Source organism: Noviherbaspirillum humi (genome assembly GCF_900188095.1).
GTDB classification, from domain to species: Bacteria; Pseudomonadota; Gammaproteobacteria; order Burkholderiales; family Burkholderiaceae_D; genus Noviherbaspirillum; species Noviherbaspirillum humi.
The window spans coordinates 1-55,496 of the sequence record NZ_FZOT01000012.1; the positions used below are offsets into that span (position 1 = coordinate 1).

The window sequence follows — 55,496 nt, forward strand, 5'->3', positions numbered from 1 at the left end:
CAGGGTCAGGCCGTAGCAGGCGAAGCCGCCGTCGCTGCCGAGCTGGCGGGCAGCGGTGACGACGCCGGCCAGTTCGTGCCAGCTGCCGTCAGCGAACTTGAGGGCGATGGCGGCGGGCTGGCCGATGAGGTCCTTGAGTTCGAGAAAGGCGTCGGTGGACAGGCAGTGCAGCTCGCAGCGGTAGCAGGCGGACAGGGCTTCGGCGGCTTCGAGGCGCTGCGGCAGGAGGAGATCGTCGGCGAGGCCGCTGGCATCGGCGAAGCGCAGGCGCAGGCTGCGCTGGTCTTGGGAGAAGGTGAGGAGGAAGGCATTGAGCAGCGCGGCGAGGTCGGGCATGGTTCATCCGGCAGGGTTGCAAAAAATGCAATGCGGGATGATAGCAAGGGGTCAATGCGGCGGCGATGAATTCGCGTACTCGCTGGCTTCCGCAGCGTCTAAGCAGTTCGAGTACTGGAAGCCTACCCAGCTCGCCATCGACGTGGCGGCCGGCATGGGCAGCATGTATTGCTCGACAATGGCACCGGCAAGCCCTTCCTCATCCGCTCGCGGCTGTTCATCGATGCGGAATTCCTCAGCCTGGCAAAGGCGATCAGCGCCGGGGAGCGGCCTGACTGAAGTCATACTCCCATATTCTTGGCGGCGGCTTTCGGTAGACTGCCTTCGTTGCCGATTCCCTATTGCTGACCGCTGCGCCTGCTCTGTTCCGGGCAAGGTCCTCCGCCTCGTCCGCCGGTGCCGCCTTCTCCACGACGATCCACTCAGGAGTGTCGCCATGCGCATGAATACGCCCGTCACCCATACCGAACGGCCGCTCAAGGATGGCGGCTGCATCGTTTCCAAGACCGACCTTTACGGCAAGATCCAGTACGTCAATCCCTATTTCATCGAAGTCAGCGGTTTCGCCGAGGAAGAGCTGATCGGCGCGCCGCAGAACATCGTGCGCCACCCCGACATGCCGCGCGAAGCCTTCGCCGACATGTGGGGCACCATCAAGGCCGGGATGCCCTGGACCGGCGTGGTGAAGAACCGCTGCAAGAACGGCGACCACTACTGGGTGCTGGCCAACGTCACGCCGGTGATCGAGAACGGCCAGCCGGTGGGCTACATGTCGGTGCGCACCAAGCCGAGCCGGGAGCAGGTGCAGGAAGCGGACAGCCTGTACCGGCGCATGCGGGAAGGCAAGGCGCAAGGCGTGGCGCTCAAGCACGGCAAGGTGGTGCATACCGGTCTTGCCGGACGCATTGCCGCCTTGACCGGCATCGGCATCGGCGCGCAGATCGCCTTCGGCATCGGCCTGTTTTGCCTGCTGGCGGTCGTCAGCGCGATCATCGGCTTGTCCGCCCTGCCTTCCGCAGCCTCATCGGCCGGCCTCTGGCTGGGCGGCACCACGGCGCTTGCCGTGGTGGTGGCGGCGGCGGTAGGCATCGGGCTGCATGCGAGGATCGTGGTCCCGTTGCGCGAGTCCATCCGGGTGGCACGCGCCATTGCCGGCGGCGATCTCACCATCCGGTTCGACGCCGACGGCACGGGCGACATGGGCCAGCTCTTGCGGGCGCTGCAGCAGATGAACGTGAACCTGTTCGCCATCATTGGCGACGTGCGTGCCAACGTCGAGAGCATCATGCAGGCCACCAGCGAAATCGCCAGCGGCAACCTGGATCTATCCTCCCGCACCGAGGCGCAGGCATCGAGCCTGGAGCAAACCGCCTCGAGCATGGAACAGTTCGCCAGCGCGGTGAAGCAGAATGCCGAAAGCGCGACGCACGCCAACGGGCTGGCGAGTTCCGCCTCCGGCGTGGCACAAAAGGGCGGCGAGGTGGTGAGGAAGGTGACCGACACCATGGCCGACATCAGCAGCTCGGCCCACAAGATCGTGGACATCATCAGCATGATCGACGGCATCGCGTTCCAGACAAACATCCTCGCACTCAACGCAGCCGTCGAAGCGGCGCGCGCCGGCGAGCAGGGCCGGGGATTCGCGGTGGTGGCTGCCGAGGTCCGCAACCTGGCCCAGCGGTCGGCAGCGGCGGCGAAGGAAATCAAGGGCTTGATCGACGTCTCGGTGGACAAGGTGAGCGCCGGCGCGACGCTGGTGGCCGATGCCGGACGCACCATGACCGAGATCGAGGAGTCCGTCGGCCGGGTCAGCGGCATCATCGGCGAGATCAGCCAGGCCTCGCAGGAACAGAGCGCCGGCATCAGCCAGGTGAATTCGGCGATCGCCCAGATGGATGAATCGACGCAGCAGAATGCCGCGCTGGTGGAGCAGGCGGCAGCGGCGGCCGCCAGCCTGGAAGGACAAGCCGCCGAACTGGCGCAGGCGCTGAGCGTGTTCAAGCTCGGCAATTCCGCAGCGTCAGGCATGCCGGCCCCTGCGGCCGTCCAACCGAGGCCGCAATTGCAGCCGGCGCCGGGCGGCGCTCACCGCCCGCTCCTGAATGCGCCCCGGGAAAGAAAGCGTTAGCGCAGCGCCAGGCCGGCTATCCGCGCTTCCGCCACCCCAAAGCCGCGCGCAGCGGCAAGGATCTGGTTCCAGGTGGTGGGATCGATCGGGATGCCAGCCTCGCTGCGCTCTGCGCGGTGGCGCCGTTCCGGTTCGCCCGGCATCTCGATTTCCGAGTGGCCCGGCAAGCGCCGGGTTTCCCTGACCCAGGCGACGAAGGCCTCGGCTTCGGCCTGCGCATCCGGCGCGTCGAAGGCCTGCGGGTCCATCACCACCGACAGCATGCAGTTGACGATGTCGCTGCCCTTCACCTTCGTTGTCTCATGCGTGGTGTAGCCGCCGCTGAGCGCGCCGGCGAACACTTCGCACATCACCGCCATGCCGGACCCCTTGTGGCCGCCGAAGGTCTTGAGCGACCCGAACGGCGCTTCGTGCATCACCTTCGGATCGGTGGTGGGATTGCCTTCATGGTCCATCAGGCAGTCCGCCGGCACCGGCACGCCGCGGTTATAGGCCACGCGCGTCTTGTTGACGGCGATGCTGCTGGTGGCAAAGTCGAGCACCAGCGGCTCCCTGCCCGGGCGCGGAAAGGCGGCGCAGAACGGGTTGGTGCCGAAGCGCCCGCCCATGCCGCCGAACGGCGCCACCTGGGCGAAGCCGGCCACATTCACGAAATGGAAGGACACCAGCCCGGCGGCGGCGCATTGCTCCGCCCAGTGGCCGATGCGTCCGATGTGATGGGAATTGCGCAGGCCGACGGCGGCCACGCCCAGCTTGCGGGCGCGGGCGATAGCATGCTCCATGGCTTCGGCGGCGATCACCTGGCCGAAGCCATGGCCGCCCTCGATGGTGAGCACGGCGCCGGCATCGCGCACTACCTGCGCATGGCGGTTCAGGACGAGGCCGCCCTCGCCTAATGCCCGGGCATAGCGCGGGATCATGCCGACGCCATGCGAATCATGGCCGGTGAGGTTGGACATGACCAGATGGTCGGCCACCAGGGCCGCCTCGCGCGCCTCGCTGCCGGCGGCGAGCCAGATGTCGCGCACGAAGGCGTTCAGTTCCGCCGGGAGGATGCGGATGTCGGTTGCTGCGGTTGTGTGCATGGTCTCGGAGCAGAAGAAGTGGATGAACGCGGACGCCGCCTGGCGTCCGTCCTGACATGGCGTCGTCGAGCCTCAGTCGAGCCTCGGTCGAGCCTCGGTCGAGCCTTAGTCGAGCTTGACGTTGGCGGCCTTCACCACCTTGCCCCATTTCGCGATTTCCTCGGCCTGGAAGGCAGCGAACTGCTGCGGCGCCATGCCGGACGGCTCGACGCCGAGCTTGGCCATCTTCTCCAGCACCTCGGGCTGCTTCAGGATCTTCGCCACTTCGGTGTAGAGGCGCTGCACGATGGGCTGCGGCGTGCCGGCCGGCGCGAACATCGCCTGCCACGACACCAGGCTGTAGCCCGGCACGCCGGCTTCGGCCATGGTCGGCACGTTGGGCAGGCTGGCCACGCGCTTGGGCGAGGTCACCGCCAGCGCCCGCACCCGGCCGCTCTCGATGAAGGGCGCGGCGACGACGGTGGTGTCGAACATCAGCGGCACCTGGCCGCCGATCACGTCCTGGATCGCCGGCGCGCTGCCCTTGTACGGGATGTGCACCATGTCGATGGCGCTGATGGTCTTGAACAGCTCGGCCGACAGGTGCTGCGAGGTGCCGTTGCCGGCGGAAGCGAAGGACAGGCTGCCCGGCTTGCTCTTGGAAGCGGCGACGATGTCCTGCACCGATTTCAGCGGGCTGTTGGCGCCGACCACCAGCACGTTGGCGTTGGTGCCGATCAGCGTGATCGGGGCGAAGGACTTGAGCGGATCGTAGGGCAGCTTGTACAGGCTGGCATTGATCGCATGCGAGCTGATGGTGCCGCCGAGGATGGTGTAGCCGTCGGCTGGTGCCTTGGCCACGAAGTCGGAACCGATGTTGCCGCCGGCGCCGGGCTTGTTCTCGACGATGATGCTGGTGCCGAGGGCCGGGCCGAGCTTCTGCGCAATCAGCCGCGCCAGGATGTCGGTGGTGCCGCCGGCCGGGAACGGCACGATGTAGGTGACGGGCTTGGTCGGCCACTTGTCGTCGGCATGGGCGGGGGCGGCGATGGCGACCAGGGCCAGGGTGGCGAGGGCGGCGGCGATCAGGGTGCGGCGTTGGGTTTTCATATTGTGTCTCCTTTGGTGCATATCAGGGAATTAGCGGAGCACTGCTCCGTGCTCGCGAAGCCGGCAGTGCTTCAAGCGCTGCCGTGGGGCGTAGCAGGGAATTCGCGACGCATGCGTCGCGCCTGCGAAGCCGGCCAGGCTTGCAAGCCTGGCCGTGGGGTGTTCGCGCAGCTAAGTAAGCTCCCTCCCCCTCAGGGGGAGGGACTTCCTTTATAGGTTTAAGGGGCGTTGCTCTTTATCTTTGAAATTCATAAGTCGTTTGCAATCACTCGCAGATTGCTCAAGTCACCGGCGCCGGATTGAACAACGCCAGCGAATTATGCAGCTTCCAGTGCTCGGCCCAGGTCTTCTTCCGCCCGCTGGCCACATCCAGCAGGAACTGGAACAGCTCCTGCCCCACTTCCTCGATGCTGGCGTCGCCGCTGGCGATCTTGCCGGCGTTGATGTCCATCAGGTCGTGCCAGCGCCGCGCCAGATCATCCCGCGTGGCCACCTTCACCACCGGCACCGCCGCCAAGCCATACGGCGTGCCGCGGCCGGTGGTGAACACATGCAGGTTCATGCCGGCGGCCAGCTGCAGCGTGCCGCAGATGAAGTCCGACGCCGGCGTGGCCGCATACAGCAAACCCTTCTTCAGCGCCTTCTCGCCCGGACGCACCACGCCCGAAATCGGGCTGGTGCCGGACTTGATGATCGAGCCCATCGCCTTTTCCACGATGTTCGACAGCCCGCCCTTCTTGTTGCCCGGCGAGGTGTTGGCGCTGCGGTCCACCCCGCCGCGCTTCAAGTACTCGTCGTACCACGCCATCTCCCGGATCATCGCCTGCGCCACGTCTTCGTCCACCGCCCGGGCGGTGAGCTGGTCGATGCCGTCGCGCACTTCGGTGACTTCCGAGAACATGACCGTGGCGCCGGCGCGCACCAGCAGATCCGACGCATAGCCCACCGCCGGGTTGGCGGTGACGCCGGAGAAGGCATCGCTGCCGCCGCACTGCACGCCGACCACCAGGTCGGAAGCCGGGCAGGTTTCGCGCTGCCGCTTGTTCAGCTCGACCAGGTGCTGCTCGGCGGTGCGCATGATCGAGTCGATCATGCTGTCGAAGCCGACATGCTGCTCGTCCTGCAGGCATACCAGGTCCGGCTCGTTCAGGCTCTGGATCGGGATGCCGCCCTTGGGGAACAGCCGCGCCGGCTGCAGCTTCTCGCAGCCCAGGCTGACCATCATGGCGCGCCCGCCGAAGTTGGGGTTGCGGGCGATGTTGCGCAGGGTGCGGATCGGGATCTCGGCGCCCGGCGCTTCGATCGCCACGCCGCAGCCGTAGATGTGCTCGATGGCCACCACGTCGTCCACGTTCGGGTACTTCGGCAGCAGCTCCTGCTTGATGCGTTTCACCGCGAAATCCACCACGCCGGCCACGCATTGCACGGTGGTGCTGATGGCCAGGAGGTTGCGCGTGCCGACGCTGCCGTCGGCATTGCGATAGCCCTCGAAGGTATAGCCTTCGAGCGGCGGCAGCGGCTCGGCGCGCTTGGTGGCGATGGGCAGATTGTCGAGTCCGCGCGCCGGCGGCATGGCCACCAGCGATTCCTCGACCCAGCTGCCGCGGGCGATGTCCTTCACCGCCGTGCCGATGGCGACGTTGTAGCGCAGGATGGGCTGGCCTTGCGGGATGTCGACCAGCGCCACCTTGTGGCCCTGCGGCACCCGCTCGAGCAGGGTCAGGCCGTCGTCGAAGACGGCGCCGGCCGGCAGGCCGCCGTCGTTGGCGACGATGGCCACGTTGTCGTTGGGATGCATGCTGATGCGGCGCGGCGCATCGGCTTGCCGTACCTCAGGAGAAGCGAGGGTGTCCATGGGTCTGCTTGCGTGGTGGCGTTGAGGGATGAAATCAGACGTCGATGCAGGAAGGCGGTTCAGAAGTTGCCTACCGCTTTCCTGCCTCTTTACCTATTTACTTCTCTTTACTTCTTTACTGCGGTCCGAGGCGGCGCATCAGCTCGGCCAGGTCTTCATGGTCCTGCGGCGTGCAATCGATCAGCGGCGCGCGCACCGGGCCGGCATCGTGGCCGGCCAGGCGGGCGCCGGCCTTGATGATCGAGACCGCATAACCGGCCTTGCGGTTGCGAATGTCGAGGTACGGCAGGAAGAAATCGTCGATGAGGCGGTTCACCGTGGCATGGTCCTCGGCGGCAATGGCGTTGTAGAACTCGACGGCGGTCTTCGGGATGAAGTTGAACACGGCAGAGGAGTACACCGGCACGCCCATGGCCTTGTAGGCAGCGGCATAGACTTCAGCGGTCGGCAGGCCGCCGAGGTAGGTGAAGCGGTCGCCGAGGCGGCGGCGCACCGCGACCATGTGCTCGATCTCGCCCACGCCGTCCTTGTAGCCGATCAGGTTCGGGCACTTGGCGGCCAGGCGCTCGAGCGTATCCACCGAGAAACGGCTGATGCCGCGGTTGTAGATGATGACGCCGAAGTCGACCGAGCGGCACACCGCTTCGACATGGGCTTCCAGTCCGTCCTGGCTGGCTTCAGTGAGGTAGTGGGGCAGCAGCAGGATGCCATGGGCGCCGAGGCGCTCGGCTTCCTGGGCGTAGGCGATGGCGGCGCGGGTGGGGCCGCCGGCGCCGGCGATGATGGGCACCTTGCCGCGGCAGGTCTCGACGGCGGTGCGGATGATCTCGGGATACTCCTGCGGGGTCAGGGAGAAGAACTCGCCGGTGCCGCCGGCGGCGAAGAGTGCGGAAGCGCCGTAGGGAGCGAGCCATTCCAGGCGCTCGATGTAGGTGCTGCGGCGGAAGTCGCCCTGCTCGTCAAAGTCGGTGAGCGGGAAGGACAGCAGGCCGGAGGACAGGATGGTCTTGAGTTCTTGGGGCGTGAAGCGCATGTGATGGCTCGCAAGGTTAGGGTTTATTAAAATCGAATCGAGTAGTTATCAGTCATCGTACAACTTAAAATGAAAAAAGGCTAGCGTCGAACTGCATATCAGCTTTGCGCCTGCGCCGCCTGCTGCGCCTTCAGCAGCCGGCTGCGACTGTTGTTCAGATGGTTGCGCATCGCCGCACGGGCGCCCTCGCCGTCGCCGCGGGCGATGGCATCGCAGATATCCTCATGTTCCCGCTGCACCCGGTCCAGATAATGATGGGCGGAATCCTCCACCAGTTCGGACAGATTCAGGCGCTTGCGCGGGATGACCGCATTGCCGAGGTGATTGATCATGTCGATGAAATAACGGTTACCGGTGGCTTCGGCGATCGCCTGGTGGAAGCGGAAGTCGGCGGCAACGCTGTCCTCGCCGCGCGCCAGGCACGCCTCGAACTCCCGCAGCGCAGTGCGGATGGCGGCGAGCTCTTCCTCGCTGCGGCGCTGGGCGGCCAGGCCGGCGCTCTCCGTCTCCAGGCTGATCCGAAATTCCAGCAGGGCCAGCAGGTCGCGCATGGTGCTGATGGTGGCCGGATCGAACAAGCCGCCGCGCCTGGCCTTCGGCTGCAGCACGAAAGTGCCCACGCCGTGCCGGGTCTCGACCAGGCCGGCCGCCTGCAGGCTGGAAATCGCCTCCCGCACCACGGTGCGGCTGACGCCCTGCTCCAGCATGATCTGCGACTCCGTCGGCAGCTTGCTGCCCGGCTCGAGCAGCCCGGCCCGGATCTTTTCCGTCAGCGCGGTGGCGACTTCCTGGGCGAGGCTCTGCGCGCGACGGCGCGGACGTGCAGCTTCGGTGGGTTTTTCCAGTACGGACATGGCATGGACGGGTAAAGAGTTAAGACATCGTACCACAAGACATTGCCTGCGGCACCGCAGCCAGGCTCGCAGGGCATTCACCACTGGCATGCAAGACACATTGCATGCTGGCATGGACCATGCTTTCCACAATGCAACCTTTTTGACCGCACTGATGGATTTCCGATGCTCATCTCCCAAACCCCGCGCCACGCCGCGCCCTCGGCAAAACCGGCGGCGACGCTCTCCGGCGAAACCTTCGGCATGCTGATCAACCTCTCCGGCCGCCGCCGCTTCACCTCGCAGCGCCTGGTGCTGTATGCGGTGCTGGCCAGCCAGGCGCACGACAATGCGCTGGCAACGGCGCGGGAAACGCTCGCCTTGTTCACCGATGCGCACACCGCGCTGGTGAAGGGCAGCGACATCTCGCCCGGCATCTTTTGCCACGAACTCGAAGACGCCTACTTCGGCCGCTCGCGCGGCGACGAGCAGATCCGGGATTTCATCAGTCTGGCGGGACGCGCGCTGGACGCGATCGAAGGCAATATGCGGCAGGCGCCAACGCTGCTGCAGGAACTGATCGCCCAGGCCACGCCCCTGCTTGCCACGCTCAACCGCATCACCCAGGTCTACGAGGAGCTGTCGCGCCGGCACGCGCAGCAGCTGAAGCGGCAGCTGCACGGCATCATGACGGACATCGAAGCCATCGCCAAGCAGGCGCGCATGGTGTCCTTCAACGCCCAGATCGTGGCGGCGCGGGCCGGAAACAGCGGCAAGGAATTTTCCGTCGTCGCGAGCGTGCTGTCGGACATCACCACCGAGATCGACAGCCTGGTGCAGGCCGCGCTCAACGCGGCGGTGTGACGGCGGTCTTGCCACGCATCATGAGCCTCCTCGCATGCGCAGCATCGCACGCACCATGACCGCGCCAAGCTTGCTTCCCATATTCATGGGGGCACAACAACAGTGCAAGGCAGGCAATCAATAATGATGCAACGCTCGAAAAGGAGGCGTTTTCTTCGATAGATCAAGTGGCATGCATTCTGCTAAACGATGACTGCGAGCAATCGTATTCATTGACCACTCAAGCAGGAGCCACCATGTCCCGTCGTCACGCCTTGAAACTCTCCCTCGCAAGCGCCATGACGCTTGCCGCGTTTTCCTGGACCCCGCAAGCATTCGCCGCCGACACCATCAAGGTCGGCATCCTCCATTCGCTGTCGGGCACGATGGCGATCTCCGAGACATCGCTGAAGGACGTGGCGCTGATGACCATCGAGGAGATCAACGCCAAGGGCGGCGTGATGGGCAAGAAGCTGGAGCCGGTGGTAGTCGATCCGGCGTCCAACTGGCCGCTGTTCGCCGAGAAGGCGCGCCAGCTGGTGACGCAGGACAAGGTGGCGGTGGTATTCGGCTGCTGGACCTCGGTATCGCGCAAGTCGGTGCTGCCGGTGTTCAAGGAGCTCGACAGCCTGCTGTTCTACCCGGTGCAGTATGAAGGCGAGGAGCTGGAGAAGAACGTGTTCTACACCGGCGCGGCGCCGAACCAGCAGGCGATCCCGGCGGTGGAGTACCTGATGTCCAAGGACGGCGGCGGCGCCAAGCGCTTCGTGCTGCTCGGCACCGACTACGTCTATCCGCGCACCACCAACAAGATCCTGCGCGCCTTCCTCAAGTCCAAGGGCGTGAAGGATAGCGACATCGACGAGGTCTACACCCCGTTCGGCCATGCCGACTACCAGACCATCGTCGCCAACATCAAGAAGTTCGCCGCCGGCGGCAAGACCGCCGTCATCTCCACCATCAACGGCGACTCCAACGTGCCCTTCTACAAGGAACTCGGCAATGCCGGCCTGAAGGCGACCGACGTGCCGGTGGTGGCCTTCTCCGTCGGCGAGGAAGAACTGCGCGGCGTCGACACCAAGCCCCTGGTCGGCCACCTCGCCGCCTGGAACTATTTCCAGTCGGTGAAGAACCCGGCCAACGACGCCTTCATCAAGCAGTGGAAGGCTTACGCGCTGGCGAAGAAGCTGCCGAACGCGAACACCGTGGTCACCAACGACCCGATGGAAGCCACCTATGTCGGCATCCACATGTGGAAGCAGGCGGTGGAGAAGGCCAAGTCGACCGATACCGACAAGGTGATCGCCGCCATGGGCGGACAGACCTTCAAGGCGCCGTCGGGCTATGAGCTGACCATGGACAAGACCAACCACCACCTGCACAAGCCGGTGATGATCGGCGAGATCAAACCGGACGGCCAGTTCAGCGTCGTGTGGAAGACCAAGGGCCCGATCCGCGCCCAGCCGTGGAGCCCGTTCATTCCGGGCAATGAGGGCAAGCAGAATATGTGAGTCGCGCTGGCGAACCATGAAGGATGTCCCCTCCCCTTCAGGGGGAGGGTTAGGGAGGGGGTGGGTTTCCACTGAGAGTAAAGGATGTTCTTTAAGTGCGAAGGAACCCCATCCCCACCCTCGAATACGCTTGCAAGCGCACTCCTGAGTGAGGTCGCGCAGCCAAGGTGACTTCCTCCCCTTGAAGGGGAGGGAACCGAGTAGTGGGTTGATCAACTTGAGCTGTACTTGCATGAGTACCAGCTCGTCACCCGGCTTCGCTACGCACACCACCGCCTTCTCACTGGTTCAACAACATCAACCGGTTCTACTCCCAGTCTCAAATCCCATGCCCTGCCTCCTCCGCCACCTCCTCCTCACCACCTGCCTGAGCCTCGCCCCCCTGGTCGCCCACGCAGCCATCAACGCCGCCCTGCTGCAGCCCCTGGCCGGCGACGATGCCGATGCCCGCATCGAAGCGGTCGGCAAGATCGGCGCGCTCGCGACGCCGGATGCGGTGCGGGTGCTCAATGCCCTCAGGAGCGACAACCTCTACGCCACTCCAGAAGGCAAGGTCTATGTGGTGGAAGACGGCAAGGCCTTCGATCCGGCCACCGACCAGACGCTGGCGCCGCCGGACGGCATCGACGGCATCACCATCAACAACCGCCTGCGCGGCGCCATCGATGCGGCGCTGTCCGGCCTGCGCCTGTTCTCCGACAAGCGCGAGGAGCGCCTCGCCGCCGCGCTCGACCTGCAGAAGAGCGCGGGCCCGGGCCAGCTCGAGACCATCAACAAGGCCCTGGCCAAGGAAAGCGATCCCGGGATCAAGGACATCCTGCAGCTTGCCGCCGCCACCGCCAGCCTGCAATCCGAAGATGCGGCGGTGCGCCGCGATGCCGTCAAGGCGCTGGCCGGCAGCACCAACGCCAGCCTGATCCCGGTGCTGCAGGCGATGCTGGAAAAGCAGCCCGACGGCAGCTACGCCGAGCCGGACGCCTCGGTGCGCGCCGCCGCCGACCTCACCCTGCGCGCCATCGCCAGCCGCATCGGCCGCACCGAATTCGCCGGCAACCTGTTCTACGGCGTGTCGCTCGGCAGCGTGCTGCTGCTGGCGGCGCTGGGGCTGGCCATCACCTTCGGCCTGATGGGCATCATCAACATGGCGCATGGCGAGCTGCTGATGATCGGCGCCTACACCACCTATGTCTGCCAGTCGCTGTTCCGCCATTACCTGCCCGGCGCCTTCGACTGGTATCTGCTGGCGGCGCTGCCCGCCGCCTTTCTCGTCGCCGGCGCCATCGGCATCCTGCTGGAACGCACGGTGATCCGCTGGCTGTACGGCCGGCCGCTGGAAACCCTGCTCTGCACCTGGGGCATCAGCCTGATGCTGATGCAGCTGGTGCGCTCGGTGTTCGGCGCGCAGAACGTGGAAGTCGCCAACCCGTCCTGGATGTCGGGTGGCGTCACCGTGCTCGGCACCCTGGTGCTGTCCTACAACCGCATCGCCATCATCATCTTCGCCCTGCTGGTGGTGGGCGCCGTGTGGATGATCCTGAACAAGACCCGGCTCGGCCTGTTCGTGCGCGCCGTGACGCAGAACCGGCGCATGGCCGACTGCGTCGGCGTGCCCACCGGGCGCATCGACATGATGACCTTCGGCCTCGGCTCCGGCATCGCCGGGCTCGGCGGCGTGGCGCTGTCGCAGCTCGGCAATGTCGGGCCGGACCTCGGCCAGGGCTACATCGTCGATTCCTTCATGGTGGTGGTGCTGGGCGGCGTCGGCCAGCTGGCCGGCACCGTGATCGCCGCCTTCGGCCTGGGCGAAGTCAACAAGTTCCTCGAACCGGTGGCCGGCGCGGTGCTGGCCAAGATCGCCATCCTCGTCTTCATCATCATGTTCATCCAGAAGCGCCCGCAGGGCCTGTTCGCCCTCAAGGGCAGGAGCGTCGAATGAATTCGCTGTTTTCCCGTCCCGCCTGGATCGCCATCCTGGCCTGCGCCGCCGTGCTGGCCCTGCTGCCGCTGTTCAACCTCGCCTTCCCCGCCGGCCATGCGCTGCACGTGTCGTCCTACAGCGTGGCCCTGGTCGGCAAGTTCATGTGCTACGCCATGGCGGCGCTGGCGCTCGACCTGGTGTGGGGCTATACCGGCATCCTCTCGCTCGGCCACGGCGTGTTCTTCGCTCTCGGCGGCTACGCCCACGGCATGTACCTGATGCGCGCCATCGGCCGCGACGGCGTCTACCAGAGCGACCTGCCCGACTTCATGGTCTTCCTCGACTGGAAAGCCTATCCCTGGTACTGGTCGCTGACCGATCACTTCTGGTGGGCCATGGCCCTGGTGGTGCTGGCGCCCGGCCTGCTGGCCTTCGCGTTCGGCTACTTCGCCTTCCGCTCGCGCATCAAGGGGGTGTACTTCTCCATCATCACCCAGGCCATGACCTTCGCCTTCATGCTGCTGTTCTTCCGGAACAATACCGGCTTCGGCGGCAACAACGGCTTCACCGACTTCAAGCGCATCCTCGGCTTCACCCTCACCGCGCCCGCCACCAAGGCGGTGCTCTACCTCGTCACCCTCGCCGCCCTGCTCGGCGCCCTGCTGCTGTGCCGCTGGATCACCACCTCCAAGCTGGGCCGGGTGCTGCAGGCGGTACGCGACTCGGAATCGCGCCTCATGTTCATCGGCTACAACCCGCTGCCCTTCAAGCTGTTCGTGTGGACGCTGTCGGCAGTGCTGTGCGGCATCGCCGGCGCGCTCTACGTGCCGCAGGTGGGCATCATCAACCCGTCCGAGATGTCGCCCGGGAATTCGATCGAGATGGTGATCTGGGCCGCGGTCGGCGGCCGCGGCACCCTGCTCGGCCCCATCCTCGGCGCATTCTCCGTCAACGGCCTGAAGAGCTGGTTCACCGCCGCCTTCCCCGACCTGTGGCTATATGCGCTGGGCCTGATCTTCATCGTAGTCACCCTGTTCATGCCGCAGGGCCTGGTCGGCCTCGCCAAGCGCCTGCCGCTGGCAAGGAGGAATGCATGAGCGATCTTTCCAAGCTCAAGGCGCTCGACGTCGAGCATGGCCCGGCCGATTATGGCGTGTCCTACGGCCATGTGAAGCGCGACGAGGTCGACACCAGCCACGGCGCCATCCTGTACCTGGAGGACGTCACCGTCTCCTTCGACGGCTTCAAGGCCATCAACCGCCTCAACCTCGACATCTCGGTGGGCGAGCTGCGATGCATCATCGGCCCCAACGGCGCCGGCAAGACCACCATGATGGACATCATCACCGGCAAGACCCGTCCAACCGCCGGCAAGGTCTTCTTCGGCCAGAGCATGGACCTGACGCGCATGGCCGAGCACGAGATCGCCCACGCCGGCATCGGCCGCAAGTTCCAGCGGCCGACGGTCTTCGAGCAGCACACCGTGTTCGAGAACCTGGAACTGGCGATGAAGATGAACAAGCGCGTCGCGCCCACCCTGTTCTTCCGCCTCGGCTCCGAACAGAAGGACCGCATCGATGCCACGCTGCGCCTGATCCGCCTCGCCGGCGAGGAAAAGCGCCTGGCCGGCCTGCTGTCGCACGGCCAGAAGCAATGGCTGGAGATCGGCATGCTGCTGATGCAGGAACCGAAGCTGCTGCTGCTCGACGAGCCGGTGGCCGGCATGTCCGACGCGGAAACCGCCCGCACCGCCGAACTGCTCAACGAGCTGCGCGGCAAGCATTCCATCATGGTGGTGGAGCACGACATGGGCTTCGTCGAGGAGATCGCCCGCGACGGCAAGGTCACGGTGCTGCATGAAGGCTCGGTGCTGGCGGAAGGCAGCATGAAGCAGGTGCAGGCCGACGAGCGGGTGATCGAAGTCTACCTGGGGCGGTAAGGCGGCCATTTGAAAAGCGCCGCCCCGTCCGATCGAACAACCATCCTCATGCCCAACTAACCATGCTCCAGGTCACCCGACTCAACCAGTACTACGGCTCCTCCCACACCCTGCGCGGCATCGACCTCACGCTCGCGAAAGGCGAATGCCTGGCCCTGCTCGGCCGCAACGGCGTCGGCAAGACCACGCTGCTGAAATGCCTGATGGGCGTGCTGCCGGCCGCCGGCGGCAAGGTGGCATTCAACGGTCGCGACATCACCCGGCTCACGCCCCACGAGCGCGCCGCCCTCGGCATCGCCTACGTGCCCCAAGGACGTGAAATATTCGCCCGCCTGACGGTGGAGGAAAACCTGATGATGGGCATGGCGGTCAAGCCGCGCGCCAAGGCCATCCTGCGCGACGACGTGTTCCAGCTGTTCCCGGTGCTGAAGGAAATGCGCCAGCGGCGCGGCGGCGACCTCTCCGGCGGCCAGCAGCAGCAGCTGGCCATCGCCCGCGCCCTGCTGTCGGATCCGCAGCTCATCATCCTGGACGAACCCACCGAAGGCATCCAGCCTTCCATCATCAAGGACATCGGCCGCGTCATCCGCATGCTGCGCGAGCGCGGCGACATCGCCATCCTGCTGTGCGAGCAGTATTTCGATTTCGCCCGCGAACTGGCCGACCGCTTTCTGGTGCTGTCGCGCGGCGAAGTGGTGGCCAGCGGCGCGCGCGAGGACATGGACGGCGACCGGGTTCGCCGTCATCTGGCAGTATAGGAACCTTTGCAAAAGACAAAGCGTTCCGCCACTGCATGAAGCGTTTCATCCACCTGTCCGATCCGGTGTCCGACGCGCCCGCCGCCCCGAGCTGGCGGGCGCAGCTGGCGCTCGGCTTCGCCGACGATGGCGGCACCACCCGCCTGGTCGAGCGCAGCCACAGCGGCCCCCTGCGGGTGCAGAAGCCGCTCTATCCGGAAGGCGCAGCGCCCTGCCATGCAATCGTGGTGCATCCGCCGGGCGGCGTGGTCGGAGGCGACCAGCTGGCGCTCGACATCCGCCTGCAGCCGATGGCGCACGCCCTGATCGCCACGCCCGGCGCGGCCAAGTGGTACAAGGCCAACGGCCGGCAATCGGCGCAGACGGTGACGATCGACATCGCCGCCGGGGCGGCACTCGAATGGCTGCCGCAGGAAACCATCTTCTTCGACCAGGCCGAAGTGGCGCTGGAGACCACCATCGCGCTGCACGGCGACGCCCGCTATCTCGGCTGCGAAATTCTCTGCTTCGGCCGCACCGCTTCCGGCGAGCGCTTCGACAGCGGCCGCATCGCCCAGCGCACCCGCATCACCCGCGACGGCAGGTTGCTCTGGCTGGAACAGGGCGCGCTCGATGCCGCCCTGCTGGGCAGCCCGCTGATGCTGGCCGGCAGGACGGTATGCGCCACCCTGATCGCCGTCGGCCCGGCGCTGCCGCCGTCGGTGCTGGCCCAGGTGCGGGAGTCGTGCGCCGCGCTTGCGCCGGAAGCCGACCTGTTCGGCGCGACGCAGATGAAAACCGTACTGGTGGTGCGCCACCTCGGCCAGTCGAGCGAGGTGGCGCGCCGCGTGATGCTGCAGGCGTGGCGAGTGCTGCGCCCCGCCCTGCTCGGGCGCGAGGCGGTGGTGCCGCGCATCTGGAACACATAGAACACACAGAAAGAACGAAAGGACAACCATGGAACTGACGCCACGGGAGAAGGACAAGCTGCTGATCTTCACCGCCGCCCTGCTGGCCGAGCGCCGCCGCGCGCGCGGCCTGAAGCTCAACTATCCGGAAGCCGTCGCCCTGATCACTGCCGCCGTCATGGAAGGCGCGCGCGACGGCAAGTCGGTGGCCGAACTCATGTCGGAAGGGACGAAGGTGTTGACCCGCGACGACGTGATGGAGGGCGTGCCGGAAATGATTCCCGACATCCAGGTCGAAGCCACCTTCCCGGATGGCACCAAGCTGGTGACCGTGCACCACCCGATTCCTTAGTGGATTGAGTTTGGAATTCGGAACAGGGTCATGCCTTGGGGACATCGGCTGTTGCTCTTGACATGGCTAGTGCGAATCATTGGTTTTTATCGCTGGGGTTTCGCGTCACGAGCGGTGCGCCGGCGAATCCGACGGGCGTGGTCAAAGCCTAAAGAAAGTTCCCTCCCTTTCAAGGGGAGGGCTAGGGTGGGGATGGGTCTCCGCCGCGCTTAAAGAACATCCTCTGAATGCAGAAGAAACCCATCCCCCTCCCCACCTCCCCTTGAAAGGGGAAGTGTTTTCATTGCTGCGCGATCACTACGCGCCCACGCTTGCAGATCCGGTACATGCCCTGCGAACCCCGGCTATCGCACCCAGCACCACGTCGCAAATAATGTCTTTGCTTCGAAGACCACAATTCTGGCTCTGGAAACAAGGCTCTGGAAACAACTCACGCAAACTGTAGCGTCACCCCACCAGGAGGAAACATGATCCCCGGAGAAATGCTGATCGAGGACGGCGACATCGAGCTCAATGCCGGCCGCGCCACCGCCACCCTCACCGTCGCCAACAGCGGCGACCGGCCGATCCAGGTCGGCTCCCATTTCCACTTCTTCGAAGTCAATCCGGCGCTGCGCTTCGAGCGCCAGGCCGCCTACGGCATGCGGCTCAACATCGCCGCCGGCACCGCGGTGCGCTTTGAGCCGGGCCAGGAGCGCACCGTCGAACTGGTGGCGCTGGCCGGCGAGCGCACGGTGTACGGCTTCAACGCCCAGGTCATGGGGAAACTGTCATGAGCCGCATTTCCCGCCAGGCCTACGCAGAAATGTTCGGTCCCACCACCGGCGACCGCATCCGCCTCGCCGACACCGACCTGATGATCGAGGTCGAGCATGACTACACCCTCTACGGCGAGGAAGTGAAGTTCGGCGGCGGCAAGGTGATCCGCGACGGCATGGGCCAGTCGCAGCGCCCGCACGCGGAGGTGATGGATACCGTCATCACCAATGCGGTCATCCTCGACCACTGGGGCATCGTCAAGGCCGACATCGGCATCAAGGCCGGCCGCATCGCCGGCATCGGCAAGGCCGGCAATCCCGACATCCAGCCGGGCGTGACGCTGGCCATCGGCGCCGCCACCGAGATCATCGCCGGCGAAGGCATGATCGTCACCGCCGGCGGCATCGACAGCCACATCCACTTCATCTGCCCGCAGCAGATCGAGGAAGCGCTGATGTCGGGCGTGACCACCATGCTCGGCGGCGGTACCGGCCCGGCGGTGGGCACCGCCGCCACCACCTGCACGCCCGGCCCCTGGCACATCCATGCGATGCTCTCGGCGGCCGACGCCTTCCCGATGAACCTCGGCTTCCTCGGCAAGGGCAACGTCAGCCTGCCGCTGCCGATCGAGGAGCAGATCCGCGCCGGCGTCATCGGCCTGAAGCTGCACGAGGACTGGGGCTCCACGCCGGCGGCGATCGACAACTGCCTGTCGGTGGCCGACCGCTTCGACGTGCAGGTGGCGATCCATACCGACACGCTGAACGAAGCCGGCTTTCTGGAGCACACCCTGGCCGCCTTCAAGGACCGCACCATCCACACCTTCCATACCGAAGGCGCCGGCGGCGGCCATGCGCCGGACATCATCGCCGCCGTCGGCAACGCCAACGTGCTGCCGTCCTCGACCAACCCGACCCGGCCCTACACCGTCAACACGCTGGACGAGCATCTCGACATGCTGATGGTGTGCCACCACCTCGACGCCGCCATCGCCGAGGACATCGCCTTCGCCGAGTCGCGCATCCGGCGCGAGACCATCGCCGCCGAGGACATCCTGCACGACATCGGCGCCATCAGCATGATGTCGTCCGACTCCCAGGCCATGGGCCGGGTGGGCGAAGTGATCATGCGCACCTGGCAGACCGCCCACAAGATGAAGCAGCAGCGCGGCGCGCTCGAAGAAGACAGCGCGCGCAACGACAACTTCCGCGTCAAGCGCTACATCGCCAAGTACACCATCAACCCGGCGCTGACCCATGGCATCGCCCATGTGGTCGGCTCGCTGGAGGAAGGCAAGATCGCCGACATCGTGCTGTGGAAGCCGGCCTTCTTCGGCGCCAAGCCGGCGATGATCCTGAAGAGCGGCATGATCGCGGCCGCGCCCATGGGTGACCCGAACGCCTCCATTCCGACGCCGCAGCCGGTGCACTACCGCATGATGTTCGGCGCCTACGGCGGCGCGCTCAAGACTTCCTTCACCTTCGTCTCGCAGGCGGCGCTGGCGGCCGGCGTGGGCGACATGCTGAAGCTGAACAAGCCGCTGATCGCGGTGAAGGACACGCGGCAGCTGCGCAAGAAGGACATGATCCACAATGGCGCCACGCCGGTGATGGAAGTCGATCCCGAAACCTATGCGGTGCGCGCCGACGGCCGCCTGCTGACCTGCGAGCCGGCCAAGAGCCTGCCGCTGGCGCAGCGCTATTTCCTGTTCTGAGTTTCCCTATCATTCATCCGACATGCTTACCTTGAACAACCGCATCGAGCACGCCGACCGCATCGACGGCGAGCTCATCCTTCCCTTCGACCTGCGGGTGAAAAGCCGGCTGCGGGCGCAGCTTGCCAGCGGCGAGGAGGTTGCCGTCTTCATCGCCCGCGGCGCGGTGCTGCGCGACGGCAGCCTGCTGCGCGGCGACGATGGCCGCGTGGTGCGCGTCGTTGCCGCGCCGGAAGCGGTGTACCGCGTCTCCTGCGCCACGCCGCACGGCCTACTGCGCTGCGCCTACCATCTCGGCAACCGCCATACCCAGGTGCAGATCGTGGAAGACCGCGAAAACGGTTGTCTCCTCATCCGCCAGGACCCGGTGCTGAAGGACATGCTGGAAGGCCTGGGTGCGATCGTCACCGCCGACGAAGCGCCGTTCGAGCCGGAAAGCGGCGCCTACGGCGGCGGCCATCATCACCATGGCGCCGAGCACGGCCATCCGCTGGCGCCGGTGCCGGTGCGCCAGCGCATCCACCGGCCAGGCCAGGCCTAAGACCATGCACGCCGCGTCCCTGCTGCACCTGCTGCAGTTCGCCAGCCCGTCGCTGCCGATCGGCGCCTACAGCTACTCGCAAGGACTGGAGGCGGCGCTGGAAAGCGGCCTCGTGAAAGACGAGGCCGGCGCCGGCGTCTGGATCGCCGCCCATTTGATGCAGGTGGTGGCGCGCTTCGAGGCGCCGGTCTGCTGGCGGCTGATGCAGGCCTTCGCCGCGCGCGACGCGGAAGCGGTCCGGTTCTGGACAGAACACTTCATCGCCGCCCGCGACACCGCCGAGTTCCGCGCCGAGACGGTGCAGATGGGCTACTCGCTCAGCCGCCTGGTGCTGGACCTCGGCGTGGCCGACGAACCGCTGCGCGCCATCCTGCAAGCCGTGTCCGAAGTGCCGCTGCCCACCGCCATGGCCTTCGCCGTGGCGGCGCTGGACATGCCGCATGAGGAAGCGCTGCTGGCGACGCTCTTTGCCTGGGCGGAGAACCAGGTGCTGGCCTGCGTGAAGTCGGTGCCGCTCGGCCAGGTCGCCGGCCAGCGCCTGCTGCTTTCGCTGCGGCCGCAGATCGAACAGGCGGCCGCCGTTGCGCGGCAGCTGCAAGACCACGGGCTGTCGAACTGGGCGCCCGCCCTGTCGCTGCTGTCGATGCGCCACGAAACCCAGTACAGCCGTCTCTACCGTTCCTGAACCTTTTTACTTGAAACGCAACCCATGACCACTTCTTCCAATCCCCTGCGCGTCGGCATCGGCGGCCCGGTCGGCTCCGGCAAGACGGCGCTGTGCGAAATGCTGTGCAAGGCCATGCGCGACCACTACGACATGGCGGTCATCACCAACGACATCTACACCCGCGAGGACATGGAAATCCTGATGCGCGCCGAGGCGCTGCCGGCGGAGCGCCTGATGGGCGTGGAGACCGGCGGCTGTCCGCACACCGCGATCCGCGAGGATGCCTCCATCAACCTAGAAGCCATCGCCCGCATGTGCGCCGACTTCCCCGACCTCGACCTGATCCTGGTGGAGTCCGGCGGCGACAATCTCGCCGCCACTTTCAGCCCGGAGCTGTCCGACCTGACGATCTACGTCATCGATGTCGCCGGCGGCGAGAAGATCCCGCGCAAGGGCGGCCCGGGCATCACCCGCTCGGATCTGCTGATCATCAACAAGACCGACCTTGCCCCGCATGTCGGCGCGAACCTGGAAGTGATGGCGCGGGATGCGAAGAAGATGCGGGGGGAGCGGCCGTTCCTGTTCACCAATCTGCGCAGCGGCGAAGGGGTGAAGGAGGTAGTGGCGTTCATTCGGCGGGAGGGGTTGCTGGATCAGGCGTAGCGGAGCGGAGCAGGGGTTTCGCGGAGCACTGCTCCGCGCCTGCGGAGCCGGTCAGGCTTGCAAGTCTGACCATAGGGTGGTTCAAAATCTGACTACCTATCCTCCTCCTTGAACACGCGAATCCGGTCAGGCTTGCAAGCCTGACCGTGGGGCGAGGTCGCGCAGCAAAGAAAACTCCTCCCCTTTCAAGGGGGAGGTGGGGTGGGGGATGGGTTTCTTCCGGGACTAAAGAACATCCTTTAATCACGCTGGAACCCCATCCCCACCCTAACCCTCCCCTTGAAAGGGAGGGGACTGGGTAGTCAGCTTTTGAACCTCACCCACGGTCGGGCCTGCATGCCCGACCGGCTTCGCAGGCGCAACGCATGCGTTGCGAAACCCCTGCTACGCCCACGCCAACACCAGACAAGCCACCCCCACATTCACCACCGCAAATCGCCAGTTCCTTCCCATGCTGATCGCATACAGGCTCTCCCCCGCATAACGGCTGGCCGTCAGCGACACCACCGAAAACGGCGTCACGCTGGCCGACAATCCCCACCCCGCGAGAATGGCCGCCATGTGCACCAGCGGCGGCACCGCCAGCACTTCCGGCGTCAGGCTGGAGGCGAGGAACACCGCCGACAGCACCGGATGGATGCCGATCACCGCCGTGCCCAGGATCACCAGCAGCAGGAAGGCGATGCCGAGCAGCGCGTGGCCCGAGAGGACGCCGCCGATGGCTGCGATCCATGAAGCTGGAAAGGCGCTGGCCATGATGCTCCCGGCGCAGCCGGCGGCGATGAACAGCAGCGCTTCGCTGGCCAGGTTCGGGAAGCGCTGCATGCCCTGCCAGACCTGAAGCGCACCCAGCCTCAGGCGCGACTGGCCCGGCGCGGCGCTGGCCATGAACGAATTGGCCAGCAGCGCCACCCAGGGCGCCAGCAGGATGATCGCGGCGGAAATGATGATGTTCAGCAGGCGGCTGGTGGCGATCAGCAGGCCGAGGAAGCCGAGCAGCGACACCATCAGCGGCAGCGCCGAACGGAGGATCACGCCGGTTGGCGTCGGCGCCTGCGCCTCCCCGGCCGTCATCTCGCCGGCCTGCCGATTCGGCTGCATCAGCACGCCGACGATCAGGATCATCTGCCCCAGAGCCAGGCCGGTGGGGAAGACCTCGATCCAGTGCAGCGAGGGATAGAGTGCCAGCAGGATGGCCATATTGCCGAAGATGGGGCTCCAGCAGCTGGCGGCGGCGAAGCCGCGTCCGACTGCCACCACCGTGGCGGTGCGGGTCTCGCTGCGTCCTTCGTTGGTCGGCGCGGCCATCACGAACATCAGGTTGGCGCCGGCCAGGCCGAGGATGCCGGAGAAGAACTGGCTTGCCAGCGTGAAGGCGAGATAACGGGCGCGGCCCTGGCGCTCGCGCAGGCAGGAGCCGATGAAGCCGATGCGGTGGCTCTGCACCGCGCTGCGCGCGATCAGCATCACGCTGGAGGTCACCGACAGCAGCAGCCCGGCGATGAACACCCCGCGCTGGAGCGCCGAGATCGGATCGCGCGCGAACGGCAGCGCCGCCAACCCGGCTGCGGATAACAACAGCGAGGTCGCGCGCAGCTTGCCGTTGATGCGCGGGAAGCCTGCGGCGATGAGCAGCAGCGCCGCCAGCGCCGTCGGCAGCGCCAGCCAGCCAGGCCCGCCGAAGGCGCGAATGAGACTGAGGATAATCAGGGCCAGCACGGCGACGATGCCAAGCCGGGTGCGCCGGCTGTCGAGTTTATCGGGCTGGAGGCCGGCGGAGGGGGAAGGCGGATTCAAGTAAACGGCTCTGGGCTTCTTGTTATGCGACTTAACTAAAACGCATCGACTTTCCATATTGCAGAAGTCTTGACGCAGTCGGCATTATCGGCGGGAACTCGGGCGCCGGGCAAACCTTTCGGCGCTGCGCTTGAGAGCCCACAAAAGTTGAGTTTTTGTCAAGCCTAGACTGGCCGAAATTCGCTTAGGGAGAATCCATGAAAAGAGCGCCGCGTCCTCAACTCACCATCCTTGCCATCATCATCGCCAGCGGCCTGACCGCCTGTGGCGGCGGAGGCGGGGATTCCGCCACGACCGCCACACGCTCCGCCAGCGACAACGCAGCCCCATCGCCCTCCCCCTCTCCTTCGCCATCGCCATCGCCTTCACCCAGCCCGTCGCCTTCAAGCACCGTGCTGTCCATGACCTGCGTGGACGGCGCCGATTACCAGTGCAGCGGCGGCAGCATCGTCCGCACCGACAATGGCGTGGCGCTGACCAGCTCCGGCGTGCAGGTCTATGGCCGCTCCACCAGCGACGTGATCAACGAGAGCGCGAACGTAAGCACCGCTTCCGGCCTGGCGCCGGCCAGCGGCGGCGTAGCCGAGATGCGCATCGGCCGCCAGGGAGACGCGGTCAACCGCGCCGCCGTCCTGCTGCGTAACCTGGGCCTCACCTGGGACGGCAAGGTGGAGCGTCCGCTCATCATCGAAACCTTCAAGACCACCCAGGGCCGGGTGCAGCTCGATGGCAACGGCGCCCTGCAGTCGTCGACCACGCTGCCGCCGCCGTCCGACCTGGGCTTCTACGATTTCGCCGACAGGGGCCCGGCCGCCACCCAGGCCAATTACGCCAACAACCAGTATTTCCCGCGCAGCGAGCCGTCGCGCTGCGGCGCCGGCGCCGCGACTTGCCCGACCACCGACACCGCCGGCCTGAGCACGCAGAGCGGCAACTGGCGCAGCGGCGGCACAGCGCCGGACCGCATCGATGGGGTTCGCCTGCACAACGACGGCGACATCCATGCCGGCAACGGCAGGCCCGACGCCAACGGCAATCCCACCATCCTCCCGGGCGGCAGCGGCATCGGCGTGCCCTTCCCCGGATCCAAGGGTTACCGCAGCCTGTCGGACTTCAGCTACCGCTACGGCAACCTCGCCGCCTGGACTACCCAGGACACGGTGCAGATCGCCGAATGGACGCTTGGCTCGATGCAGGAACATAACAAGCTCAGGCGCGGCCTGGTGGCCTTCGGCGACGTGACCGACGCCGCTCAGGTGCCGGCCAGCGGCAGCGCCAGCTATACCGGCATGGTCTATGGCTGGTATGCGCCCAATGGCGTTGACGATGCGTCGCCCTTCAGCGGCACGGCGACGGTGCAGGTGAACTTCGCCACCCGCAAAGCCACCGTGACGTTGCAGAACCCGGTGCTGGAAACGGGAGGCGCTTCGGTGCCGGTAGGCTTGTCGGCGGTGCTCGACATCGGCAGCGGCAACCTGGCCGGCTACTTCACCGGCAGCGCTTCCAACCTCAGCCTCTCGGGCGGCATGAGCGGGCGCTGGTTCGGCCCGGTGAGCAACGGGGCGCCGGCGGAGGTGGGGGGAACGTTCACCCTGTCGAATAGCGGGTCGAAAGCGGTTGCGCTGGGAGGGTTCATCGGGCGACGGCAGTAGGGAGGCGCAGCGAGGAGCGTAGCGAGGGGCGTAGCAGGGGTTTCGCACCGCATGCGGTGCGCCTGCGAAGCCGGGTGCGCTTGCAAGCGCACCCGTGGGTGAGGGTTAAGGCCTGACTACCCAGCTCCCTCCCCTTTCAAGGGGGAGGTTAGGAGGGGGATGGGGTTCTTCTGCATTCAAAGGACGTTCTTTAAGCGCACCAGAAACCCACCCTCACCCACGAATGCGCTTGCAAGCGCATTCGGCTGCGCAGGCGCGAAGCGGTGCTTCGCGAATTCCCTGCTGCGCCCCTAACCCTCCCCTTCAAAGGGAGGGGGCTTCCTTTACTGCCCGACCTCACCTCACGGTCAGGCTTGCAAGCCTGACCGGCTTCGCAGGCGCGACGCATGCGTCGCGAATTCCCTGCTGCGCCCGCCTTGCTGCATTTATTTTGGGCTACACTAGCGCCTCTCATTTTCGATGCAGAAAGACGGAAAGCGATGCGCAAGATACGTGTCTGGGATCTGCCCACGCGGCTGTTCCACTGGAGCCTTGCCCTGCTGGTGGCCACTGCGGTCATCACCCAATCGATAGGCGGCAATGCCATGACCTGGCACTTCCGCGCCGGCTACGCGGTGTTGGCGCTGATCGCCTTCCGGCTCGCGTGGGGCTTCATCGGTCCGCGCTATGCGCGCTTCGCCAGCTTCATCTATGGCCCTTCCACCATCGTCGGCTATGTCGCCGGCGGCAAGCAGGCGCTCAAGGAAAAGTACCTCGGCCACAACCCGCTCGGCAGCCTGTCGGTGTTCGCGCTGCTCGCGGTGGTGCTGGCCCAGGCGGCCAGCGGCCTGTTCTCCAACGATGACATCGCCTACGACGGACCGATGGTGAAGTTCATCACCAAGGAACTGTCGGACCAGATCACCTGGTTCCACAAGGACCTCAATGCCTGGCTGGTGTATGGCCTGGTGGCGCTGCATGTGGCCGCCATCGTGTTCTACCGCGTTCGCAAGCGCCAGAACCTGGTGCGCGCCATGATCACCGGCGACCAAGAGGTGGACTTCGATGCCGTGCCGGCCGACGACTCCTGGAAAACCCGCCTGCTGGCGCTGGTCGTGCTGGCGCTGTGCGCGGCGGGGGTGACTTACCTGGTGACGCTGCGCTAGCCGCGGCACGGAGCGTCACCCAAACAAAAAGGCGCCGGGAACCGGCGCCTTTTGCTTTTGCGGCCAATGACCGCTTACGACCATCAGGGCCGCTTACTTGTTGCGGTAGTTGTCGTGGCAGCTCTTGCAGGACTGGCCGACGCCGCCGAAGGCCGCCTTGATCGCCTTCAGGTCGCCCGACTTGGCGGCGGTGTTCAGCTTGGCCACTTCGGCCTGCATCTTCTCGGCGGCGCCGTTGAACTTGTCGCGCTCGGTCCAGATTTCCGGCTTGGCCTTGGAATCGGTGGTGGTATTCGGCACGAATGCCTGCCACGGCAGCTTGGACAGTGTTTCCAGCAGGGCAGCGTCCGCTTCCACGCTGGCCTTGTCGTAGGGCTTCTCCTCCTTCACCACCGCGCCGATGCGGCCGGTATAGGCGCCGATCAGGGTGAAGGCGGCCTTGCGGAACTTGACGGCATCTTCCGGCTTGGCGAACTGGGCCTGCGCCTGGGCAAAGAAGGGAACGGCGGCCAGCGCGGCGAAAGCCAGGCCTGCAAACATGCGTTTCATGGAGCGACTCCTTGGTTGTCGTTTGATGTTGTTTTCCAAATCGGCTGCAGCGCTTGGGCGACACGATGCTCTGGTCGGACTGCAAGCGCATCATAGCGCAACTTGCCCTCCCGGTTTCCTGCAGGCACATCAATCTGCCAACGAAAAGTCCCAAGCCCGCCGACTGTTTTGAAAATGGGCGCCGGCTTTCCCGCTGTCACGCGTTTCAGCACCCCATGCCGCGCCCTGCCCGCCTGCGGCGCGGGAAAGTTCATCTTGTAAAAAATCGCGTGCGCCGCCCTGACGGTCGGCCAATGCGTAAATTTTTCATAGGGGTTGTAAGAGCGGCTGGCCATTCCGGACCGCCTCGGCGACGTGAGGCCGCAGGGCCGGTACGGGCTAGAGGAGACCGCCGGCAACACCGGCGGCTGCAGCCATGCCGCCACTGGCATCGGCTACACCGGCGTCCAAAACCTGAAAGTCGATGCCGTCTAGCAGCAAGCCAGGAGCGCCACCAAAACCGCCCTGCGCGGCTGGCAGCTGGGCGGCAAACACCTGATGGGTCCAGTCACCCTCGCCGCCGGCGTGACGCACAAGCGCCAATCCGCTGCAGCAAAGCAATCTGCGGGACCGCAGGCAACATGGCACATCACTTGCATGGGTGAAGACGTCTCCGCCTCTTAAGGTCTGACGTCATGTCTCCTCCCCCCTTAGGAAGCTTGGGCCGATGATTGCGATCATCGGCTTTTTTTTGCCCGGCGCACCATCGCTTCGTGCGGCTTCGTGAGCCGCGGCTCAATGCATCGTCGGCCTGAAGGACGGGTCTTCGCCGACGCTGCCGACTTCGGCCTGATCCTCGCTGGCCGCCTGCGCCAGCGTTTCGCCGATCAGCTCCGGCGGAACCGTCGCCAGCTTCTCCTGTAGCATGTGAACCGGCATGCGCTCGTTCCGGCCGTGGTCCCATTGGGCATAGGCATCGGTGATCTGCTTCCAGATTACTGCCTGAGTCGCGTTCATCGTCATCGCATCCTCCATGTCGTGAAGCCAGTTGGAGACGCGGCGGGCGGATCGGTTCGCCGAACGACCGGCGCATGCCAAAGTCAAATCAGACAACCTTTCGCGATGGAGCACGAGCATGTCACCACAGGAACATCAATTGCTGAACGGCTTTCTGGAGCAGCTGGTGCAGGCAAGGGGCATCAGCAAGGACCCCGAGGCGGATACGCTGATCCGCAACGCCGTGGCGCGCCAGCCCGACGCCGCCTATCTGCTGGTGCAGCGGGCGCTGCTGATGGACCAGGCGCTGAACAATGCGAAGGCGGAGATCGCCCGCCTCGAGAGCCAGGTGAGCCAGCTGGAAGCAGCGCGCGGCGGCCAGGGTGCCGGCCGCGGCGGCTTTCTCGATTCGGCATCCGCCTGGGGCAATAGCGCCAGCACGCCCGCCTACAATGCGCCGCCGGCGCAACCCGGCGGCCGCGGCATGCCGGCGCAGGCGCCGGCCCAGCCCTATGCGCAGGCGCCCATGGCCCAGCAGGGCTATGCGCCACCCCGCTCCGGATTCTTCGGCGGCGGCGCCGGCAGCCTGCTCGGCACCGCCGCCGCCACGGCTGCCGGCGTGGCCGGGGGCGCCTTCCTGTTCCAGGGCATCGAGCACCTGATGGGAGGCCACCATGGCCGCGGCTTCGGCGACATGGCCAATGCCGGCAATGCCCCGGTGGAAAACACGACCGTCAACAACTATTACGGCAGCGAAGAGGCGCCGGCGGCCGGGCTGGACAACGCAGGGCTGGACAACGCCGGGTTGGACAATGCCGGCTACGACGATTCGGCGAGCTTTAACGACAGCGGCAGCGACTTCGGCAGCGACGATCCGAACACGATTTGATCGCCGGCAACGACGCCGCCTGCTGGCGATCACAAAAGCCGCCGCGGCGGCGCGCCGTCTTGAAACTCGACAACGGTTTCATGGTCTGTAGAAGGATTACCTTCTCAGGGGCGCCGTCGCCTTTTTATGCAAAGTCCGCTTTCCCTCACGATTCCTGCCCAGATCCCTTCGCCGCCGAGCTTCGATCTGGCAGCCGGCGGCGAGATGGGCGCCCTGGTGCGCGCCACCGACTGGAGCGCCACCCCGCTTGGTCCGCTGGAGGCTTGGCCGCAGTCGCTGCGCACCGCCGTCAGCATCGTCCTCAATTCCGGCCACCCGATGTTCATCGCCTGGGGGCCGCAGCTGAATTTCCTGTTCAACGACGCCTACCGGCCGATTCTCGGCGCCAAGGCGGCCGATCCTGCATCGGCCCTCGGCAAGCCCTTCGCCGAATTGTGGAGCGACATCTGGAGCGACATCGAGCCGCTGGTGCGGCGCGCGCTGGCCGGTGAATCCAGCTGGTACGAGGACATGCTGCTGCGCATGCAGCGCAACGGTTTCCCGGAGGATACCTATTTCACCTTCTCCTACAGCCCGGTGTGGGACGATGCCGGCCGGGTGGCCGGCATCTTCTGCGCCTGCATCGAAACCACCGGCAAGGTGCGCGCCAACCGCCAGCGCGCCGAGGCGGTGGAGCGGCTGCAGATCGCGACCGAGGCGGCCCAGCTCGGCCTGTTCGACTATGACGTCGCCACCGAACGCCTGACCTGGAGCGAGCGCACCCGCGAGCATTTCGGCGTGCCGCCCGACATGCCGGCTTCCGGCGACACCTTCTTCGTCGCCCTGCATCCGGAAGATCGGGAGCGCATGCGCCTGGTGATGCAGGCCCTGTTCGCGCCGGGCGCCAGCGGCCGCTACGAAGCCGAGTACCGCGTGGTGGGCATCGCCGATGGCCGCCTGCGCTGGATCGCCGCCAAGGGCCAGGTGTTCCATGACCCGCAGGGCAAGCCGATGCGCCTGGTCGGCACCACCATGGACATCACCGAGCGCAAGCTGGCCGAGCAGCGGGTGCATGAAGCCTCGCAGCACGACACCCTGACCGGCTTGCCGAACCGCGCCCTGCTGTTCGAATACTGCGAGCATCTCATCGCCATGCGCGAGCGCGCCGGGGCCGGCGGCGGCGCGGTGCTGTTCATCGACCTCGACCGCTTCAAGCCGATCAACGATACCTATGGCCACGAGACCGGCGACAAGGTGCTGCAGGCGGTGGCACGGCGGCTGCAGGGCTGCACCCGCAAGGAAGACATCGTCAGCCGCCTCGGCGGCGACGAGTTCGTGGTGGTGCTGCCGCGCATCGACGGCATGAGCGGGCCGTCGGTGGTGGCGCAGCACATCATCGACGCCATCGGCCAGCCCATTGAGATCGGCACGCTGCAGCTGTCGGTGTCGCCGTCGATCGGCATCAGCCTGTTCCCGGCCCATTCGGACAACCTGGACACCCTGATCCGCTGCGCCGACCAGGCGATGTACGAAGCGAAGAAAAACGGCCGCAACACTTTCCGCCTGTACTCGCCCGGCATGGATGGCGATAGCCGCCGGCTGCAGCTGGAGATCCAGATCAAGGAAGCGCTGCAGTCCAAGCGCCTGGCGCTGCACTACCAGCCCATCATCGACATGGAGAACGGCAAGCTGATCGGCGCCGAGGCGCTGATGCGCATGCCCGACGAGGACGGTTCCCTGCGCAGCCCGGCCGACGTGATCCCGGTGGCCGAAGCCGCCGGCCTGATCAACCAGCTCGGCGCCTGGGTCGCCGGCGAAGCCTGCCGCCAGCATCAGCAATGGCTGGATGTAGGCCTGCCGTCGATGGGCATTTCCATCAACGTCTCGCCCGGCCAGTTTCGCCAGCATGTATTCACCGAACAGCTGCAGCACGCGCTGCAGGAATCAGGGATGGACCCGCACTGCCTGCAGATCGAACTGACCGAGAGCGCCGTGCTGGACAACCTGCCGCAGACCATCGACACCCTGACCAAGCTGCGCGCCATGGGCGTGCGCATCGCGCTGGATGACTTCGGCACCGGCTATTCCAGCCTCGGCTGCCTGTCCAGCCTGCCGCTGGACCAGCTCAAGATCGGCCAGTCGGTGGTCAGCCGCTTCGACAGCAGCGAACCCAGCAAGGCCATCGCCGACGCCATCATCGCCCTTGGCCGCAGCCTGAATCTGAAAGTGGTGGGCGAAGGCATCGAGTCGGAGGAAACGCGGGAGTATCTGCGCAGCCACGGCTGCGACCAGGCCCAGGGCTATTTCTTCAGCGAGCCGCTGCCGGCGCCGGAGTTCGAGGCGTGGTGCTGGAATTATCTGGAGCAGGGGCAGCGGGCGTATCACTGATGTGAGCATCGCTGGGGGCGAAGCAGGGGTTTCGCGACGCATGCGTCGCGCCTGCGAAGCCGGTTGCGCTTGCAAGCGCAACCGTGCGGTGAGGTTCAAGCATAAAGAAAGTCCCCTCCCCTTCAGGGGGAGGGTAAGGGAAAGTCCCCTCCCCTTGAAGGGAAGGGTAAGGGTGGGGATGGGTTTCTACCGCAATTAAAGAACAATCTTTAGTCACGCAGGAAACCCACCCTCACCCTCGCCCTCGCCCTGAGGGGGAGGGAATGTCCTTTACTTTGCAAGCACACCCAGCTTCGCATGCATCATACAACCCCAGCTTCCCCCAACCACCCCGCCAACACCCGCATGAACCTTTCCGGCTGCTCCATCAAGAAGAAGTGGCTGGCATTCTCGAAAATCTCCGTCCGGCAGTTCGGCAATCCCTCCGACAGCCAGCGCGTCGCCGTGAGCGAGCAGATCGGATCGTTCGCCCCGGCCATCACCAGCGTCGGCTGCGTGATGCGCCCCAGCGCCGGCAGCGTGTCATGGTTCTGGCACGCCTCGTTCTGCCGGCTGTAGCAGGCCGGCAGGCGCGTCTCGCCGCCGAGCAGGCGCTCGACCGCGGCGACCTTTTCCGGCTGGTTGTTGAAGAAATCGGCGGAGACGAAATTCTGCACCGAATGGCGCGCATGGTCGGCCCAGCTGCCGCGCCACTCCAGCGCCTCGCGCATGTTGAGCAGCACCCGGCGCCCGAGCGGATCGAGGCGGGCGAACGAGGCGCACAGGGTCAGCGACAGCACCCGCTGCGGCGCCATCAGCGCCATGTGCTGGGCCACCGCGCCGCCCATGGAACGGCCCACCACGTGCGCGCGCTCGATGCGCAGATAGTCCATCAGCCCCAGCGTGTCCTGCGCCATGTCGGCGGTGCTGATGGGCTCGTCGACCTGGGTGCTGCGGCCGGCGCCGCGGTTGTCGAAGGCGATCACCCGGTAATGCTGCTTCAGCACCTCTACCTGCGCCAGCCAGGCGCTGTGGTCGCCGGCCAGGCCGTGGATCAGCACCACCGGCGTGCCGCTGCCTTCGTCCAGATAATGCAGGCGGTAGCGGCCGATCTCGGCCTGCTTCAGTTCGTAAGCCATGTGTCTCCCTCGTCGTTATTAGCAGCGCGTCAGGCGACGCCGAGATGGCCCTGCAGTTCCGCCTGCCGCTCCTGGAATTCGTCGCGCGTGCCGGAGAACACCACCCGGCCGGTGTTGAGCAGGGCGACGTCATCGGCCACCTTCATCGCCAGGCCGAGGTTCTGCTCCACCAGGACGATGGATATTTCCCGCTTCAGCGCCTCCAGCACATTGCCGACCTCGCGCACGATCTGCGGCGCCAGGCCTTCCGACGGCTCGTCCATCAGCAGCACCTGCGGATTGGTCATCAGGCCGCGGCCGATGGCCAGCATCTGCTGCTCGCCGCCGGACAGGCTGCCGGCGAGCTGGTGCTGGCGCTCCTTCAATCGGGGGAAGATCTGGTTGATGTCCTCGCGGGTCCAGCGCCTGCGGCCTGGAGGCGGATTGCGGCCGGCGGCCACTTCCAGGTTCTCCCGCACCGTCAGGCTGGGGAAGATGCGGCGGCCCTGCGGCACCAGGCCGACGCCGCTGCGGCAGATCTGCTCCGGCGTGCATTTCTGCAGCGCCTTGCCGGCCAGCGTCACGCTGCCGGCGCGCGGCGGCAGGAAGCCGACGATGGCGTTGATGCAGGTGGACTTGCCGGCGCCGTTGCGGCCCAGCAGCGCCAGCAGCCGGCCGCTGCGCAGGGAGAACGAGACGTCGTGCAGCACGTGGCTGTCGCCGTAGAAGGCGTTGACCTTGTCGAGCGCGAGCAATTCAGTGGCCAAGATAGATCTCCCGGGTGCGCGGATCGTCCACCACCTGCTGGCGGGTGCCGCCGGTGATGACCTCGCCGTAGTGCAGCAGCGTGATGCGGTCGGCGAAGGCCAGCGCCACTTCCATGTCGTGCTCGATCATGACGATGGTAATGTCGCGGCCGATGGAAGCGAGCAGCGCATGCACCGTCTCGCGCTCCTCCGCCGAGAGGCCGGCCAGCGGCTCGTCCAGCAGCAGCAAGCGCGGCTTCTGCGCCAGCGCCATGGCGATCTCCAGGCGCCGCTTCTCGCCATAGGAAGTCTGCTCCAGGTGCTGGTCGGCCTTGTGCCGCAGGCCCACCGAGTCCAGTATCTCCAGCGCCTGCTGCGCCAGGCCGTCGCGGCCGAAGCCGCCCCAGCAGCGCCAGCGCTGCGGCGACTTGCCCATCAGCGCCAGCATGACGTTGTGGCGCAGGGTGTCGCGGCCGAACAGGGTGATGATCTGGTAGGTGCGCGCCAGGCCGTGACGGGTGCGGGCCGCCGTCGGCAGGCCGCTCACCTCGTGGCCCATGACGCGGATGCTGCCGCTGTCGGACAGCAGGTCGCCGGCGATCAGGTTGAACAGCGTGGTCTTGCCGGCGCCGTTGGGCCCGATCAGCAGGTGCCGCTCGCCCTCTTCCACCGTCAGGTTGACGGACCGGGTGACGTGCAGGCCGCCGAAGGACTTGGTCAGGTCGCGCACTTCGAGCACCGCGCTCATGATGCCTCCTTCGCCAGCTTGGGCTCGATGGTTGAAGCGCCTTCCGCCGGCCCGGCGCGTCGCAGGCGCGCCCATGCCTTGGCGAGGCCGGGCACGATGCCGCTGGGCACGAACAGCACGATGAACAGGAACACGAAGCCGAGCAGCATGATCCAGCGGTCGACATAGGCGCTGGCCACGTTCTTGAGGAGCACCACCAGCGCCGCGCCGACCACCGGGCCGGCGAGCGTGCCGGCGCCGCCGGCGATGACCATCAGCAGCATCTCCGCCGAGTTGGCCAGCGACAGGCTGTGCGGGCTGATGAACTGCTGGTAGTAGACGTACATCAGGCCGGCGACGGCGCCGAGAAAGCCGCTGACGATGAAGGTGATCCAGCGGATCAGCCAGACGTTGTAGCCGAGGGCGCTCATGCGGCGCGGCTGGTCCTTGGTGCCGCGGATGGTGGCGCCGAAGGGCGAACGCACCCAGACCGCGGCCACGCCCCAGATCAGCGCGAACACCGCCAGGGTGAACCAGTAGAACAGGCTGGCGTCGCCGAGGTCGAGGCCGAAGGGGCTGGGCCGGGTCAGGCCGGACAAGCCGTTGTCGCCGCCGGTGACGCTGGCCCAGCGGTAGGCCACGCCCCACAGGATCTGGCCGAGCGCCAGGGTGATCATCAGGAAGCTCAGGCCGGAGGCGCGCAGCGCGATCAGGCCGAACAGCGCCGCCATCAGCGTGGTCGCCGCCAGCGCCGCCAGCGCCGCCGGCAGGTGGCCCCACTGCAGGTTGAGCATCAGCCAGCCGCTGACATAAGCCGACAGGCCGAGGTAGCCCGCATGCCCGAGCGAGGTCAGGCCGGCGTAGCCAACCAGCAGGTTGAGGCTGAGCGCGAACAGCGCCGCTATCAGGATCTGGCTGGCGAGGTTGACGTAGTAATCGCCGATCTGCCACAGCGGCAGGCTGGCCAGCAGCGCAGCGAGGGCGATCCAGAGCAGGCGCTTCATGCGGCGATCCTCCCGAACAGGCCGCGCGGCCGGGCGGCGAGGATGATGACCATGGGCAGGAACAGGATGATGTAGGCCAGGTCCGGCAACAGCACCTGGCCGAAGGTATAGATGAAGCCGACCACGAAGCTGCCGACGAAGGCGCCGGCGAGGCTGCCGAGGCCGCCGAGGATCACCACCACCAGCGCCAGCGGCAGGGTCTCGGCTTCCATGCCCGGGTAGACGGACAGGATGGGCGCGGCGATCACGCCGCCGATGCCGGCCAGCGCGGTGCCGAGGAAGAACACGATGCCGAACAGCCAGGAGGCGGGAATGCCGACGCCGCGCGCCATCTGCATGTCGTCCACCGAGGCGCGGATCATCATGCCGAGCCGCGTTTTCTCCAGCAGAAGCCAGAGCGCGATGGCGATGCCGACGGCGAACAGCAGCACCGCCAGCCGGTACAGCGGGAAGCCGATGCCGAACAGCCGCACCGCGCCCGATAGCATCGCCGGCGGCGAAACGGGGCGCGGGTCGCCGCCCCACATCCAGAGGCAGAAGTCGGCGATGATGAAGGCGATGCCGAGGGTGGCCAGCACTTGGCCGAGGGCGTTGCCGGCGAGGCGGCGCAGCACCAGCTTTTCGACGATCAGGCCGAGCGCGCCGACGGCGAGGCCGGCCACCAGCAGGGTCACGACGAAATTGGCGCCGCGCTGCGCCAGCGACAGGCCGAGGTAGGCGCCGAGCATGAAATAGGCGCCGTGCGACAGGTTGGCGATGCGCATCAGGCCGAAGATGAGGGAGAAGCCGGCCGCCAGGGTGAACAGCACCCCGCCCAGCGCCAGGCTGTTCAAGCCTTGGATGAACCACAGATTCATGAATCGCTCCGGCGCGGCCGGTCGTGCTGCCCCAGCCGCGCGTCAGGTGACGTCAGGTCACATCATGGCGCCGATGAACGGCGCCGGTATCACATGCCGATGTTCTTGGCTGCCGGATAGTCGCGCGAGTAGACCGGGTTGGACAGGAAGTCGCGGCGGTCGTAGGTCCAGAACTGGCTCACCTGCGGATAGGTCTTGACGATGGTGTTGACCAGCTTGCCGTCCTTGCGCTCCACCTTGCGGATCTGGATGTCCATGATCGGGTTGCCCAGCGCATCCAGCTTGAAGCTGCCGCGCGGGTCGTTCGGCACCTGCACGTTGCGCAGCGCCGCCATGAAGGCATTCTTGTCCTCGATCTTGCCGCCGATGGACTTCAGCGCTTCTTCCATCATCAGCGCCGCGCCATAGGCGCCCATGGAGTAGTAGCCGGGGTCTTCCTTCACCTCGCGGTTCATGGCTTGCACGAAGCGCTGGTTGTTCGGATTGTTGAGGGTGGCGGTGTACCAGCCGGAAGAGATCACGCCCACCGCCTCGTCGCCCATCAGCTTGAGGATGCCCTCGTCCACCGTGGTCATGGCGGCAATCACCGGAATCTTGCCCTTCATGCCGTACTCGTTGTACTGCTTCAGGAACTTCACGCCGTTGCCGCCGGCGAATCCGGCGAAGACGGCGTCGACGTCGGGCTTGATCTGGCTGATGTAGTTGCCGTAGTCGGCGACGTTGAGCGGCGACCACAGCTTCTGCACCACCTTGCCGCCGTTTTCCTCGAAGGTGCGCTGGAAGCCGGCCGACAGTTCATGGCCGAAGGCGAAGTCGTCGGCGATGATCGCCACGCGCTTGTACTTCAGCTCCTTGGCGGCGTACTCGCCGAGCGGATGGGTAGGCTGGGCCGAGGTGCCGACGGCGCGCACGAACCAGGGATTGGGCTTGCGCTGGGTCAGGTCTTCCGCCGCGGCGGAGGGCGAGATGGTGGGGATCTGGGAGCGCCGGATGTAGTCGTCCACCGCCAGCGCCTCGAAGGCGGCGAGGGGCCCGATGATGACCTGCACCTTGTTCTTCTCCACCAGTTCCTGCGCCTTGGTCTTGGTGATGGCCGGCTGGCCGCCGGTGTCGGCGACGAACAGCTCCACGGGACGGCCGGCGACGGTGTTGTTGCGCTCCTTGAGGAACAGGCGCAGCGCGTCCTCCATCTGCTTGCCGCCGGCGGCCAGCGCGCCCGATTTGACGGTCAGGAAGCCGAGCCGGATCGGCTCAGCGGCAACTGCGGAAAGACTGACGGCGGAAGCAGCAACGATCGCCGCTGACGTGGCGATGGACAGCATTTTTCTCAGCATGGTTTGTCTCCGTGGTGGTACAGCGTGGCTTTTTATTTTGGAAGATGATATATCACGTTTTGGAAAACTACAGAAAAATTTGCTTGGCTTTTTACGGAAATTTTGGAGGCTTGATCTACATCAATCCGGCTTCCTGTAAGGAGCCAAAAGCCGATTTATTCAGTTTGCAGCCTGTCGTGATATATCATAAGATCGCCTCGTGATATATCACGCCTTGTAATCTTAAGGCCCTTACGAACATGTTTTTGACAGAGAATTCCCAAAAGCCCGCCGCTTCCGCCCCGCGCCTGCTGCGCGAAACGGTCTACGAGCAGCTGCGGGCCGACATCCTCAACTGCCGGCTGGCGCCCGGATCGGAAATCCGCGAGGCGGAGCTGGCGGCGCGCTTTGCGGTCAGCAAGTCGCCGGTGCGCGATGCGCTGATGCGGCTGGAGCGCGAGGGCCTGGTCATCACCCTGCCGCGCCAGGGCTACCGCGTGGCATCGATCTCGCTCGCCGACGTGCAGGACATGTTCCACCTGCGCGAAGCGCTGGAGCGCGCCTGCATGGAGCGCATCGTGCGCCATGCCAGCGACGAACAGCTCGCCTCACTGGAGAAGTACCGACGCTTCGACGCCGACGCCTGGGGCGAAGGCGGCTTCATCGCCTACAACCGCGGCTTTCACCGCCACCTCGCGGAGCTGGCCAGCAACGTCCGCATGCGCGACCACCTGACCGACCTGATCGACCAGATGGAGCGGGTGGTGCTGATGAGCGTTTCCAGCGTCAAGCAGGGCAACAAGCAATCGCTGGTGGACGAGCATGCGGAGATCATCGATGCCCTGCAGGCGCGCCAGACCAAGCGCGCCGAGCGCCTGGCGGAGCGCCACATCGCCTCCGCCGGCAAGCGCGTCGGCGCCGCGCTGGCGCGCATGGCGGTGCGCGAATAATCCGCTTTCACATCCGATTCAGACCATCATCATTAGAAGAGAGGAAGAGACATGTCCAGCGTACTCAGCAACCAGCAGCGCGTGCCGGTGCACGGCCTGTTCATCGACGGGCGCCAGGTGCCGGCGTCCCGCGCCGACCTGCTCGACGTCCTGAACCCCGCCACCGGCGAGCTGCTGGCGCAGATCAGCCATGCCAGCGAGGCCGACGTCGACCGCGCGGTGAAGAGCGCCCACGCCGCCTTCGAGAGCGACGAATGGAGCGCGATGTCGAACCGCACCCGCGCCAAGCTGATCAACAAGCTGGCCGACGTGTTCGAGGCGCACCTGGAGGAGATGTACCACCTGGAGACGGCCAACAACGGCCGCTCGCTGAACGAGACCCGGGCCCAGATCTCGCGCCTGCCGGACTTCTTCCGCTACAACGCCGGCCTGGCCATCGCCCGCCGCGACTCGGTGATCCCGGTGGACGGCAATTACCTCAACTACACTATCCGCACGCCGATCGGCGTGGTGGGCAATTCCACGCCCTTCAACCATCCGCTGATGATCATGGTGAAGAGCCTGGCGCCGACGCTCGCTTCGGGCTGCACCACGGTAGTCAAGCCGTCGGAGTACACGCCGCTGACCACGCTGCGCCTGGCCAAGCTGTTCGTCGAGGCCGGCCTGCCGCCGGGCGTGTTCAACGTCGTCACCGGCCTCGGCCCGACCACCGGCAAGGCGCTGGCGGAGCATCCGCTGCTGGCGAAATGGGTGCTGACCGGCGGCACCGAGGCCGGCCGCATCACCGGCGCGCTGGCCGGCACCAACTTCGCCCACCAGACGCTGGAGCTGGGCGGCAAGACACCGGTGCTGGTGTTCGACGACTTCGACGTCGATCAGGCGGTGAACTATGCCGCCTTCGGCGCCTTCGTCGGCGCCGGCCAGACCTGCATCTGCGGCAGCCGCCAGATCGTGCAGGACAGCATCTACGACGAGTTCGTGGAAAAGCTGGCGGCCAAGGCCAAGGCCATCCGCATCGGCAACCCGGCCGACCCGAGCGTGCAGCTCGGCCCGGTGGTGTCGGCGCGGCAGCAGCAGCGGGTGTTGAACTACGTCCGCATCGGCCTGGAGGAAGACAAGGCGCGCCTGGTGGCCGGCGGCAAGGCGCCGGCCGATCCGTCGCTGAAGAACGGCTTCTTCGTCGAGCCGACGGTGTTCGCCGACGTCACGCCGGACATGCGCATCTTCCAGGAAGAAGTGTTCGGCCCCTTCGTCTCCGTCAGCAAGTTCTCCACCGAGGCGCAAGCGCTGGCCATGGCCAACGACTCGCCCTTCGGCCTGGCCGGCGCGGTGCGCACCAAGGACGTCACCCGCGCCCACCGCGTCGCCGCCCGGCTCAAGTGCGGCATCGTCTGGATCAACGACCATCACCGGCTCGATCCGGCCTCGCCGTGGGGCGGCATCAAGGATTCCGGCATCGGCCGCGAATGCGGCACCGAATCCTTCGACCAGCATTTCGAAACCAAGAGCGTCATGGTGCGCATGGATGACACGCCGTTCGACTGGTACAAGGACACGTCCAGCCAGCGCCGGCTGAACTGATGCCTGCGCCCCAACCACCCGATCTTTCCTACCCAAAAAAGGCCGACATGGACACCATCATGAGAGAGCAGGAGACAAGCTTCGAGGAAATCAGCATCGACGCCGGCGGCGGCAGGGTCAGCGCCCGCCTCGGCGGCAGCGGCAGGCCGATCGTACTGTTCCATTCGCTGCTGGCCGACGCCAGCAGCTTCGACCCGCTGGCGAACATGCTGGCGAAGACGCACCAGGTCCTGGTGCTGAACCTGCCCGGCTTTGCCGACTCCGACCGGGTCGACGGCGGGTTGGAGGAAGTCGCCGACCGGGTGGCGGAAGCCATCAGCCAGCAGACCTTCGACCGGAAGCCCATCCTGCTCGGCAACGGTTACGGCGGCTTCGTCGCCCTGCTGACCGCCATCCGCCATCCCGATCTGGCCGAGCGCCTGGTGCTGGCCGACTGCGGCGCCGCCTTCTCCGAGCCGGGCCGCGCCGCCTTTCGCGGCATGTCGGCAGCGGCCAAGGAAGGCGGGTTGGCAAAGATCGCCGACGTGGCGATGCGGCGGTTGTTCGCGCCCGCCTTCCAGGCCGGCAATCCGGACCTGGTGGCGCAGCGGCGGGAGCGCTTCCTCGCGGTCGACCCGCAGACCTTCCACAACGCCTGCGCTGCGCTCGCCGCCCTCGACCTGCGCGACAAGGCGCCCTCGGTGACCGTTCCGGCGCTGGTGCTGGTCGGCGAGCAGGACGAAGCCACGCCGCCGGCGATGGCCACCGAGCTGGCCGGCCTGCTGCCGAATGCCCGCCTGGTGATCCTGCCCGGCTGCGCCCATGTGCCGCAGTTGCAGGAGCCGGATCGGTTCATGGAAGCGATCGCGGAATTCGTCGGCGCGGAGCAGGCAGCCGGCCGATAGAAAGCGACGGGAAGAAGGCTGCCGCAGAGCGGCCAGGACATCCATGGGCAAGGCAGGACCACGGGCCGCGGCATGCGGCCCGTTCGCTTTCCTGCGCCGCCAATCAGTGGCGCGGCTTGTCCCGGCGCAGCGCCAGCCGCAGTTCCTCCGCCACCTCGGCGCAGGCCTCCACATGCTGGTTGCCGATGGCGCGGAAGGCGGCGAAGCCGATCGCCGCCGACGCCACCTGGCCGGCGAGCGGTGCGATGCGGGCGCTGTTTCGCATCAGCAGCTTGAAGCCGGAACGCTGCAGCAGTTCCATCACCAGCTCCCGCGTCACCAGCTTGCCCACCAGGCTGCCGCCCATGGCCACCATGGTCTGGTAGGCAACGATGCGCTCTTCCGGCTGCAGCTGCTCTATCTGCTGCGGCGTCAGGCCGAACTCGGCATTGATCTCCTCGATCAGGTTCATCAGCAGCGCAATGTCGCCGGCGACATCGATGCCCGGCAGCGGCACCGCCGCCAGGCCGGCGGACAGCGCGGCGCGGCGCAGCACCAGCTTGCGGCACTTGCGGCGGATGGCGCCAAGATCCTGAACCGGCGAAGCCAGCGCCGGCAGCGGTTCCCAGGCATCGCCGTTTCGGTTACGTTTGAGGTCGGTCGTTTTCATCTTTCACCATGTTCCTTCCCATGCTCCTCAGACAGCGGCGCCAGGCCGATTACTGCACCAACCCGTTCAACCCTGGACCGGCATCATGATCCGGGTTGCCGTTCTCGGCGCGGAAGGCGAGGAAGCCGGCCAGCTGCAAGCCATCCTGCGGGCCGAAGGCCATGCCGGCGAACTGCTGCCGGCGGGCAGCACAATGCAGGGCGATCGCTTCGACCTCGCCATCCTTGCCGCGCCCGACCCGGCGCGCTGGCCGGAACTGCTGCGCGCCGCCGGCTCGCAGCCGGTGCTGTTGCTGGCCAGCCTTGATCAGGACCGGGCGCTGGCCGCGGCGATGGGCGCGGCGGATGCGCCCGCGCGGGATTATCTGATCCGGCCGCTGCGCCGGCCGGAGCTGCGCGCCCGCATCCGGGTGCTGCTGCGCCGCGCTCATCCAGAGCGGCCGGCGGCGGAACCGGTGGACATCGCCGGCTTCCGCTTCGACAGGGAGGCGGGCGAAATCAGCCGCGGCGGCGAAACCTTCGTTCTGACGCGCAAGGAGTTCGAGGTGGCGCTGTTGCTGTTTTCCCATCTCGGCCGGCCGGTTTCGCGCGCCACGCTGACCGAGGTGGTCTGGTCGCGCGATGCCGACTTGCCGACCCGCACCGTGGACACCCATGTGTCGCGGGTGCGCAGCAAGCTCGGATTGCGCCCTGAGAACGGATTCCGGCTGTTGCCGGTCTACAGCTATGGATATCAGCTGGAGCAGGCCGCCGGGGTGGAAACCGCCTGAGCCCATCCCCATCTGGCTGTTGCTTCCGTACCTTGAATGGCACCGGGATGGCAAGGCATGTGCTACCTTGGCAAGCAAAGCCGCCGGGTCGGCTTGCCGCATGCCCTGGCGCCGCGTGCGGCAGGGCAACACGGTATAATCGAGGGTTATTTCCTGAATCTTTGTAGACCGTCATGCAGCTTCTCGCCGTCGGCCTGAACCACAACACCGCACCGGTTTCCCTGCGCGAAAAGGTGGCCTTCCCGGCCGACCAGATCGGGCAGGCGGTGGCGGCTGCGCGCGCCTGGTTCGGTCGCCAGGCAAGCGGCCTGAACGCGAGCGGCGAGGCGGCCATCCTCTCCACCTGCAACCGCACCGAGCTGTACGCCGCCAGCCATGTGCCGGGAGGCGTGGTGGAAGCGATCGACGCCACCGCCCACTTCCTGGCGGACTATCACCGCCTGCCCTACGCCGAGCTGCGTCCCTTCCTCTACACCCTGCCGCAGGACAATGCGGTGCGCCACGCCTTCCGCGTCGCCTCCGGCCTGGATTCCATGGTGCTGGGCGAGCCGCAGATCCTCGGCCAGATGAAGGATGCGGTGCGCCAGGCGGAAGCCGCCGGCGGCCTCGGCACCTACCTGCACCAGATGTTCCAGCGCACCTTCGCGGTGGCCAAGGAAGTGCGCACCACCACCGCCATCGGCGCCCAGAGCGTATCCATGGCGGCGGCGGCGGTGCGGCTGTCGCAGCGCATCTTCGACAAGGTGTCGGAACAGAACGTGCTGTTCATCGGCGCCGGCGAGATGATCGAGCTGTGCGCCGCCCACTTCGCCGGCCAGCATCCCAAGACCCTCACCATCGCCAACCGCACCCTGGAGCGCGGCGAGGCGCTGGCGCATCGCTTCAGCGGCCGCGCCATCCGCCTGGCCGATCTGCCGCAGCAGCTGGCGCAGTACGACATCGTGGTGTCCTGCACCGCATCCACCCTGCCCATCATCGGCCTCGGCATGGTGGAGAGGGCGGTGAAGGCGCGCCGCCGCAAGCCGATCTTCATGGTCGATCTCGCCGTGCCGCGCGACATCGAAGCCGAGGTCGGCCGCCTCGACGACGTCTTCCTCTATACCGTGGACGATCTCGGCACCGTGGTGCAGACCGGCATGGAGAATCGCCAGGCGGCGGTGGCCCAGGCCGAGGCCATCATCGAGAACCGGGTGCGCGCCTTCATGCAGTGGATCGACACTCGCTCGGTGGTGCCGGTGATTCAGGATCTGCAGGAAACCAGCGAGGCGATGCGCCTGGCCGAACTGGAGCGGGCGCGCAAGCTGCTGGCGCGCGGCGAGGATGTCGACGCCGTGCTGGAAGCGCTCTCGAAGGGCCTGACCGCCAAGTTCCTGCATGGTCCGCAACAGGCGCTGCACCATGCCCAGGGCGACGAGCGCGCCCGCCTCGCCTCCCTGCTGCCCCAGCTGTTCCGCACCAAGCGCTAGCGCCGCTCTTCCCCATGCCGGCCGCCGCGCCGGCCGTCCCGCGGCGCTTGACGCCGGCCCTTCCCTGCAACAACATCCGACCTCATGAAACCATCAATGCTCGCCCGGCTCGACCAGCTCACCGAAAGGCTGGAAGAAGTGAACAACCTGATGATGCAGGAAGGCGTCACCAGCGACATGGACAACTACCGCAAGCTCACCCGCGAGCATGCGGAGCTGGAGCCGCTGGTGGCGCTGTACCGGTCCTACCGCGGCGCCCAGGACGACATCGCCGCCGCCCAGGACATGCTGGCCGATCCGGAAATGAAGGAGATGGCGCAGGAAGAGATCGCCGCGGCGAAGGGACGCATCGAGCAGCTGGAACTGGACCTGCAGAAGATGCTGCTGCCGAAGGATCCCAACGACGAGCGCAACATCTACCTCGAAATCCGCGCCGGCACCGGCGGCGACGAGGCGGCGCTGTTCGCCGGCGACCTGCTGCGCATGTATACCCGCTACGCCGAGCGCAACCGCTGGCAGGTGGAGATGGTGTCGGAATCGCAGTCGGAACTGGGCGGCTACAAGGAAGTGATCGTGCGCGTGGTCGGCCACGGCGCCTATTCGCGCCTGAAGTTCGAGTCCGGCGGCCACCGCGTGCAGCGGGTGCCGGCCACCGAGACCCAGGGCCGCATCCATACCTCGGCCTGCACCGTGGCGGTCATGCCGGAAGCGGACGAGGTGGAGGACGTCAACATCAACCCGTCCGAAATCCGCATCGACACCTTCCGCGCCTCCGGCGCCGGCGGCCAGCACATCAACAAGACCGATTCGGCGGTGCGCATCACCCACCTGCCCACCGGCATCGTGGTCGAATGCCAGGACGACCGCAGCCAGCACAAGAACAAGGCGCAGGCGATGAAGGTGCTGGCGGCGCGCATCAAGGACGTGCAGCTGCGCGAGCAGCAGGCCAAGGAAGCGGCCACCCGCAAGTCGCTGGTCGGCTCCGGCGACCGCAGCGAGCGCATCCGCACCTACAATTTCCCGCAGGGCCGCATGACCGACCACCGCATCAACCTGACGCTGTACAAGCTCGACTTCATCATGGACGGCGACCTCGAGGAGCTCACCAGCGCCCTGATCACCGAGCACCAGGCCGAGCAGCTCGCCGCCATCGGCGAAGAGGCTTGATTCCCTTCAATCACCACCACCCACGCCGATGACGAAAAACCTGAAACCCATTCTCCTGCTGGCCGCCTTCATCTGCTTCGCCCTGCTCGGCTTCGCGCTCTACCTGCAGCACGTCAAGCAGATGCTGCCCTGCCCGCTGTGCATCATGCAGCGCTATGCCTTCGCCGCGACGGGACTGATCTGCCTGGTGTTCGCCTTCCTGCCGCGCGGCGCCTCGTGCGGCGGCGCGGTGCTCGGCGCGCTGGCGGCGCTGACCGGCGCCGGCGTGGCCGGCTGGCATCTGTGGGTGAAGGCGCATCCGTCGGTGTCCTGCGGCATCGACCCGCTGGAAACCTCGCTCAACAAGATCCCCACCGCCGAGTTGCTGCCCTTCCTGTTCCAGGCGGACGGCCTGTGCACCACCGAGTACGCGCCCATCATCGGCCTGTCGATTCCGCAGTGGTCCATGTTCTGGTTCCTGGTGCTGGCCTTCGTGCTCGCCACCGCCGGCCTGCGCCGCCGCTGATATCCTCATGCTGATCGCCGCCGGCGTCACCCTCGCGCAGATCCAGCGCGCCGGCCTGCTGGACCCGGTGGATGCCCGCATTCTGGTGGCGCATGCGCTGGGGCTGTCCCGGGTGCAGCTGATCACGCAGGCCGACCGAGCGCTGTCCGCAGACGAGGCGCGGCGCGTGGAGAACCTGGTCGCGCGGCGTCTGCAGGGCGAGCCCATCGCCTACATCGTCGGCGAGCGCGAGTTCTTCGGCCTGCCCTTCGAGGTCATGCCCGACGTGCTGATCCCCCGCCCGGAAACCGAGCTGCTGGTGGAACTGGCGCTGCAGCGCCTGCCGCCCGACGGCAGCCTGCTCGACATGGGCACCGGCTCCGGCGCCATCGCCGTGGCGCTGGCGCATGAACGGCCGGATGCCACTGTCTCGGCCCTCGATGCGAGCGCCGGGGCACTGGCGGTGGCCCGGCGCAATGCGGAGCGCAACGGGGTGCAGGTGGAATTCCTGCAGAGCGACTGGTATGCCGCCGTCGGCGACCGCCGCTTCGGCCTCATCGTTTCCAACCCGCCCTATATCGTCGCCGGCGACAGCCACCTGTCCCAGGGCGACCTGCGCTTCGAGCCGGCATCGGCCCTGACCGACCATGCCGACGGGCTGTCCGCCCTGCGCATCATCATCGCCGGGGCGCCGGTCCATCTGCAGCCGGGTGGCTGGCTGCTGCTGGAGCATGGCTACGACCAGGCCGCGGCCGTACGCGAGCTGCTGAATGGCCAAGGCTTTTCGGACGTGCAGAGCTGGCGCGACCTCGCCGGCATCGAACGCGCCAGCGGCGGCTTCATGCCAGTCTGACATCGCCCCGACCGCTGCGCCCGGCGTGGCATCCATGCACGTCAAGTCTGGCGCTCGGCCGCGGTTTCGGTATCATCCAACGCTTCTTCAACACCCAGAAACACCATGCTGCCTTCGATCGAACAACGCCTCGCTGTCGAACTCGCCGCCAAGCCGGCCCAGGTCGCCGCCGCCATCGCCCTGCTGGATGAAGGCGCGACCGTGCCCTTCATCGCCCGCTACCGCAAGGAAGCCACCGGCGGCCTGGACGACATCCAGCTGCGCCTGCTGGAGGAGCGCCTGCGCTATCTGCGCGAGCTGGAAGACCGGCGCGCGGCCATCATCGCGTCCATCGAAGAACAGGGCAAGATGACGCCGGAACTGCTCGACGCCGTCACCCATGCGGAAGACAAGACCCGCCTGGAAGACCTCTACCTTCCCTACAAGCCGAAGCGGCGCACCAAGGCGCAGATCGCCGCCGAAGCCGGCCTGACCGCGCTGGCCGATGCCCTGCTCGCCGACGCGACGCTCAACCCGGAGGAGGAAGCGGCGAAATACCTGAAGCCCGCCTTCTCCACCGCCAACGGCGACAACCCCGGCGTGCCCGACGCCAAGGCGGCGCTGGACGGCGCGCGCCAGATTCTGATGGAGCGCTTCGCTGAGGACGCCACGCTGCTGCAAAGCCTGCGCGAGTACCTGACCGACCACGGCATCGTCGAATCCAAGGTGGTGGACGGCAAGCAGGATGCCGGCGAAAAATTCGCCGACTACTTCGACTATTCGGAAACCATTTCCACCATCCCCTCGCACCGCGCGCTGGCGCTGTTCCGCGGCCGCCGCGAGGAAGTGCTGACGGTGTCGCTGCGCCTCGACAGCGAGGAGGAGAAGCCGAAGTGGGATGCGCCGCACAACCCGTGCGAGAGCCGCATCGCCGCCCGCTTCGGCGTCAGCCAGAAGGGCCGCCCGGCCGACAAGTGGCTGGCCGACACGGTGCGCTGGGCCTGGCGGGTGAAGGTCTTCATGCATCTCGAGACCGAACTGATGACGGCGCTGCGCGAGCGCGCCGAGACCGAGGCGATCAATGTCTTCGCCCGCAATCTGAAGGACCTGCTGCTGGCAGCGCCGGCCGGCCCGCGCGCCACCATGGGCCTGGACCCGGGCCTGCGCACCGGTGTCAAGGTGGCGGTGGTGGACGCCACCGGCAAGGTGGTGGATACCGCCACCATCTACCCGCACCAGCCGCGCAACGATTGGGAAGGCTCGCTGCATGCGCTGGCGGTGCTGGCGCAGAAGCACAACGTGGCGCTCATTTCCATCGGCAACGGCACCGCCTCGCGCGAGACCGACAAGCTGGCCCAGGACCTGATCAAGCGCCACCCCGAACTGAAGCTGACGAAGATCGTCGTGTCGGAAGCCGGCGCGTCGGTCTACTCCGCCTCCGAATTCGCCTCGCGCGAACTGCCCGAGCTGGACGTATCGCTGCGCGGCGCGGTGTCGATCGCCCGCCGCCTGCAGGACCCGCTGGCGGAGCTGGTGAAGATCGATCCGAAGTCCATCGGCGTCGGCCAGTACCAGCATGACGTCGGCCAGGCGCAGTTGGCGCGTTCGCTGGACGCGGTGGTGGAAGACTGCGTCAACGCCGTCGGCGTGGACGTCAACACCGCCTCGGCGCCGCTGCTGGCGCGCGTCTCCGGCCTCAACGCCAGCGTGGCCCAGAGCATCGTCAACTACCGCGACATGAAAGGCATGTTCGCGTCCCGCGCCGACCTGAAGCAGGTGCCGCGCCTGGGCGACAAGACCTTCGAGCAGGCCGCCGGCTTCCTGCGCATCATGGGCGGCGAGAATCCGCTGGACGCGTCGGCGGTGCACCCGGAATCCTATCCGGTGGTGCAGAAGATCCTGGCCGACATCCGCAAGGATGTGAAGAGCGTCATCGGCGACGGCCGGCTGCTCAAGTCGGTGAACCCGGCCAAGTACGCGGACGAGAAGTTCGGCGTGCCGACCATTACCGACATCCTGAAGGAGCTGGAGAAGCCGGGCCGCGACCCGCGCCCCGAGTTCACCACCGCCACTTTCAAGGAAGGCGTGGAAGACATCGGCGACCTGCGGCCGGACATGATTCTGGAAGGCGTGGTGACCAACGTCGCCGCCTTCGGCGCCTTCGTCGACATCGGCGTGCACCAGGACGGCCTGGTGCACATCTCCGCGCTTTCCAACACCTTCGTGCGCGACCCGCACACCGTGGTGAAGGCCGGCCAGGTGGTGAAGGTCAAGGTGCTGGAAGTGGACGTCAAGCGCAAGCGCATTGCTCTCACCATGCGCCTGTCCGATGCGGCGCCGACGCCCGGCTCACGGCCGGAGCAGCGCGGCGACCGCAACGATGCCCGTCGTCTGTCCCAGCACCAGAATGCCCGTCAACCCGAGGCGGCAGGCGCCATGGCGGCCGCTTTCGCCAAGCTCAAGCGCTGACCAGGAGCGGATGATTCCCCCGTTGGGAGCGGACGGCCGTCAACGACGCCGCCCGCTTTTCCCTATAATGAAGGTTATCACCCATTTTTCTGAAAGATCACCATGAGCGAAGTCCATAACTGGATCAAAGAGACCGTCACCCAGCATCCGGTCGTGCTGTTCATGAAGGGCACCGCCCAGTTTCCGCAGTGCGGCTTCTCCGGCCGCGCCATCCAGATCCTGAAAGCGTGCGGCGTCAACGATCTGGTCACCGTGAACGTGCTGGAAGACCAGGAAGTGCGCCAGGGCATCAAGGAATTTTCGAACTGGCCGACCATCCCCCAGTTGTATGTGAAGGGCGAGTTCGTCGGCGGCGCTGATATCATGAACGAGATGTACCAGTCGGGCGAACTGCAAACCCTGCTAAAGAGCTGATCGATCAGTGTCTGCGACGGCATGTCGCCGACGCGGTTGAAGGCAAAGAATACGGCGGCGGCGCATTGGCGCTGCTGCCGTTTTTCTTTGCAGCATGGCATTCTGCGCGGGCTTCAGCGCGGTGCGCATCGGTCACTGATGCGGCGTCGCTCTCGCCGATCGGGTGTAAGACGATAAGGGCAGCGCGGAGGCCGGTCAGCATGGCCGAGTCCTTGAGGACAATCATCCGCGCACGGAAGGATGCTGTAACCGCTTCGCTCGTGCCAAGAGTGCGGAAAACGGTCTCATTGGAACCGGGGTGTCAATGCGAAGGCCGGGAGCGGGGCTGGAAGGACGGAACGACAGAAAGCAAAAAGCCCAGCCTTGTGGGCTGGGCTCTTGCTTGAATTTCTTGGCTCCCCGACCTGGACTCGAACCAGGGACCTGCGGATTAACAGTCCGTCGCTCTACCGACTGAGCTATCAGGGAACAGCGGGAGCCGAATTATAGGATAAATCTGGACGATTGGGTACTCCCACATCGTTTCTTTTGGAAAAGAGTTGAAGGCTCGGGCCAAGGCCTGTACGTGCCGCGGCTCATACAAGTTTCCGCGAGATCTTGCACATCTCTGCCGGGAGAAAGGAAGCCGAGGTACCGCCGTTCACGCATGGAGCGCTTGCCAGCTGTGGCATGGCTTGCCCAAGCTGTCTGCGTCATGTCGATGCTTGATGAGCGCGCCCGACTTTGACCGCCCCCTTTCGGCAACATGCCATACCTGGCAAACGGTTGGCTGATCGGTCGGCGCCGGCGCACTTGCCAATGCGTTGCGGCCAGTGTGCTCGTCTCAATGCGTTACGCTCAATGTAAGCCGCTCGAACGCGTTCCACACCAACCGACATGCCGCTTGCGCCAAGAGGGATTGCGAAGGAGAAAACAGAGGATGCGCCACGCGGCAATGAACCCCTGGCAGATGCATTGGCGCCGTTCACCACGAATGTGAAGGCGCCGAAAAGAGAAAGGGGTTGTGCGCCGCTGAGCGCACAACCCCTGTATGGTGCCGGCTGCCGGATTCGAACTGGCCACCTGATGATTACAAGTCATTGCAGGTATCTATCTTAATATCTACAAATCAACACAAGATTGAATTATTTTCATTAAAATTCAAATACATAGTGGATTTTTATCAAAAAAAATTATTCCTTGACATTACTATACGTTGACCGAAAATGCCTACATAAAGCCTACACAGTGTCTACATAAATATAGTCGACGAGGTGAAGCATGGGTCATCGGGATAATTTTACCGTGGGACGTATTGCTAACTTTCGATGTGAGGACGGTAAGCGGCAAACAATCTTCATGGATGCGAAAACGCCAGGTCTTGGCGTGCGCATTACTGAGAAAAAAAGTAAATCCTTTATCTTTGAAACAAGATTACATGGAAAGACGCTCCGTATCACCATTGGTGATGTGCGTGCTTGGTCGCTTGGTCAAGCGCAAGCCGAGGCCCGCCGATTAAAGGCTTTAACTGACCAAGGTGTTGACCCGCGTCAACAAGCTGCAGAAAGGCGTGCAGCGCACGAAGCCGCGCAAGCTAATCTGAAACGTCAAGCCATTACATTCGGCGATGCATGGGCAATCTATTTAGAAACTCGGACGCCGAAGTGGAGCGCTAGCCATATCCGTGCACATCAGGTGCTGGCGGCACTTGGCGGAGAGCCAAAAAAACGTGGCATAGGGACGCGTTCTGCTGGGCCGATCGCGAGTTTGTTATCCACTCCACTTACTAATCTTAGTGCTGACCTGCTAGCCTCTTGGCTGGAGCGCGAGGCGAATACTAGGCCAACTGCAGCATCACTCAGTTTTAGGCTTATTCGAGCGTTCATCCGTTGGGCTGAGGATGAGCCCACTTACAAGGGGTTAGTTCCTATCGGAATAGTCAATGCCCGCAAGGTCAGGGATGCGCTACCGAAAAACCGTACTCGAGAAGGCGACTGCCTACAACGTGAACAATTACCAGCGTGGTTCGATGCAGTCCGAAAAATCGGAAACCCAGTCATCGCCGCGTATTTGCAAGGCTTGCTGCTCACTGGGGCGAGGCGGGAAGAAATGGCAGGCCTACGCTGGGCAGACATTGATTTTCAATGGCGCACACTATTTATCCGGGACAAGATAGAAGGTTCGCGCACAATCCCCCTACCGCCGTACCTCGGAAGCCTAATTGCGGCACTGCCCCGGCGGAATGAGTGGGTCTTTTCCAGCCTATTGGCAAAAGAAGGCCGCATCACCGAGCCACGTTATGCCCATGATCAGGCACTTCAGGAGGCCGGGCTGCCTCACATAACCCTGCACGGGTTGCGTCGCAGTTTCAGCACGCTAGCGGAATGGTGCGACATGCCTACCGGAGTTGTTGCCCAGGTTATGGGACACCGACCAAGTGCTCTAGCCGAGAAGCACTACCGACGCCGATCGATAGATCTACTACGTAAATGGCACGACATCCTTGAACAATGGATCCTGGAACAGGCGAATGTCGAATTTCTGCCTTTAGAAAATAACAAACCGAAATTGATTTCTGGCCCGCCTTGATCATGCGGCTACCAATGTCGACCACGGAAGCAGCTTTCCCGTTAGGCCAAGTTGCCGAAATTCAAGCCACGATCGCGTTCACCCACTTGGTGCTCATAGAATTTTACTCAAGGGATAACTAAATATATGGACTACGACAAAGCCATTCGAATTGAAGCCTTCCACGACCTTAAGCGTTTCGAGCCAGCTACTAATTTCTACAAATACAAAGAGCACTCTCCCGAAGCTAGTTTACATCTAGCAGAACGTACGTTGGCGCAACAATTCAGCGAGAAAGCGACCGCGCGCGAACTTGCGGCTGCAGAGGTGATCAAGAATTGGGCATATTCGCAGATGCGATGCCGCTCTATTCTCATGGAAGCGTTCCCGGTAAGTGATGTTGGTGACGGCACCTCGATTTCGCCTATAAAAGGTTTAATACCGTCCCAACAGAGGGAGATCGATGCACTCTACGAGGTCTACCGGCGCGCCGCCCTAGAATATGCAAGGATCTTAGAAAGCGCTGCGCTCATTGACCACTTTCAACAATCCAAACAAGCCGACATACGAATCGCAGCCACACCCACCATCCAATCAAAGGTTAAAGAGCTCCCTGTAGCGCAGGGCAAGCCACATCGGCATACCTGGGATGAGCCTAACCTGCGGCGATTATGGATTGAATACCAAGAACCCGGGATGACGCAGCGGAAACTCGCCAAGAAATACGGGGTGACACACCAGCACATTGGACAAAAGCTTAAAGATGCCAAGAAGCTTTTTAGCATGAAAAAGCCTGGGCCTTTCGACCCGATGAATTGGCAAAAAAGAAAAACTAGATAATTGCGGCTTCTTGCCAAGCGCGGTTGCCAAAATCAGCCTGTAACCCGCATGAAATAAGGCTTGGCAAGTTGCCAAACTCGTACTCAAAGGTTTCCTTCTCTACCTTTCTATCGTCACATCTCAATGAAAGGAAATGACGATGGAAAATTTTCAACTCGAATCCCGACGCATTAAGGGTATCGACTTTGATTTAGTTGACCCAATCTTCCGCCAAGTTACATATCCTCCATTAGAACTTGAGACCCGTACTCATCTTGACACTGAGTGCGCGGCTTATCATCTCAACCGCCAGGTTCAGACGCTTCGCAAATGGGCGTGTTTAGGAACCGGCCCGATTCGTCCGATTCGCATCTATGGCCGCTTGGCATGGGCTGTGGCCGATATCAAGCATTTGCTGGAGACCGCATAATGAAAAAGTCCGACCGCCGCCAAGCTGAATCGGACCTTTTCGATGCCTTTGAAACTGGTCCTTATTTTAATACATCGGTCATATTTCGCGGGACCGAAGACATTTGTTGTCTCCGGGTACTGGAGTACCTTTTTGAAGGTCCTGCCTGGGACATTGAGATTGCCGCAATAGCAGGCACTTCTTCTCCGGCTGACGTAGTTTCTACTCTCCGCAATTTGGGTTTAGGAGATCAAGGCCTTGCCTATCAGCAGGCTAAATGGATCGGTATCCCTAGTCGTCCCATACTCCATGGTTACTATTTTCTGACCGAGGCTGGTCGCCAGGCCGTACTTGATTGGCAGTCCACCGTTTATCTGGGTGCCATGACAAACATACTTGAGAAACAAGCGGCATTCTTGGAGAACGAGCTTACCTATTTAATCAAGGAAATGGAGCTGATCGCTCAAGAAATCGAGTCGATCACGCTGGAGTTCGAACAGCTGATATTCCAAATATCGACCATTAGCAAACACACGGGAGGCAACTGATGAGGTGCCGGTCTTTTACTTCCCAAGTCTTCTATACAGGCCTCGATGGACTTGAGGATTTCAAGCTAGCTATCGCCCAGCGGGGGCTACTCCCTCCTGCAGATATTGTTTTAGACGGGACGATCCACCGCTTTAGCACAACAGGTAAGCCAGACGACTTGTCAGGCTGGTATTGCCTGTACGACAAACCTGTTTTCGCTGGCGCCTTCGGCTGCTGGCGCACTGGCATTTCCATCAAGTGGCGTGCGAGTCCCAATCGCAAACCAGATAACTTTGATTGGGCTGATATCGCTGCTCAAATTGAAGCCAAACGGCGCGTGCGCGACGAGGAAAAGGCGAATCGCCATACTGCTGCGGCAATTGAAGCAAGCCGTCATTGGAGCACTGCATTAGATGCGACTGGTCACCCTTACCTCCTTGCTAAAGGAGTTGCGGCTCATGGGACCCGCATTGACGCTCGCGGTTTCTTGTTGGTGCCGATGCGCGACGTTACGGGCAAACTGTGGAATCTGGAACGCATTAATCCCGCCGACTTTAAGGATAAGAAAGGACTGTACGGCGGTCGGCGTACTAGTTGCTATTTCAGCATCGGCACTGTCGAAGGTGCGACCTCACTCTGCGTTGCAGAAGGTTTTGCAACAGCTGCGAGTCTCCACCAGGCTACTCGGCTGCCAGTCGCTGCTGCTTTCAACGCCGGAAATTTGCTTTCTGTCGCAACCGCTCTCAGAACTAAATTTCCCAAATTGGCCTTGGTCATTTGTGCTGACAATGACAGCGAAACGTTAGGTAACCCAGGACTCTCATCAGCCATCAGGGCAGCGAAGGCCGTTGGTGGGCGAGTCGCCATTCCTCATTTCGGGAGTGCGCTGATATGAGCCTAACCGATTTCAATGATCTAAATCGGATAGCTGGTGAGGAGGCGGTGCGTACTTGCGTCGAAGCTGCGGTAGAACCCGCGGTCCTGAATACGGTGGAGACAAATTCCTGGCCGAAGCCTACTCCCCTACCCTGCAGCTTGCCGGCAGTGCAGCCGTTCGACCCCGATCTGCTGCCGGTCGCTTTTCGAGCATTTGTGGAGGACGTGGCCCATCGAATGCAGTGCCCACCCGACTATGTGGCAGTTGGCCTATTGGTGGCGGCCTCCAGTGTCGTTGGTGCCCGAGTGGTGATTCAACCCAAGGCACAGGACGATTGGACGGTAGTACCTAACCTTTGGGGGTTGATCATCGGCAGGCCGGGCGTCATGAAATCTCCAGCACTTTCTGAAGCACTGCACCCACTTAATCGTTTGCAGTCTGATGAGCAGCAGATCTGGAAATCGGCGCACGAAGGATGGCGCTTGGACTTCAAACTGGCGGAGCTGCAAGCGGCAGAGAACGAAAAAAAGGCTAAAAGCCTTTCAGTAAAAGATCCGGCGTCGGCCCGCATACTATTGCACCCCATTGACCTACCCCCAGAGCCAGCTCCAAGGCGCTTCATCGTAAACGATCCTACAGTCGAAGCACTAGGCGAATTACTAAAAGTTAACCCTTGGGGAACTATGGTTTATCGTGATGAGCTATACGGCTTGTTATCTTCCATGGATCGGCAAGGGCAGGAGGGCGGGCGTGCTTTCTATCTACAGGGACATGATGGAAATCAGAGTTACGTAGTAGATCGAATTGGACGGGGTGAAGTTCTTATACCGCGCGTTTGCTTAGCCCTCCTCGGGGGTATCCAACCCGGGCGCTTGCAGGAATATGTCCGCAGCGCAGTCAAGGGCGGCAGTGGGGACGACGGTTTACTTCAGCGTTTTAGCTTGGCGGTGTGGCCGGACATACGGACTGAATTCTGCGACATTGACCAACCACCCGATGTAGATGCTAAGCGCAAGATAATGGACGTTTTCAGTCGCCTAGCAGCGATTGAGCCTGCGAACGATACTGAACCTACAATCTGCCACTTTGACCCTGCGGCCCAGGAGCTGTTTTCTGAGTGGCGCATCCCATTCGAGATTGAACTGCGCGGCGGCGAACTACATCCAGCAATGGAGTCGCACCTGGCCAAGTACCGGAAGCTGATTCCATCCTTAGCATTATTGTTTGCGCTCATCGATACTCCAGATGCTGGCAGTATCGGAAAAAAGGAGTTGCTCCGTGCGCTCGCGTGGAGTGAATACTTGCGTAGCCATGCCAACCGCTTATATGCAGCGGCTGTCATTCCGGAGGCTGCGGGAGCTGAGTTACTGCTTAAGCACATCCGAAACGGAAAATTAGAAAGACAGTTTACCCCTAGATTGGTTATCCAAAAAGGATGGACTGGACTCAATACTCCCGACACCGTCCGTAAAGCTGCAGATGTACTGATCGAATATGACTGGTTGCGCCGGGAGATTCAGTTGTCGCAAGACCCCGGAGGCCGGGGCCGTCCCAGCGAGCGCTATTTGATTAATCCTGCTGCATTTGCAAAAGGCTGACATTATGAGCTGGCTACAGCGACTGAAAAATGAAGCAACCCTGCAGAGGGGGAACCTACAAAAACCACAAAAACGTAATTCTGTAGTTTTTGTAGGCATCTCCCCAAGCACATCTGAAAATATTGAGAGAACGCTGGTGCCTTCCAATAATGGGCCAGCCGGCCTTGCCGGCGCCATTCGGGATTCAATACTATTTTCTATCGAACCTACACCGGCAACGTCCGAAAACAATGCTGGCCACGAGTTAGCGCTAGAGTCAAAAGGCCATGTTACTCAATTGGATAGTGCTCGGGTAGGACTTCTTGTTACCCGTGGAGTTACAACAGCTGAAGCGATTAATATGGCTGAAAAACTTTCACTGCGTGACCAACAATTGGACGATCGGCGGCTTTGTCTCGAATGTCAGCACCTGTATGGAACACGCGACGCGCGCCGCTGTGCGAAATGGCAACAACAGAAACTATCTAATCCAGGGATCCCAGCGGAGCTGGCGGAAGTTTTGCAACGATGCAAACATTTTGACGAAGCAATGGGAATTAGTGATGCGGTTTATGGCCAACCGTAATCAATTGCAAGATCAGGAGATTAGCAAGATGACAGACATAAAAAAGCGGCGTGGGAGGTGGGAGAAAGGCACAAGCGGCAATCCAGCCGGTCGCCAGCCGGGTAGTGGTAAGATTCAGCGGCTACGAGACGCCCTGGGAAATGGGGTAGATGACGTAATTCATGTAGTTCTGCAAGCGGCTCGGGATGGTGATTTAACGGCCTGCCGGCTGGTCCTTGAGCGCTGCATTCCCCCCTTGCGTCCAATGGAACAGCCTGCGCCCTTCCCACTTCCAGACGCGGGTACCCTTACGGAATCAGGACAGGCGGTTCTGCAGTCTGTTGCAGAGGGCCAGATCACCCCCGCACAAGCCAATCATCTCTTGAATGCAATTGCAAGTCTGGCCCGCGTAGTAGAGTTTGACGAGCTGGAGCGTCGATTAGCTGCTTTGGAGGTCAATCGTGAGGCGTCGTGATTTGC

Annotated in this window: 54 protein-coding genes and 1 tRNA gene (1 of these 55 running past the window's edge); 37 read left to right on the forward strand and 18 right to left on the reverse strand. The window is 64.5% G+C overall.

Annotated elements, in window-relative coordinates; genetic code table 11:
* Positions 1-336: contractile injection system protein, VgrG/Pvc8 family (locus CHB88_RS16000; RefSeq protein WP_281255027.1), on the reverse strand; the 336-nt coding region annotated here is incomplete at its 3' end.
* A 436-nt stretch (positions 337-772) separates the two neighbouring features.
* On the opposite strand from CHB88_RS16000, the gene CHB88_RS16005 reads away from it, so the two are divergent.
* Entirely contained in the window at positions 773-2,464 is a 1,692-nt protein-coding gene (locus CHB88_RS16005; protein ID WP_089400350.1) for a methyl-accepting chemotaxis protein, read from the forward strand.
* Here CHB88_RS16005 and CHB88_RS16010 read toward each other — a convergent pair.
* The 5 genes from CHB88_RS16010 to CHB88_RS16030 all read right to left on the reverse strand — a co-directional run bounded on the left by CHB88_RS16010 (position 2,461) and on the right by CHB88_RS16030 (position 8,380).
* Positions 2,461-3,549 carry a malate/lactate/ureidoglycolate dehydrogenase gene (locus CHB88_RS16010; protein WP_089400351.1) on the reverse strand — a complete coding sequence of 363 codons (1,089 nt, stop codon included), beginning with the start codon at positions 3,547-3,549 and terminating at the stop codon, positions 2,461-2,463. The two genes, CHB88_RS16005 and CHB88_RS16010, sit on opposite strands and share 4 nt — an antisense overlap.
* Positions 3,550-3,654: 105 nt before the next feature.
* Positions 3,655-4,638 carry a Bug family tripartite tricarboxylate transporter substrate binding protein gene (locus CHB88_RS16015; RefSeq protein WP_089400352.1) on the reverse strand — a complete coding sequence of 328 codons (984 nt, stop codon included), beginning with the start codon at positions 4,636-4,638 and terminating at the stop codon, positions 3,655-3,657.
* A gap of 280 nt (positions 4,639-4,918) precedes the next feature.
* Positions 4,919-6,493: a galactarate dehydratase gene (garD, locus tag CHB88_RS16020; RefSeq protein ID WP_089400353.1), complete on the reverse strand. Its 1,575-nt coding sequence runs from the start codon at positions 6,491-6,493 to the stop codon at positions 4,919-4,921.
* Positions 6,494-6,608: 115 nt separating this feature from the next.
* Positions 6,609-7,526, reverse strand: coding sequence for a 5-dehydro-4-deoxyglucarate dehydratase (gene kdgD / locus CHB88_RS16025; protein WP_089400354.1), 918 nt, complete (start codon positions 7,524-7,526; stop codon positions 6,609-6,611).
* A gap of 98 nt (positions 7,527-7,624) precedes the next feature.
* The gene (locus CHB88_RS16030; RefSeq protein ID WP_089400355.1) at positions 7,625-8,380 is read right to left on the reverse strand and encodes a FadR/GntR family transcriptional regulator; all 756 of its coding nucleotides are present in this window, start codon (positions 8,378-8,380) and stop codon (positions 7,625-7,627) included.
* A gap of 165 nt (positions 8,381-8,545) precedes the next feature.
* On the opposite strand from CHB88_RS16030, the gene CHB88_RS16035 reads away from it, so the two are divergent.
* The 13 genes from CHB88_RS16035 to ureG all read left to right on the forward strand — a co-directional run bounded on the left by CHB88_RS16035 (position 8,546) and on the right by ureG (position 20,911).
* On the forward strand, positions 8,546-9,223 hold the full coding sequence (locus CHB88_RS16035) for a methyl-accepting chemotaxis protein (protein ID WP_089400356.1): 678 nt from the start codon (positions 8,546-8,548) through the stop codon (positions 9,221-9,223).
* Positions 9,224-9,459: 236 nt separating this feature from the next.
* Positions 9,460-10,713, forward strand: coding sequence for an urea ABC transporter substrate-binding protein (urtA, locus tag CHB88_RS16040; protein ID WP_089400357.1), 1,254 nt, complete (start codon positions 9,460-9,462; stop codon positions 10,711-10,713).
* Positions 10,714-11,041: 328 nt separating this feature from the next.
* A complete protein-coding gene (gene urtB, locus CHB88_RS16045; RefSeq protein WP_089400358.1) occupies positions 11,042-12,649 on the forward strand; it encodes an urea ABC transporter permease subunit UrtB in 1,608 nt (535 codons plus the stop codon).
* Positions 12,646-13,728, forward strand: coding sequence for an urea ABC transporter permease subunit UrtC (gene urtC / locus CHB88_RS16050; protein WP_089400359.1), 1,083 nt, complete (start codon positions 12,646-12,648; stop codon positions 13,726-13,728). The genes urtB and urtC overlap by 4 nt, the downstream gene beginning before the upstream one ends.
* Positions 13,725-14,570, forward strand: coding sequence for an urea ABC transporter ATP-binding protein UrtD (gene urtD, locus CHB88_RS16055; RefSeq protein ID WP_089400360.1), 846 nt, complete (start codon positions 13,725-13,727; stop codon positions 14,568-14,570). The genes urtC and urtD overlap by 4 nt, the downstream gene beginning before the upstream one ends.
* A gap of 62 nt (positions 14,571-14,632) precedes the next feature.
* On the forward strand, positions 14,633-15,328 hold the full coding sequence (gene urtE, locus CHB88_RS16060) for an urea ABC transporter ATP-binding subunit UrtE (protein WP_089400361.1): 696 nt from the start codon (positions 14,633-14,635) through the stop codon (positions 15,326-15,328).
* 35 nt (positions 15,329-15,363) lie between these two features.
* Positions 15,364-16,236 carry an urease accessory protein UreD gene (locus CHB88_RS16065; protein ID WP_089400362.1) on the forward strand — a complete coding sequence of 291 codons (873 nt, stop codon included), beginning with the start codon at positions 15,364-15,366 and terminating at the stop codon, positions 16,234-16,236.
* A 28-nt stretch (positions 16,237-16,264) separates the two neighbouring features.
* A complete protein-coding gene (locus CHB88_RS16070; RefSeq protein ID WP_089400363.1) occupies positions 16,265-16,567 on the forward strand; it encodes an urease subunit gamma in 303 nt (100 codons plus the stop codon).
* 467 nt (positions 16,568-17,034) lie between these two features.
* Complete coding sequence (locus CHB88_RS16075) at positions 17,035-17,343, forward strand: urease subunit beta (protein WP_089400364.1); 309 nt, start codon at positions 17,035-17,037, stop codon at positions 17,341-17,343.
* Complete coding sequence (gene ureC / locus CHB88_RS16080; protein WP_089400365.1) at positions 17,340-19,040, forward strand: urease subunit alpha; 1,701 nt, start codon at positions 17,340-17,342, stop codon at positions 19,038-19,040. The genes CHB88_RS16075 and ureC overlap by 4 nt, the downstream gene beginning before the upstream one ends.
* 22 nt (positions 19,041-19,062) lie before the next feature.
* Positions 19,063-19,581, forward strand: a complete 519-nt coding sequence (ureE, locus tag CHB88_RS16085; protein WP_089400366.1) for an urease accessory protein UreE — start codon at positions 19,063-19,065, stop codon at positions 19,579-19,581.
* A 4-nt stretch (positions 19,582-19,585) separates the two neighbouring features.
* Entirely contained in the window at positions 19,586-20,266 is a 681-nt protein-coding gene (locus tag CHB88_RS16090; protein ID WP_089400367.1) for an urease accessory protein UreF, read from the forward strand.
* A 24-nt stretch (positions 20,267-20,290) separates the two neighbouring features.
* The gene (gene ureG, locus CHB88_RS16095; RefSeq protein WP_089400368.1) at positions 20,291-20,911 is read left to right on the forward strand and encodes an urease accessory protein UreG; all 621 of its coding nucleotides are present in this window, start codon (positions 20,291-20,293) and stop codon (positions 20,909-20,911) included.
* 384 nt (positions 20,912-21,295) lie between these two features.
* Here the strand turns inward: ureG and CHB88_RS16100 are convergent, their stop codons facing one another.
* Positions 21,296-22,708, reverse strand: a complete 1,413-nt coding sequence (locus CHB88_RS16100) for a hypothetical protein (RefSeq protein WP_089400369.1) — start codon at positions 22,706-22,708, stop codon at positions 21,296-21,298.
* Between the two features lie 197 nt (positions 22,709-22,905).
* On the opposite strand from CHB88_RS16100, the gene CHB88_RS16110 reads away from it, so the two are divergent.
* Together CHB88_RS16110 and CHB88_RS16115 are read left to right on the forward strand one after the other, a co-directional pair.
* Positions 22,906-24,360, forward strand: a complete 1,455-nt coding sequence (locus tag CHB88_RS16110; protein ID WP_143131317.1) for a HupA family protein — start codon at positions 22,906-22,908, stop codon at positions 24,358-24,360.
* Between the two features lie 479 nt (positions 24,361-24,839).
* Complete coding sequence (locus CHB88_RS16115; RefSeq protein WP_089400372.1) at positions 24,840-25,505, forward strand: cytochrome b/b6 domain-containing protein; 666 nt, start codon at positions 24,840-24,842, stop codon at positions 25,503-25,505.
* Between the two features lie 93 nt (positions 25,506-25,598).
* On the opposite strand, the gene CHB88_RS16120 is transcribed toward CHB88_RS16115, so the two are convergent.
* The 3 genes from CHB88_RS16120 to CHB88_RS16130 all read right to left on the reverse strand — a co-directional run bounded on the left by CHB88_RS16120 (position 25,599) and on the right by CHB88_RS16130 (position 27,056).
* The gene (locus tag CHB88_RS16120) at positions 25,599-26,054 is read right to left on the reverse strand and encodes a c-type cytochrome (protein WP_342745536.1); all 456 of its coding nucleotides are present in this window, start codon (positions 26,052-26,054) and stop codon (positions 25,599-25,601) included.
* Positions 26,051-26,389 carry a hypothetical protein gene (locus CHB88_RS24615; protein ID WP_143131318.1) on the reverse strand — a complete coding sequence of 113 codons (339 nt, stop codon included), beginning with the start codon at positions 26,387-26,389 and terminating at the stop codon, positions 26,051-26,053. The genes CHB88_RS16120 and CHB88_RS24615 overlap by 4 nt, the downstream gene beginning before the upstream one ends.
* 439 nt (positions 26,390-26,828) lie before the next feature.
* Entirely contained in the window at positions 26,829-27,056 is a 228-nt protein-coding gene (locus CHB88_RS16130) for a hypothetical protein (RefSeq protein WP_143131319.1), read from the reverse strand.
* Positions 27,057-27,168: 112 nt separating this feature from the next.
* Between CHB88_RS16130 and CHB88_RS16135 the strand changes: the two genes are divergently transcribed.
* Both CHB88_RS16135 and CHB88_RS16140 read left to right on the forward strand, forming a co-directional pair.
* Complete coding sequence (locus CHB88_RS16135; RefSeq protein WP_089400375.1) at positions 27,169-27,918, forward strand: DUF2076 domain-containing protein; 750 nt, start codon at positions 27,169-27,171, stop codon at positions 27,916-27,918.
* Positions 27,919-28,044: 126 nt separating this feature from the next.
* The gene (locus tag CHB88_RS16140) at positions 28,045-30,285 is read left to right on the forward strand and encodes a putative bifunctional diguanylate cyclase/phosphodiesterase (RefSeq protein WP_089400376.1); all 2,241 of its coding nucleotides are present in this window, start codon (positions 28,045-28,047) and stop codon (positions 30,283-30,285) included.
* Positions 30,286-30,587: 302 nt separating this feature from the next.
* On the opposite strand, the gene CHB88_RS16145 is transcribed toward CHB88_RS16140, so the two are convergent.
* The 6 genes from CHB88_RS16145 to CHB88_RS16170 form a co-directional block, all read right to left on the reverse strand.
* Positions 30,588-31,403 (reverse strand): alpha/beta fold hydrolase, encoded by an 816-nt coding sequence (locus CHB88_RS16145; RefSeq protein ID WP_089400377.1) that lies wholly within the window; start codon positions 31,401-31,403, stop codon positions 30,588-30,590.
* Positions 31,404-31,432: 29 nt separating this feature from the next.
* On the reverse strand, positions 31,433-32,149 hold the full coding sequence (locus CHB88_RS16150; RefSeq protein WP_245845014.1) for an ABC transporter ATP-binding protein: 717 nt from the start codon (positions 32,147-32,149) through the stop codon (positions 31,433-31,435).
* Positions 32,139-32,876 carry an ABC transporter ATP-binding protein gene (locus CHB88_RS16155; protein ID WP_089400378.1) on the reverse strand — a complete coding sequence of 246 codons (738 nt, stop codon included), beginning with the start codon at positions 32,874-32,876 and terminating at the stop codon, positions 32,139-32,141. The genes CHB88_RS16150 and CHB88_RS16155 overlap by 11 nt, the downstream gene beginning before the upstream one ends.
* Positions 32,873-33,859 carry a branched-chain amino acid ABC transporter permease gene (locus CHB88_RS16160; RefSeq protein WP_089400379.1) on the reverse strand — a complete coding sequence of 329 codons (987 nt, stop codon included), beginning with the start codon at positions 33,857-33,859 and terminating at the stop codon, positions 32,873-32,875. The genes CHB88_RS16155 and CHB88_RS16160 overlap by 4 nt, the downstream gene beginning before the upstream one ends.
* A complete protein-coding gene (locus tag CHB88_RS16165; protein WP_089400380.1) occupies positions 33,856-34,716 on the reverse strand; it encodes a branched-chain amino acid ABC transporter permease in 861 nt (286 codons plus the stop codon). The genes CHB88_RS16160 and CHB88_RS16165 overlap by 4 nt, the downstream gene beginning before the upstream one ends.
* An 89-nt stretch (positions 34,717-34,805) precedes the next feature.
* Entirely contained in the window at positions 34,806-36,050 is a 1,245-nt protein-coding gene (locus CHB88_RS16170; RefSeq protein ID WP_089400381.1) for an ABC transporter substrate-binding protein, read from the reverse strand.
* 239 nt (positions 36,051-36,289) lie between these two features.
* On the opposite strand from CHB88_RS16170, the gene CHB88_RS16175 reads away from it, so the two are divergent.
* The 3 genes from CHB88_RS16175 to CHB88_RS16185 are packed head-to-tail and all read left to right on the forward strand — an operon-like array spanning position 36,290 to position 39,444.
* Complete coding sequence (locus CHB88_RS16175; RefSeq protein WP_089400382.1) at positions 36,290-36,979, forward strand: GntR family transcriptional regulator; 690 nt, start codon at positions 36,290-36,292, stop codon at positions 36,977-36,979.
* 51 nt (positions 36,980-37,030) lie between these two features.
* Entirely contained in the window at positions 37,031-38,560 is a 1,530-nt protein-coding gene (locus tag CHB88_RS16180) for an aldehyde dehydrogenase (RefSeq protein WP_089400383.1), read from the forward strand.
* 59 nt (positions 38,561-38,619) lie between these two features.
* Positions 38,620-39,444, forward strand: a complete 825-nt coding sequence (locus CHB88_RS16185) for an alpha/beta fold hydrolase (RefSeq protein ID WP_089400503.1) — start codon at positions 38,620-38,622, stop codon at positions 39,442-39,444.
* Positions 39,445-39,547: 103 nt separating this feature from the next.
* Here CHB88_RS16185 and CHB88_RS16190 read toward each other — a convergent pair whose 3' ends face one another.
* Positions 39,548-40,093, reverse strand: a complete 546-nt coding sequence (locus CHB88_RS16190) for a hypothetical protein (RefSeq protein WP_245845017.1) — start codon at positions 40,091-40,093, stop codon at positions 39,548-39,550.
* An 85-nt stretch (positions 40,094-40,178) separates the two neighbouring features.
* Here CHB88_RS16190 and CHB88_RS16195 point away from each other — a divergent pair, with 85 nt between their 5' ends.
* The 7 genes from CHB88_RS16195 (at position 40,179) to grxD (ending at position 47,694) form a co-directional block, all read left to right on the forward strand.
* On the forward strand, positions 40,179-40,862 hold the full coding sequence (locus CHB88_RS16195) for a response regulator transcription factor (RefSeq protein WP_089400384.1): 684 nt from the start codon (positions 40,179-40,181) through the stop codon (positions 40,860-40,862).
* Between the two features lie 173 nt (positions 40,863-41,035).
* Positions 41,036-42,328, forward strand: coding sequence for a glutamyl-tRNA reductase (gene hemA, locus CHB88_RS16200; RefSeq protein WP_089400385.1), 1,293 nt, complete (start codon positions 41,036-41,038; stop codon positions 42,326-42,328).
* An 84-nt stretch (positions 42,329-42,412) separates the two neighbouring features.
* Positions 42,413-43,495: a peptide chain release factor 1 gene (gene prfA / locus CHB88_RS16205; protein WP_089400386.1), complete on the forward strand. Its 1,083-nt coding sequence runs from the start codon at positions 42,413-42,415 to the stop codon at positions 43,493-43,495.
* A gap of 28 nt (positions 43,496-43,523) precedes the next feature.
* Positions 43,524-44,000, forward strand: coding sequence for a disulfide bond formation protein B (locus CHB88_RS16210; RefSeq protein WP_089400387.1), 477 nt, complete (start codon positions 43,524-43,526; stop codon positions 43,998-44,000).
* A gap of 7 nt (positions 44,001-44,007) precedes the next feature.
* The gene (prmC, locus tag CHB88_RS16215; RefSeq protein WP_176442514.1) at positions 44,008-44,832 is read left to right on the forward strand and encodes a peptide chain release factor N(5)-glutamine methyltransferase; all 825 of its coding nucleotides are present in this window, start codon (positions 44,008-44,010) and stop codon (positions 44,830-44,832) included.
* Between the two features lie 105 nt (positions 44,833-44,937).
* The gene (locus tag CHB88_RS16220) at positions 44,938-47,280 is read left to right on the forward strand and encodes a Tex family protein (RefSeq protein WP_089400389.1); all 2,343 of its coding nucleotides are present in this window, start codon (positions 44,938-44,940) and stop codon (positions 47,278-47,280) included.
* 102 nt (positions 47,281-47,382) lie between these two features.
* The gene (gene grxD / locus CHB88_RS16225; protein WP_089400390.1) at positions 47,383-47,694 is read left to right on the forward strand and encodes a Grx4 family monothiol glutaredoxin; all 312 of its coding nucleotides are present in this window, start codon (positions 47,383-47,385) and stop codon (positions 47,692-47,694) included.
* A gap of 392 nt (positions 47,695-48,086) precedes the next feature.
* On the opposite strand, the gene CHB88_RS16230 is transcribed toward grxD, so the two are convergent.
* Positions 48,087-48,162, reverse strand: a tRNA-Asn gene (locus CHB88_RS16230).
* Between the two features lie 792 nt (positions 48,163-48,954).
* On the opposite strand from CHB88_RS16230, the gene CHB88_RS16235 reads away from it, so the two are divergent.
* From CHB88_RS16235 to CHB88_RS16270, 9 genes are all read left to right on the forward strand, one after another.
* Positions 48,955-50,262 carry a tyrosine-type recombinase/integrase gene (locus CHB88_RS16235; RefSeq protein WP_089400391.1) on the forward strand — a complete coding sequence of 436 codons (1,308 nt, stop codon included), beginning with the start codon at positions 48,955-48,957 and terminating at the stop codon, positions 50,260-50,262.
* A 126-nt stretch (positions 50,263-50,388) separates the two neighbouring features.
* A complete protein-coding gene (locus CHB88_RS16240; RefSeq protein ID WP_089400392.1) occupies positions 50,389-51,081 on the forward strand; it encodes a hypothetical protein in 693 nt (230 codons plus the stop codon).
* A gap of 139 nt (positions 51,082-51,220) precedes the next feature.
* Positions 51,221-51,490, forward strand: a complete 270-nt coding sequence (locus tag CHB88_RS16245; protein WP_342745538.1) for a DNA-binding protein — start codon at positions 51,221-51,223, stop codon at positions 51,488-51,490.
* Complete coding sequence (locus tag CHB88_RS16250; RefSeq protein ID WP_089400393.1) at positions 51,490-52,017, forward strand: hypothetical protein; 528 nt, start codon at positions 51,490-51,492, stop codon at positions 52,015-52,017. The genes CHB88_RS16245 and CHB88_RS16250 overlap by 1 nt, the downstream gene beginning before the upstream one ends.
* Positions 52,017-52,892 (forward strand): toprim domain-containing protein, encoded by an 876-nt coding sequence (locus tag CHB88_RS16255; protein WP_089400394.1) that lies wholly within the window; start codon positions 52,017-52,019, stop codon positions 52,890-52,892. The genes CHB88_RS16250 and CHB88_RS16255 overlap by 1 nt, the downstream gene beginning before the upstream one ends.
* A complete protein-coding gene (locus CHB88_RS16260) occupies positions 52,889-54,472 on the forward strand; it encodes a YfjI family protein (protein ID WP_089400395.1) in 1,584 nt (527 codons plus the stop codon). The genes CHB88_RS16255 and CHB88_RS16260 overlap by 4 nt, the downstream gene beginning before the upstream one ends.
* Positions 54,473-54,476: 4 nt before the next feature.
* A complete protein-coding gene (locus CHB88_RS24620; RefSeq protein WP_143131320.1) occupies positions 54,477-55,037 on the forward strand; it encodes a hypothetical protein in 561 nt (186 codons plus the stop codon).
* 28 nt (positions 55,038-55,065) lie between these two features.
* Positions 55,066-55,491, forward strand: coding sequence for a DUF5681 domain-containing protein (locus CHB88_RS26015; protein WP_425436117.1), 426 nt, complete (start codon positions 55,066-55,068; stop codon positions 55,489-55,491).
* Positions 55,478-55,496, forward strand: partial view of a hypothetical protein gene (locus tag CHB88_RS16270; protein ID WP_143131321.1) — the beginning only. Its footprint extends 365 nt past the window's final position; the window shows 19 of its 384 coding nt (coding positions 1-19); its start codon is at positions 55,478-55,480; the stop codon falls past the right edge of the window. The genes CHB88_RS26015 and CHB88_RS16270 overlap by 14 nt, the downstream gene beginning before the upstream one ends.

What these genes read in the sequence shown, in the direction of transcription:
- CHB88_RS16120 (WP_342745536.1), bottom strand. Translation starts at nt 26,054, where the DNA reads ATGAAACGCATGTTTGCAGGCCTGGCTTTCGCCGCGCTGGCCGCCGTT.
- CHB88_RS16175 (WP_089400382.1), top strand. Translation starts at nt 36,290, where the DNA reads ATGTTTTTGACAGAGAATTCCCAAAAGCCCGCCGCTTCCGCCCCGCGC.
- CHB88_RS16065 (WP_089400362.1), top strand. Translation starts at nt 15,364, where the DNA reads ATGAAGCGTTTCATCCACCTGTCCGATCCGGTGTCCGACGCGCCCGCC.
- CHB88_RS16015 (WP_089400352.1), bottom strand. Translation starts at nt 4,638, where the DNA reads ATGAAAACCCAACGCCGCACCCTGATCGCCGCCGCCCTCGCCACCCTG.
- CHB88_RS16165 (WP_089400380.1), bottom strand. Translation starts at nt 34,716, where the DNA reads ATGAATCTGTGGTTCATCCAAGGCTTGAACAGCCTGGCGCTGGGCGGG.
- garD (WP_089400353.1), bottom strand. Translation starts at nt 6,493, where the DNA reads ATGGACACCCTCGCTTCTCCTGAGGTACGGCAAGCCGATGCGCCGCGC.
- ureG (WP_089400368.1), top strand. Translation starts at nt 20,291, where the DNA reads ATGACCACTTCTTCCAATCCCCTGCGCGTCGGCATCGGCGGCCCGGTC.
- CHB88_RS16075 (WP_089400364.1), top strand. Translation starts at nt 17,035, where the DNA reads ATGATCCCCGGAGAAATGCTGATCGAGGACGGCGACATCGAGCTCAAT.
- CHB88_RS16180 (WP_089400383.1), top strand. Translation starts at nt 37,031, where the DNA reads ATGTCCAGCGTACTCAGCAACCAGCAGCGCGTGCCGGTGCACGGCCTG.
- CHB88_RS16220 (WP_089400389.1), top strand. Translation starts at nt 44,938, where the DNA reads ATGCTGCCTTCGATCGAACAACGCCTCGCTGTCGAACTCGCCGCCAAG.
- grxD (WP_089400390.1), top strand. Translation starts at nt 47,383, where the DNA reads ATGAGCGAAGTCCATAACTGGATCAAAGAGACCGTCACCCAGCATCCG.
- ureE (WP_089400366.1), top strand. Translation starts at nt 19,063, where the DNA reads ATGCTTACCTTGAACAACCGCATCGAGCACGCCGACCGCATCGACGGC.
- CHB88_RS16005 (WP_089400350.1), top strand. Translation starts at nt 773, where the DNA reads ATGCGCATGAATACGCCCGTCACCCATACCGAACGGCCGCTCAAGGAT.
- prfA (WP_089400386.1), top strand. Translation starts at nt 42,413, where the DNA reads ATGAAACCATCAATGCTCGCCCGGCTCGACCAGCTCACCGAAAGGCTG.
- CHB88_RS16115 (WP_089400372.1), top strand. Translation starts at nt 24,840, where the DNA reads ATGCGCAAGATACGTGTCTGGGATCTGCCCACGCGGCTGTTCCACTGG.
- CHB88_RS26015 (WP_425436117.1), top strand. Translation starts at nt 55,066, where the DNA reads ATGACAGACATAAAAAAGCGGCGTGGGAGGTGGGAGAAAGGCACAAGC.
- CHB88_RS16240 (WP_089400392.1), top strand. Translation starts at nt 50,389, where the DNA reads ATGGACTACGACAAAGCCATTCGAATTGAAGCCTTCCACGACCTTAAG.
- CHB88_RS16210 (WP_089400387.1), top strand. Translation starts at nt 43,524, where the DNA reads ATGACGAAAAACCTGAAACCCATTCTCCTGCTGGCCGCCTTCATCTGC.
- CHB88_RS16035 (WP_089400356.1), top strand. Translation starts at nt 8,546, where the DNA reads ATGCTCATCTCCCAAACCCCGCGCCACGCCGCGCCCTCGGCAAAACCG.
- urtE (WP_089400361.1), top strand. Translation starts at nt 14,633, where the DNA reads ATGCTCCAGGTCACCCGACTCAACCAGTACTACGGCTCCTCCCACACC.
- CHB88_RS16130 (WP_143131319.1), bottom strand. Translation starts at nt 27,056, where the DNA reads ATGACGATGAACGCGACTCAGGCAGTAATCTGGAAGCAGATCACCGAT.
- CHB88_RS16070 (WP_089400363.1), top strand. Translation starts at nt 16,265, where the DNA reads ATGGAACTGACGCCACGGGAGAAGGACAAGCTGCTGATCTTCACCGCC.
- CHB88_RS16235 (WP_089400391.1), top strand. Translation starts at nt 48,955, where the DNA reads ATGGGTCATCGGGATAATTTTACCGTGGGACGTATTGCTAACTTTCGA.
- CHB88_RS16245 (WP_342745538.1), top strand. Translation starts at nt 51,221, where the DNA reads ATGGAAAATTTTCAACTCGAATCCCGACGCATTAAGGGTATCGACTTT.
- CHB88_RS16155 (WP_089400378.1), bottom strand. Translation starts at nt 32,876, where the DNA reads ATGAGCGCGGTGCTCGAAGTGCGCGACCTGACCAAGTCCTTCGGCGGC.
- CHB88_RS16250 (WP_089400393.1), top strand. Translation starts at nt 51,490, where the DNA reads ATGAAAAAGTCCGACCGCCGCCAAGCTGAATCGGACCTTTTCGATGCC.
- CHB88_RS16185 (WP_089400503.1), top strand. Translation starts at nt 38,620, where the DNA reads ATGAGAGAGCAGGAGACAAGCTTCGAGGAAATCAGCATCGACGCCGGC.
- CHB88_RS16030 (WP_089400355.1), bottom strand. Translation starts at nt 8,380, where the DNA reads ATGTCCGTACTGGAAAAACCCACCGAAGCTGCACGTCCGCGCCGTCGC.
- CHB88_RS16160 (WP_089400379.1), bottom strand. Translation starts at nt 33,859, where the DNA reads ATGAAGCGCCTGCTCTGGATCGCCCTCGCTGCGCTGCTGGCCAGCCTG.
- CHB88_RS16255 (WP_089400394.1), top strand. Translation starts at nt 52,017, where the DNA reads ATGAGGTGCCGGTCTTTTACTTCCCAAGTCTTCTATACAGGCCTCGAT.
- CHB88_RS16170 (WP_089400381.1), bottom strand. Translation starts at nt 36,050, where the DNA reads ATGCTGAGAAAAATGCTGTCCATCGCCACGTCAGCGGCGATCGTTGCT.
- CHB88_RS16195 (WP_089400384.1), top strand. Translation starts at nt 40,179, where the DNA reads ATGATCCGGGTTGCCGTTCTCGGCGCGGAAGGCGAGGAAGCCGGCCAG.
- prmC (WP_176442514.1), top strand. Translation starts at nt 44,008, where the DNA reads ATGCTGATCGCCGCCGGCGTCACCCTCGCGCAGATCCAGCGCGCCGGC.
- CHB88_RS16135 (WP_089400375.1), top strand. Translation starts at nt 27,169, where the DNA reads ATGTCACCACAGGAACATCAATTGCTGAACGGCTTTCTGGAGCAGCTG.
- urtB (WP_089400358.1), top strand. Translation starts at nt 11,042, where the DNA reads ATGCCCTGCCTCCTCCGCCACCTCCTCCTCACCACCTGCCTGAGCCTC.
- CHB88_RS24615 (WP_143131318.1), bottom strand. Translation starts at nt 26,389, where the DNA reads ATGGCCAGCCGCTCTTACAACCCCTATGAAAAATTTACGCATTGGCCG.
- CHB88_RS16090 (WP_089400367.1), top strand. Translation starts at nt 19,586, where the DNA reads ATGCACGCCGCGTCCCTGCTGCACCTGCTGCAGTTCGCCAGCCCGTCG.
- urtD (WP_089400360.1), top strand. Translation starts at nt 13,725, where the DNA reads ATGAGCGATCTTTCCAAGCTCAAGGCGCTCGACGTCGAGCATGGCCCG.
- hemA (WP_089400385.1), top strand. Translation starts at nt 41,036, where the DNA reads ATGCAGCTTCTCGCCGTCGGCCTGAACCACAACACCGCACCGGTTTCC.
- CHB88_RS24620 (WP_143131320.1), top strand. Translation starts at nt 54,477, where the DNA reads ATGAGCTGGCTACAGCGACTGAAAAATGAAGCAACCCTGCAGAGGGGG.
- CHB88_RS16110 (WP_143131317.1), top strand. Translation starts at nt 22,906, where the DNA reads ATGAAAAGAGCGCCGCGTCCTCAACTCACCATCCTTGCCATCATCATC.
- urtC (WP_089400359.1), top strand. Translation starts at nt 12,646, where the DNA reads ATGAATTCGCTGTTTTCCCGTCCCGCCTGGATCGCCATCCTGGCCTGC.
- CHB88_RS16140 (WP_089400376.1), top strand. Translation starts at nt 28,045, where the DNA reads ATGCAAAGTCCGCTTTCCCTCACGATTCCTGCCCAGATCCCTTCGCCG.
- ureC (WP_089400365.1), top strand. Translation starts at nt 17,340, where the DNA reads ATGAGCCGCATTTCCCGCCAGGCCTACGCAGAAATGTTCGGTCCCACC.
- kdgD (WP_089400354.1), bottom strand. Translation starts at nt 7,526, where the DNA reads ATGCGCTTCACGCCCCAAGAACTCAAGACCATCCTGTCCTCCGGCCTG.
- CHB88_RS16145 (WP_089400377.1), bottom strand. Translation starts at nt 31,403, where the DNA reads ATGGCTTACGAACTGAAGCAGGCCGAGATCGGCCGCTACCGCCTGCAT.
- CHB88_RS16010 (WP_089400351.1), bottom strand. Translation starts at nt 3,549, where the DNA reads ATGCACACAACCGCAGCAACCGACATCCGCATCCTCCCGGCGGAACTG.
- CHB88_RS16260 (WP_089400395.1), top strand. Translation starts at nt 52,889, where the DNA reads ATGAGCCTAACCGATTTCAATGATCTAAATCGGATAGCTGGTGAGGAG.
- urtA (WP_089400357.1), top strand. Translation starts at nt 9,460, where the DNA reads ATGTCCCGTCGTCACGCCTTGAAACTCTCCCTCGCAAGCGCCATGACG.
- CHB88_RS16190 (WP_245845017.1), bottom strand. Translation starts at nt 40,093, where the DNA reads ATGAAAACGACCGACCTCAAACGTAACCGAAACGGCGATGCCTGGGAA.